Below are 54,088 nucleotides of genomic sequence, written 5' to 3'. Positions count from 1 at the left end.
AGGCTGCTGCTGGCGAGGGTGCGCCCCAACGTCGCCCGCGTCCTGCAGCTGACCGGCACCGGCGCCCTGCTGCGTACTTTTCCCACCGTCGAGCGGGCCCTGGCCACCCTGCCCCCGGAGCAGCGCCCCGCATGGCCTCCACCGGCAGGCCGGCACCGGCTTCCCGGCGGCCATACGGAATCTCCCGTGAGCGGGGCTCCGGCGACGCGCCGCGGGTCTAGCGTGGAGGCAGGCTGAGGCGGCTCCGGAGGACCGCAGGAGTCGGCCGCCTCGGCACGAACCGAGGAGGGGGCCATGCTCCAGACCCGCGAACTGTTCGACACGATGACCGACAAAGGCGGGTTCGACAGTGCCGTCCTCGCCGATGCCGTCGATGTCCTCCAGGAGTGCGAAGAGGCCGTCACGGCCTGCGCGACGGGCATGCTGGCGGGGTCCGACGCCGCGCAGCAGACGTCCGGCATCGGCCGTGACCTGGACTGCGCCGACGTCGCCGGGACGACCCGCCGGGTACTGACGCGCAGCAGCGGCCCCGCCGACACCCTGGTCCGCACCCAGCTGGAGGCCTGCCTGGTGGCGTGCGAGCGCAGCAACGAACTGTGCGGCGCGCAGGCCGGTCACCACGCCCACTGCCGCATCTGCGCGGAGACCACCGGCCGCTGCGCCGAGATGTGCCGCCGCCTGCTCGGCACGCTCCCCGGCTGAGGCCGCCGGCCGGTGCGTCCCCAAGCCCGGAGCCGCCGGCCGTTGCGTCCTCGGCCCTTGAACCGCCGACCCCTGGGCCTCAGTCCTCGAGGAAGGCGAGCAGGTCGCGGTCGAAGGCCTCCTCGTACTCCCCGGTCAGGCCGTGCGGCGCACCGGGGTAGACCTTCAGCACCGCGTCCTTGACCATCGGGGCCGCCTTGCGTGCCGCGGCCCCGATCGGCACGATCTGGTCGTCGTCCCCGTGGGCGATGAGCGTGGGGACGTCGATGCCGCGCAGGTCCTCCGTGAAGTCCGTCGCGGAGAACTGCTCCACGCAGTCGTACGCGGCCTTCATTCCGACCTGCATGCTCATCAGCCAGAACGCGTCCCGCGTGCCCTGCGGGACGTCCGCGCCCGGCCGGTTCGCACCGTAGAAGGGCGCGCTCAGGTCCTGGTAGAACTGCGAGCGGTTGTGCAGCACCCCTTCGCGGAGGGAGTCGAACACCTCGGCCGGTGCGCCCTCCGGGTTGACCTCCGTGCGGAGCATCAACGGCGGTACGGCGCCCAGCAGTACGAGCTTGGCGACCCTCGCCGAGCCGTGCCGCCCGAGGTAGCGCACCACTTCCCCGCCGCCCGTGGAGTGCCCGACCAGGACCACGTCGCGCAGGTTGAGGATTTCCAGGAGCCGGGCGAGGTCGTCCGCGTAGGTGTCCATGTCGTTGCCCTGCCACGGCTGCCCGGAGCGCCCGTGGCCGCGGCGGTCGTGCGCGAGGGCGCGGTAACCGTGCTCGGCCACCAGGCGCAACTGCGGGTCCCAGGCGTCCGCGTTGAGCGGCCAGCCGTGGCTGAAGACGACGGGACGTCCGCTGCCCCAGTCCTTGTAGAAGATCTCGGTGCCGTCCGCCGTCGTGAACGTCCCCATGGCGACCTCCTGTTGTCGGTCCGCTGCCGTGCGCGGCAGGACCGAACCTAGACGGCCGGGGGCCCGCCGCCCACTGCCCGACGGCGGAACACGCGGCGTACTTTGCCTACGTCACCGGCCCGGAGCGCTACAAGTAAGGAGTAAAATGAATTACACTCCTTAGCGGCGAGCCGACGGTCCAAGGGCTCGCCCGCCCCCCGTCCGCCCCGCACGAAAGGAGCGGTCCGTTGTCCGAGACCCGCACCTGGCAGTTGAGCAGGACCTTCCGGAGCACCGCCGGCACGGTGCGCTGGGAACGGCTCGGCCCGGAGGACGCCGAGCCGGTGGTGCTCCTGCACGGCACGCCCTTCTCCTCGTACGTCTGGCGGGAGATCGCGCCCGCGCTGGCCCGGCGCTACCAGGTGTTCGTCTGGGACATGCCCGGCTACGGCGCCTCGGAGAAGCGGCCGGAACAGGACGTCTCGCTGGCGGCCCAGGGCCGGGTCTTCACGGAGTTGCTGGAGCACTGGCAGCTGTCCCGGCCGTCCGTCGTCGCGCACGACTTCGGCGGGGCCGTTTCCCTCCGGGCCCATCTGCTGCACGGCGTCCCCTACCGCAGGCTGGCGCTGGTCGACCCGGTGGCGCTCGCACCCTGGGGCACCTCGTTCTTCCGGCTGGTCGGCGCGCACTCCCCGGTCTTCGAGCAGCTGCCGCCCGCGCTCCACCTCGGGCTGGTACGCGAGTACATCCGCTCGGCGAGCCACCGGGGGCTGCACGACGACGTGGCCGGGGAACTGGCGCGCCCCTGGTCCGACGAGGCGGGCCAGGCGGCCTTCTACCGGCAGATCGCCCAGGCGGACCAGCGCTACACCGACGAGATCCAGGACAAGTACCCCGGCATCGACCTCCCCGTCACCGTCTGCTGGGGCACCGAGGACACCTGGATCCCGGTGGCCAAGGCGCACGAACTGGCGGCGGCGATTCCCGGAGCGCGGCTCGAACTCATCCCGGACGCCGGGCATCTGGTGCCCCTCGACGCCCCCGTACGGCTCTACTCCGCGCTGCTCGACTTCCTCAGCGCACCGGCGTGACGCTCGGGGCGCACAGTCCGGCGGCCCGCTCGGCCGCCTCGGCGACGGCCAGGAGCAGGGGCTCGGCCCCGTGCGGGGCCACGACCTGGAGCCCCACCGGGCAGCCGTCCGCGCCGAACCCCGCGGGAATGCTCGCCGCCGGATGCCCACTGAGGTTGAACGCCCAGGTCAGCGCGGTGCTGTAGCGCTCCCCCGGCCCTTCGTGACCGTGCGGCGGATTCGGGGTGGCGGGCGTGAGCAGGAGGGGCACACGGGCGAAGAGCGCGGCGAGCCGCCGGTCGTTGTCCGCCCGTACCCGCTCCGCCGCGGCCGGGTCGGCGCCGGGGGTCCGCAACGCCTGCCAGGCGGCCCCGGGGTCGGCCAGCCGGACCGGCTCGTCGGTCACGAAGCGGACGACGCCCGCCTCGGCGAGCCGCTCGGCCGCCCGGTGGGCGATCGCGGCCGGCTCCCGGTCCGGCCGCGCGAACCCCAGGTCGTCGGACCAGACGGCGGCGAGCGGCAACGCTGCGTCCTCCGGGCCGGGCAGCCCGTTCGAGCCGGATACCGCGCGCCAGAAAGCCGCCATGTCCGCGGCGGACCGGGCGAGCACGCCGGGCGCCGCGAGGCCCGTACGGTCCGGCGAGGGCAGCAGGCCGTTGGTGACCTTCAGCCCGAAGACGCCGCACCAGGCGGCCGGGATGCGCACCGAGCCCGCGCCGTCGCTGCCCGTCGCCAGCGGTACGAGCCCGGCCGCGACCGCCGCGGCGGAACCGGCCGACGAGCCGCCGGGCGTACGGTCGGCGCGCCACGGGTTACGGGTCCGCCCGCCCCGGCCCAGCCCCCAGGTCTGCCACGGGGTGCCGGGCCCCGGTACGGACGTCGCCCCGACCGGCACGCAGCCGGCCGCCACCAGCGCCCGCGCCGCCGCGGACCGCGCGCCGCGCACGCCCTTGACCCCGATCGGCACCCCCGCGAGGGGCAGCTCCGTCCCGGCGGCGACCAGCCGGTCGACCTCCGCGGCCCGCTCCAGTGCCGCTTCGCCCCACACCTCGTGGAAGGCGTGCAGCTCCGGCTCGATCTCCGCGGTCCGGGCGAGCGCTGCCGTGACCGCCTCGACGGCGCTGAGCTCCCCTGCCCGTACGGCCGAGGCGATCCCGGCGGCGGTGAGCGGCGCGTCGCCGTCCTGGCCGGGCCGCGGCCCGGCGGACGGTCCACCGACGTTCTTGTTCGACATGACGGGCCCCCTGGATGTCCGAAGTTGTCCGGGCTGTCGCCCACGGAGGGGGCGTCACCCGCCGTCCCGGCCGCCGGCAGGCCGGCGCCGCTGTCTCTCCGCTACCCCTCCGCCGCCGCGGTGCGGCAGGCCGGGTGGCCCCAGCCCTCGGGGTTCTTGGCGATGGACTCGCCGGCCGTGTAGGCGCGCCCGCAGCGGCAGCGGCCGGGGAACTTGGCCTTGAGCGTACGAGCGGTGGAGCCGCGCCGCTTTGACGCGCCCGTGGAGGCCTTCACGCCCGCGCCGGAGGACTTCGGGGCGGCCGGGCGGCGGGTCGAGGCGGGCGCCGGCGGCGGGTGCGGGGAGCCGTGCTCGCTGCCGGCGGGCTCCTGGGCGGTGGCGGCCTGGCTGGCTGCGCGGTCGGCGAAGTCGTTCAGGACGTCGCCGCCGACCTGGTGCGCGGGCACGTACTGGAAGTCCACAGAGCGGGCCGTGAGCAGCGCGTCGATGCGGACGACCAGCTCCTGGTTGGCGACCGGCTTGCCGGCGGACGTCTTCCAGCCCTTGCGCTTCCAGCCGGGCAGCCAGGTGGTGACCGCCTTCATCGCGTACTGGGAGTCCATCCGGACCTCCAGCGGGACGTCCGGGTCGACCGCGGTCAACAGCCGCTCCAGGGCGGTGAGTTCGGCGACATTGTTGGTCGCCGTGCCCAGCGGGCCCGCCTCCCAGCGGGCGGGTTCGCCCGCCTCGTCGGCGATGACCCAGCCCCAGCCGGCCGGGCCGGGATTTCCTTTCGACGCCCCGTCACACGCGGCGATCACACGTTCAGCCATGCCCCGATCATCCCAGTCCGGCGGGGTGGCGCGCGCCAGGGCCTCCCGGATGGCGTGGGGGACGATGGGGTACGACAACGGCTGGGGCGCCGACTCCGGATCTCTACACTGCTGTAGATTCGCACCTGGCTCCACCACCGCCGGGACCCCGACACGAGCGAGGCTTCTCCGAATGTCCGTGAACCTGAACAAGGGCCAGCAGATCAGCCTGAGCAAGTCCGACGGCGGCACGCTCAGCACGGTACGCATGGGGCTGGGCTGGCAGGCCGCCCAGCGCAAGGGCTTCTTCGCGAAGCTGGCCGGCACCCGGGAGATCGACCTGGACGCCTCGGCGGTGCTCTTCGCCGCGGGGCAGGGCGTCGACGTCGTCTTCTTCCAGCACCTGACCAGCAACGACGGTTCGGTCCAGCACAGCGGCGACAACCTCGTCGGCGGCACGGGGCAGGGCGACGACGAGTCCATCGCGGTCGATCTTCGACGAGTTCCCGCCAATGTCGACCAGATCTTCTTCACGGTGAACTCCTTCACCGGCCAGACCTTCGAAGAGGTGCAGAACGCCTACTGCCGCCTGATCGACGAGTCCACCGGCGAGGAGCTGGCCCGCTACACGCTCACCGGCGGCGGCCGACACACCGCCCAGATCATGGCCAAGGTGTACCGCTCCGGCACCACCTGGCAGATGACCGCCCTCGGCGAACCCGCCACCGGCCGTACCTTCCAGGACCTGATGCCGACCATCAGCCGCCTGCTCTGACCCACCGGGCGGGGGCCCGCGAGGCCCCCGCCGTCCACGCCCGCCCGCCACAGCACCCCGCTCCACCCATCTATACACCGCATGTATACGTGCCATGTATAGTCCCCGGCATCCGGCGAATCCGCCTCACGTTGGAGAACTCAGCATGGCTTCAAAGAAGAACCTGGTCGCCAACCGCGCCGCCCTCGCCCACAAGGTGCGCTACGCCGTCGGCCACCCGCACCGCATCGCCCCGTACGTCAAGCGGGCGGCCCGGGACCGCTGGCTGGCCTTCAAGCACCCCGACCACGTCGGCTACTACCGGGCGGTCATGGCGTCCGACACCCGGCGCAACCCCGAGGCCGCCGTCGGCAGCCAGACCCACGACCGCTGGCTCGCGCTCGGCCGGATGCAGTTCGACTACCTCCGCGAGCACGGCCTGAAGCCGGAGTCCCGGATGCTCGACATCGGCTGCGGCAACCTCCGCGCCGGCTGGCACTTCATCGAGTACCTCGACGCCGGCAACTACTACGGCATCGACATCTCCCCCGACATCCTCATCGCCGCCAAGCAGACGCTGACCACGCAGGGCCTCCAGGCCAAGCTCCCGCACCTGACCATCACGCAGAACCTGACCCTGGACTTCCTGCCCGACGCGTACTTCGACGTCGTGCACGCCCACAGCGTCTTCTCGCACTCACCGATGGAGGTCATCGACGAATGCCTGGCGCACGTGGGACGGGTGCTCGCCCCCGGCGGCTTCTTCGACTTCACCTTCGACCGCACCACCGGGGCCGAACACCACGTCCTGCGCGAGGACTTCTACTACCGCACCGAGACGCTCGTCGACCTCGCCGCACGGCACGGCCTCACGGCCCGCTTCATGGACGACTGGGAGACCCGCCGGCACGGCCAGTCCAAGATCCGCGTCACGGCTTCTTGACCGGCTTGACCGGCCTGCGGTCCTGGGGTGGTTCCGGAGCTACGTCCGGGCAGGAAGATCCAGCTGTTCCGAGGGGTCCCATGCGAAGGTGTGGTCCGGCTCCAGCCGGGCGCTGCCCCAGTGGACGGTGTGAATGCCGCCCTCCGGATCGGCCGTGAAGAACACGGACACCAGCCGGGCCGTCCGCCCCAGCTCCTCGAACGCCTCGTGCAGTTGCTCGTACTCCTCGGTGGTCAGCTCCTCGCTCAACGGGAACAGCCCCTCCTGCCCCTCGGGGCCGTGCGCGTGGTACAGCCGCTGCCGGGTCACGGACGCGTGCGGCATCCGCGCCCGGTCCAGCGGAAGCGGTCGGTCCGCGTACTTGTACGGGAACAGCACGTGGTCGTTGAGCACGGCGTAGGTGTATCCGTGCAGCTCGCGGGCGTCCCCGCCCAGGGCCTGAGCGCCCTCGGCAAGCTCTTCGCGCGCGGCCTCCAGCAGGGTCCGCCCGTACGGGCCGTGCCGCTTCAGCCCCGCCCCGATATGCGCGGCGAGGGCCCGCTCGTGGGCACGGAGCAGCCGCTCGGGTATGGCCGCGGCGAGGGCGGCAGCGGCGTCGCCGAAACAGCGCCGGGCCCATGACGAGGGCACGGAGCCGCCGCCGTTTCCGCTGTCGCTGCCACCCCGGTCGTCTTCCCGATGTCCCCCGCCGCCCTGACTTCGTGCGTACGACATGGCACGTCCCTCCCCGTCGGCTCACCGTCCCCGCTACTTCTTCCTGTTTGGCATATGCCGAGACGTCCGACAAGGGCACACACCAGGCACACGACTGGTCAGCGGACGCGGAACCGCGCCCACACCGTCTTCCCCGGTGCCCCGGCGCGCGGCCGCATCCCCCAGGCGTCGGACAGCGCCGCGACCAGGAGCAGCCCCCGCCCGGACTCGGCGTCCGCCGGAGCCTCGGCCACACCGCCGACGGCCGGGGCGCCCGGGGCGACCGGATCGGGCATCCGCTCACCGCGGGTGTCGGTCACCTCGACACGCAGTCGGCCGCCGCCCTCTTCAGCGAGCCGGAGGTGGAAGTCCCGGCCCGGTACGTGTCCGTGCCGCACGGCGTTCGCGGCCAGCTCGGCGGCGATGAGGGTCACCACCTCGTTGGCCGTCGAGTCGTACGGGTGACCCCAGTCGTCGAGCCGGTGCGAGACGAGCCGCCGTGCGAGGCGTGCGCCTCTAGGGGTGGAGGTGAACCGCATACCGAAGTCACGCTCACCGGCCGTACGTTGCTGTCCCGCTGTCACGTAAGGAGGAATCGCTCCGTTCATGCGGAAGACCCTCCCGGCGTGTGCGTACGGTGACCAGCAGGGACGCGCCGACGGGTACGGGCTGTACGCGTCGGCGCAGGTCTTGTACGCGGCACGAAGCGTGCCCGTGGACGGAGCTGCGCGTTGGGGCTACGAACGTGTGGCTCGCAACGGTGCGGAAGGGTCGGCACATGGACGATCAGCAGCCGTCGGGGCACGAGGACGAAGGCGAGCACGAGTACGAACCCGGTTCGGGCACGCTGCACGTCTTCGGACAGCAGCTGAAACTGTGCCGTCTGCGCGCGGGGATGGAGCGGTCCCGGCTCGGATCGCTGACCGGGTACTCCGCGTCCACAATCGCCTCGTTCGAGCAGGGCCGCCGCATCCCGCCGCCGAAGTTCATCGACACGGTGGACGACGTACTGGACGCGGGCGGCGTCCTGAAGGCCGGCAAGGAGGAGGTCGCGCGAGCGCAGTACCCGGCGTTCTTCCGCGATGCGGCGCGGTTGGAGGCGAGAGCGGTTGCCCTCCATGTGTACGCGACCAAGGCCGTTCCTGGCCTGCTTCAGACGGAGGATTACGCGCGTGCGGTGTTCGCCATGTGGCGACCGCTGCTCGACGAGGAGACCGTAGACCAGCGGGTCGCGGCGCGGTTGGCACGCCAAGAGGTCTTCTCCCACGTGCCGCTGCCCACCATCAGCTTTGTCGTTGAGGAGTTCGTGTTGCGGCGCCCCCTGGGGGGACGTTCTGTTATGCGGGGACAACTGGAGCAGGTCCTGATGCATGGGCATCGCCGCAACGTCGAAATCCAGGTCATGCCGATCGAGCGTGAAGAGCACGCCGGGCTCGAAGGTCCTTTCACCTTGATCGAGACGGGGAAAGGGCAGAGGATCGCGTACGTGGAGGCCTACAAGGACAGCCGCCTCTACACCGATCGGACGTCGGTCCGGGAGATCGAGGAGCAGTACGGCCTCCTCCGGGCACAGGCGCTCCCGCCCCGCGAATCACTGGCCTTTGTCGAGAACTTGCTGGGAGAAGCATGAACGCCAAAAAGACCGGACAGGCAGCCCGACGCGAGTCGGCTTGGTTCAAGAGCAGCTACAGCACCGGCTCGGGCGGCGAATGCGTAGAGGTGGCGCAACGCGCGGACAAGGTCCACGTCCGAGACTCGAAGGACAAGGCGGGGCCGGTGTTGTCCATAGCCCCTGCCGGATGGGCGGCCTTCGTGGAGTTCGCCGCGGCGCCCCGCCTCCGGCAATGATCCGGTGGCGAGGCGCCGCCTTCGTGCGCGTCAGGGCTTCTTGACCGGCCTGCGGTCCTGCGGGCGCTGAAGGGCCTTGAAGTCGTCGAAGAAGCCGTAGTTGTGGGCCGGCAGGCCGCCGGCCGGCCGCTCGACGGTGCGGTTGGCGTAGAGGCTGTTCAGCAGCCACGGGTCCTTCTGGGGCCCGAAGTCCTGTGCCATGGCGGCGGCCTGGGTCACGCCGTAGGTGGCCACGGCGAGGCGCCCGGTGTTCCGGAACTTCTGCACCTGGTTGCGCAGGAAATGCTTGTGGTTCTCGAACCAGGGGCTCATGGAGAGGAAGTCGTGCCACTGCTGCTCCGGCACGGGGTGCGCGAGGGCGTCCTTGATCGCCTGCCACACCGGGGTGTCCGGCGCGAGGCGGTAGCGGCTCGCGTACTCGGCCGGGACGGTGTCCGTCAGGTGCTGCTTCCACAGTCGCACCAGGGAGAACTCGGTGACCAGGAACTTCTGGTCCTTGCGCAGCCGGGGCAGCGTGTAGTCGAGGTAGGCCTGGACCGCCTCGGGACCGTCCACGTGGGGGTGGATGTCCGCGCCCTCGATCTCCGGTGTGGCGCGCGCGTAGGCCAGCCAGCGGTCAGTGGCCTTCGTGTGCTTGTCCGGCTGGTCGAGGAAGTTGAGCGCGCCCATGTAGAGGCGGGTCCGGCAGCCCTTGGGGAAGTGCTTCTTGCGGTACGCGATGACGTGCGCGGCGACCTTCTCGTAGAACGCGTTGAGCGCTCCCGAGTCGCGGTCCGGCTGGAGGCTTTCGATGAACGGCTCGTTGCCGATGGCGAGGACGTCGACGGTGTCGAGGACGGTGTGCAGGACCCGGTCGACCCGGTCCAGTTCCGCGGTCATCTCCGGACTGTCGGGCCGGGGCAGCGGCCGGGTGTTGTACGGGAACTTCAGCGACAGCACCGTGCGGTAGCCCTGGCGCTGGGCGTCGAGCAGCTTCTTGACCGCCCGCTGCTCGGCAGCGTCGGCCTTGACTTCGGGCATCGGCACGAATCCGCGGAGCCAGCCGGCGGACAGGTCGCCCAGTTCGTCGAACGTCACGCTGTCGGGGTCCTCGTTGAAGTTCGCGCCCAGTGCGCCGCTCGGCGCCGCGGTCGCGCTTCTTCCGGCGACGTCCTGGCCGGTGTCGTGACTGGCGGCCTGCCCGGCATCGTGCCCCGCGGACCGTTTCCCACCGGTCGAGCACCCCGCGGCTACGAGGGCTCCCAGAGCCCCGCCCGACAGTGCCAGAAGACGCCGACGCGTAACCAAGTCCCACTCACTTTCCTGCTGGCGCATGCGTTTGACCGCGGCATGCCGTTCGGCCGCCGCGGTCCCACCGGCCACCGTAGCCCCTTGACCGGCCCCCGTCCCCGCCCGGCCGCGCCACCCGTACGCACTCTGCCCTCAAGTACATCCGTGCCCGCCGGTCGGGCAAGGACCGGCGGGCACAGGGAGGGGGAACTTATGCGGTTATCGGGCTACTCGTCGTCGTTCCGGTCGTGGTGCCGCGGCAGGCGGCCGTGCCGGAGACCGATCCAGACGTCGCGGGCGCGGCGGCCCGCACGGGTACGGCTGCGGGCGACCAGCTGGCGGGCCTGGTGCTCGTCCTCGACCATGTGCGAGGAGCCGCGCAGCGGCTTGCCCGCCGTTTCGTGCAGGAAGAACGCCGAGATGACGCCGATGACGCCCGCCGCCATCAAGTAGTAAGCGGGCACCATCTTGTCGCCCGTGGACTCCACCAGCGCCGAGGCGACCAGCGGGGTCGTACCGCCGAAGATCGAGACGGAGACGTTGAAGGCGACGGAGAGGCCGCCGTACCGCAGGTGCGTGGGGAAGAGCGCGGGCAGCGTGGACGCGCTCGTCCCCGCGAAGCAGACGAGCAGCAGGCCGAGGATGACGCAGCCCAGGGCCGGGAAAAGGATGCCGCCCTGCTTGATGAGCAGGAACGCCGGGATGGCCAGGACGACCATCGCCGCGCCCGCCCACAGGAACATCGGCCGGCGCCCGAAGCGGTCCGAGTACCGTCCGACGGTGGTGATCGTCAGGACGACCAGGACCATCGTGCCGAGGACGAGCAGCTGGGCGGTCAGGCTCGGTTCGCCGAGGGTGCTGGTCATGTAGGTGGGCAAGTAGGACGTGACCATGTAGTTGGTCACGTTGTAGAGCAGCACCAGGCCCATGCAGATGAGCATGGCCTCCCAGTGGTGGGTGAACAGCTCCTTCAGACGGCCCTTGCCGGACATCCGGGCCTGTTCGACCGGGTCCTCCTCCAGCGAGCCGCCCTGCTCCGCCGCCGCCTTGTGCTTGGCCTCGACCTCCTGGAAGGCCGGGGTCTCCTCCAGCTTCATCCGCATGTAGAGGCCGATCAGGCCGAGCGGCCCGGCGACGTAGAAGGGGATGCGCCAGCCCCAGGAGAGCATCTGCTCGTCGCTGAGCACGGCGGTCAGGACGGTGACGAGGGAGGAGCCGAGCGAGTAGCCGACGAAGGTGCCGAAGTCGAGCCAGCTGCCGAGGAAGCCGCGCTTGCGGTCGGGTGAGTACTCCGCGATGTACGTCGTGGCGCCCGCGTACTCGCCGCCGGTCGAGAAGCCCTGCACCAGTCGGCAGAGGAGAAGCAGTATCGGGGCCGCCAGGCCGATGGTGCTGTAACTCGGCAGGAAACCCACCGCGAAGGTGCTGATCGCCATCATGATCATGGTGGCGGCGAGCACCCGCTGCCGGCCGATGCGGTCACCCAGCGGCCCGAAGACCAGGCCGCCGAGCGGCCGCACCAGGAAGGCCGCGGCGAACGTGGCGAAGGTGGAGATGACCTGCGCGCCGGGCGAGCTGGAGGGGAAGAAGACCTTGCCGAGGGTGGACGCGACATAGGCGTAGACGCCGAAGTCGAACCACTCCATGGTGTTGCCCAGCGCCGCCGCCGAAACGGCCCGTCTGACCTGGGGTTTGTCGACGACGGTGACGTCCTCGGGGTCCACCGAGTTCTTGCGTCGGCGGAGCAGCGTGCGCACCATGCGCTCGGTCCGTACGCTGCCCGATCCGTACCCGGCGGACTGCGTTCCCTTGCGCGCTTGCCTGGATCGTTCGTTCTGCCCGTGTTTCATGGCTCCGCGTACTCGTCGTCGGGTCGGGTGGCGTCGGCGGGTGCCGTCCGGAGCGTGGATGACCGCAGAGACTGGCACGCTTTCGTCATCCTATTGCCGTTTTGCCCCACTGGGCACAGTTTGCCAGCTCGCGTGCCGTGCGTACCGTAAGCTCCCACCGGCCCCCGTCTACCCACATGCACGCGGGCAAACGACCTTGGTGACGATCCAGGTCCCTGGCGTACCGTCACCCGATCGGGCGCGGGGCCTCGGGCGCGCCCCGCGGCGCTCGCGGGTCAGCCGCGGAAGACGGCCGGGGTCACCCCGTACACGCGCTGGAACCAGCGGGTGAAGTGGGGCTGGTCGGCGAAGCCGGTGGCGGCCGCCGCGTCGGCCGGGGTCGCACCCGCCCACAGCAGGGAACGGGCCCGGCGCAGGCGCAGTTGGCGCTGGTAGTCGCTGGGGGCGAGGCCGTACTCGGTGCGGAAGGCGCGGTAGAGCGCGAACCGGCTGCAGCCGGCGGCCGCCGCCAGCCGCTCGGCGGGCACGGGGTCCAGGTACCGCTCGTCCAGGAACGCGCGCGCCCGGCGGGCCGCCTGGCGCCGTGCCCGGTCGGCCGGCGTACGGACGGCGAACGCGGCGGGCCGGGCCGCGGTGGTGCCGCGGCGGGTCATCGCGATGACGGCGGCGGTCAGGCGCTCGTCGCGGACGAGCGGGTCGGTGGTGCCCGCCAGCGCGGCGTGCAGCCGGGCGAGCGCGTCCGCGAGCTGCGGGTCCGTCAGCACGGGGTGCGGGAACAGCGGCAGAGCGCCGGACCGGCCGTCGGTGGCGTCGGCGAGTACGTCGCTCACCACGGCGGGGCCGAGGTGCACGATGCGGTACTGGTAGCCCAGCTCGGCCGCGGCCCGGCCGTCGTGCACCTCGTCCGGGTTGAACGCCATCACCATCCCCGCGCCGCTGGTGTGGGCCCCGCCCCGGCAGCGGAAGCGCTGCGCGCCGGCGTCGGTGATGCCGAAGGAGTACGTGTCGTGGCTGTGCGGCGGGTAGACGTGGTCGCGGAAGTGCGCGTGCATGGCCTCCACGGGACGGGTGCCGTCCCGCCAGTACCGCACCCAGCTGCCGCGCGTCGCCATGGCCGCATTATGGCCCGTGACCGGCGCGGCGGCGCCGCCCGGCCGGGTCGGCCGCCGGGCGCGCACCAGCGTTCAAGACGGGGCCGGGTGCCGGGCGCCAGAGTCGGGGCATGCCAGCGAAGAAGGGCGCGCACAGCCCGTATTTGATGTTGTCGGTGACGATGGTGCTGTGGGGCAGCGCCTTCGCCAGTTCCAAGTCGGTGGTGGCGTACGTACCGCACTCCGTCGCCGCGTTGCTGCGCTTCGGCGGTGCCGCGCTCGCCCTGCTGGTGGCGCTGTACTTCCTGGGCGACCGGCGGGCGGCGGCACGGGCACCGCGGGGCGCGGGCCGACGCGCGGCCCTGGCGGGCGTCCTAGGCGTCTTCGCCTACAACAGCGCGTTCTTCTGGGGACTTTCGCTCGCGCCCTCGCTCGACGCCGGAATTCTGATCCCCGTCATGAGCCCGGTACTCACCAGCCTGTTCCTGCTGGTCACCAAGCGCGAACGGGCCTCGTGGGCGCGGCTGGCGGGACTGGCGCTCGGGCTCACCGGAGCGGCGATCTTCTTCCTCGGCGCGGGCGGCAGCGCGCAGGGGAGCCCGGCACGGCTCGCCGGGGACGCGCTGTTCCTGCTCAGCGCGGGATGCTGGGCCGCGTACACGCTCGCGGGACCGCGGGTGCTCGCCGGCGTCGACCCCCTGCGCGCCACGACGTACGCCACCTGCGCGGGCGCCGTACTGCTCGGCCTGGTCGCGGCGCCCGCCGTACCGGACGTGCACTGGGCCGAACTGCCACCGGGCGTCTGGCTGAACGCGCTGTTCCTGGCCCTGGGCGCAGCCGCGATCGCCAACCTCCTCTACTACCGCGGCGTGGGCGCGGTGGGCCCTGCCCGGGCCTCCCTGATGATGTTCACCGTCCCGGTGGTCAACACCCTCTGCGGCACCCTCTTCCTCGACGAGTCCTTCGGCCCGGTACAGGCAGCGGGCGCGACGGTCCTCCTCTGCGGCGCCGTACTCGCCGCCACCCAGGGCCGCCTGCCGTGGCGCCGGACGGCCGCCCCGGCGCCCCTCGCATCCGCGTCATCCGATCAGTCGGCGGCTACGCGTCTCCCCCGGTCAAGTGGGTGATTTCGGTGGTGACATGGGTGGCGTACGGGTGGAGGTGGGGCTGGAGGTCGGGCCAGTGGTCGGGGGTGTGGCCCAGGTAGATGTCGCGGGCGCGGGTGGGTACGGGGTGGTGTTCCGGAGGGAGGCGGGTCAGGGCCCAGTCGGCCGCCGCGTCCTTGGTGGTGAGGGTGCCGGTGGCGAGCGTGTGCCAGATGCGGGCGAGGGTCAGGACGACGTTGCGGGTGTCCTGTTCGAGGTCGGCCAGGAGTTCCGGTACGCCGGCGACCAGCGCGCGGCGGAGGTCGGCGGGCGGGACCGGGGCGAGGACGCGGGCCGGGGGTGGCCCGGAGAGTGGCGTGTTGCCCTGGAGCGTCATGGTGATCAGCGGGGCGAGGTCGGGGCTCGGTGCCGGCTGCGGCAGCAGGCCGCGTGCGAACTCGGCGCGCAGCCACTCGCCGTACTGGAATTCGCAGCGGGGCGGGTAGCGCCAGGGACGGACGTCGTCCTGCACGACGACGGTGAGTTCGACGGGCCGGAGGGGGCCGGGCTCGTCCGTCGGCGCTGAGAGCGCCCGCAGGCCGTCGGTCAGGGCCCGCCGTTCCGGCTGCGTCATGCGGCGCCGCGACACGACGAGCAGGTCGAGATCGCTGTACGGCCGCGTACGGCCCAGCACGGCGGAACCGTGCAGGTAGATGCCCACGACGGCGTCCGGGCCGAGCACTTCGCGCACCAGGCGCACGGTGTCGTCGGTCTGCGTCATCGCTGCTTTACCGCCTTCCTCGTACGCCGGCGCCTGTGGGGCGGGACGACTGGGAGCGGATCCCGGGGGCACACGTCATGGCACAAGCCGGGCGACGGGAGATCGAGCATGGAAGCTTCAAGCATCATCGGCGCCATCGTGATCGGCATTGTCATCGGTGCCCTGGGCAGGCTCGTCGTCCCCGGGCGCCAGCACATCGGCATTCTCTGGACGATGCTCATCGGCATCGTCGCGGCCTTCGTCGGCGCGTGGATCGCGATGGGTCTCGGCGTCGCCGACACCAGGGGTGTCGACTGGATCGAGTGGGGCATCCAGGTCGCCGTGGCGGCCCTCGGGGTGATGCTCATGGAACGCGCCCTGGTACGCCGCTGACACTGCGGCGTAGGGCCTGAGCGCGCGGACCGCCGCTGCCCCTGCCGCGTACGCCGCTGAGCCTGCCGTCTGTGGGTCCCGGCCGGGGCCCACAGGCCGTTCACCGGCCGCTCACAGGCCGAATTCCCGCGGTGCCAGCCCCAGCGTCCGGCAGGCCTCGCGCACGACTGCCTGCTCGCTCTCGACGAACTCGCCGTCGGCCACGCCGATGACGATGCCGATCTGTACGACGGCCCGGGCCTCCGACGGCTTCTTCACCCTGGCCACCTCGTGCAGTACGGCGGCCGTGCCCGCGCGGAAGTCGGGGGTCAGCCGGTCGAGGTTCTCCTCGAAGCGGCGCTGGAGGTCGTCCGCCGCGAAGTTCTGCAGCACCTCGTTGGTGGCGATCAGCTGCGCGACCCGGCGCCGTTCCGCCGGGTCGATGATGCCGTCCGCGGCCGCTACCAGCGCGCACATGGCCATGCTCGCGTCACGGAACGCACCGCTCCGCAGCTCGTTCTTGCGCGCCACGAGCTGCGCCTGCATGGCCGACACCGATCCCTTGAGGCGGTTCCATACCGTGTGGCGGCCGCCCGTCGTCCGGCCGCTGTCGGGGGCATGGGCGTCCGCGGGCCCCTGCGCGTCCCCCGGGTCCGTCGGCGGTATCCGGCAGTGGTCGAGGTAGTCGCGCAGCACCGACAGCCGGTGGTCCACCGCGGGGCTGTCGATCCGGTAGTAGATCTGCTTGCCCTCCTTGCGGGCGTCGACCAGCCCGCCGCGGTGCAGCAGACGCAGGTGCTCGGAGGCGGTGGAGGGCCGCAGCCCGCTGCGTTCGGCGATCTCGCCGGCGGTGAGTTCGCCGACGCCCGAGAACTGGGCCAGCATCTGCTGCCGGGTGTCGCTCGCGAGTGCCTTGAGGAAGACCGCCGTCGCCTCGTCCATCGCCGCCTCCTCATGGTCGCGTGGAAGAGTTCACCTTCTCATGGGGACGGCGGCGCACTCGGGGGCCCTCACGGTTAACTTCTACAGTGCTGTAGATTTAATTGGCGCATCGCAGACCACCAACAGACCACCAACAGACCACCAGCGGAGGAGAACGACGTGGCGATTACCCTGGCCAAGGGCGGCAATGTCTCACTCAGCAAGGAAGCACCGGGGCTGACCGCGGTCGTCATCGGCCTGGGCTGGGACGTGCGCACCACGACGGGCACCGACCACGACCTCGACGCCAGCGCCCTGTTGTGCGACACGTCCGGCAAGGTCGGCTCCGACCAGCACTTCGTCTTCTACAACAACCTCAAGAGCCCGGACGGCTCGGTCGAGCACACCGGCGACAACCTCACCGGCGAGGGCGAGGGCGACGACGAGCAGATCAAGGTGAACCTCGCCGCCGTGCCCGCGGACGTGGCGAGCGTCGTCTTCCCGGTCTCCATCCACGACGCCGAGGCCCGCGCGCAGAACTTCGGCCAGGTGCGCAACGCCTACATCCGGGTGGTCAACCAGGCCGACGGCCAGGAGATCGCCCGCTACGACCTCAGCGAGGACGCCGCCACGGAGACCGCGATGGTCTTCGGCGAGCTGTACCGGCACGGCGCGGAGTGGAAGTTCCGTGCCGTCGGCCAGGGCTACGCCTCCGGCCTCGCCGGCATCGCCGCCGACTTCGGCGTCAACGTCTGACGCTCCGGGGGCGGTTCGGATACGGGGCCTCCGGCGCGGGAGTCCTGGGGGCGGTCCCCGGGGCGGCCCTCAGGGCCCGACCGGAGCGGGGTCGAAGGCCGTTACCGGGAGCGGTTCGCCGTCGTAGCGCTCGATGCCGACGAGGGTGGTGCCGGATGTCGGGCCTTGTGCGAGGCGGGAGGTGCCGAGGTCGCGGGTGAGCACGTTGGGGTTGCCGTGCTTGTCCAGGCTGCCGGCGGTCCGCGCGTCGGCCGGGTCGTACCAGGCGCCGGTCGGCAGGGCGAGGACGCCGGGCCGGATGTCGTCGGAGAGTGCGGCACCGGCCAGGCACGCGCCTCGGTCGTTGAAGAGGCGCACCACGTCGCCGTCGCTGATCCCGCGGGCCGCAGCGTCCTGGCGGTTGACCGTCACGGGTTCGCGCTCGTGGATCTTGCCGGACCTGCTGTGCGCACCGTGGTCGTACTGGCTGTGCAGCCGGTTCGCCGGCTGCGGCGAGATGAGGTCGAAGGGGTGGCGCTGCCGGGTGCCGCCCCGCCATTCGCGGGGCTCCAGCCACACCGGGTGGCCGGGGCAGTCGTCGTAGCCGAAGTCGGCGACCGTCCGGGAGAATACCTCGATGCGGCCCGACGGCGTGGCGAGCGGATGGGCGCGGGGGTCCTCGCGCAGCAGCTGGAACTGGTTCGGCCCGTCGGGCACCGGCGGCGTGATGACATGACCGTCCTCACGGCCCCGGTCCCGGCCCCGGCTCGTCTCCGGGTCCCGGCCCGCCGCCCAGAAGTCCGCGAAGGCCGGTAGCTCCACGCCCGTCTCCGCCAGCCGGGCGCGGGTGCGCTCGTACAGTTCCTCGACCCACTCGTCGGCGGTCCGCCCCTCGGTGAACTCCTTCTCCATCCCCAGTTTCCTCGCGATCTCGCTGAACGCGTCGTAGTCGGTACGGCTCTCCCCCGGGGGCTCGGCCGCCCGGTGCATCGCGGAGAGCGACAGGTCGGTCTTGCCGGCGGCGAAGTCGTTGCGTTCCAGCATGGTCGCGGCGGGCAGGACGATGTCGCAGTGCCGCGCGAGCGGGTTCCACCAGGGCTCGTGGCAGATGACGGTCTCCGGCCGCTGCCACGCGCGGACCAGCCGGTTCAGGTCCTGGTGGTGGTGGAAGGGGTTCCCGCCCGCCCAGTAGACGAGGCGGATGTCCGGGTAGCGCAGCCGGCGGCCGTCGTAGTCGAAGGGCTCGCCGGGGTGCAGCAGCATGTCGGCGACGCGCGCGACCGGGATGAACGTCCCGACCGCGTTGTGACCCTGCGGCAGCGACGCGATGGCGTGGCGCTCGCGTTCCACACCGGTCTGCGAGATGCCCAGCGCGGCCGCGAAGCCGCCGCCCGGGCGCCCCATCGAGCCGGAGAGGGCCGCCAGTACGGTGGCCGTCCAGTACGGCTGCTCGCCGTGGTCCTGCCGCTGCACCGAGAAGCTGACGTTGATGACGGTCCGGTGGCGGGCGATCCGCCGGGCCAGGCCGACGACGGTCGCGGGGGCGACGCCGGTGAGCTCCGCGGCCCAGGCCGGATCCTTGGCGACGCCGTCGCTCCGGCCCAGGACGTACCGCTCGAAGACCTCGAAGCCCGTGCAGCAGCGCACCATGAAGTCCGCGTCGTGCAGCCCCTCCGTGATCAGTACGTGGGCCAGCGCGAGCATCAGCGGGACATCGGTGTTGGGCCGCAGCGGCACCCAGTCGGCGCCGAGCGCCTCGTGCGCGTCCGACCGCCACGGCGAGACGTTCACGAACGCCACGCCGTTGTCCCGGCACCGCCGCTGCCAGTCCACCGCCTGATGGCGGCCGACCCCGCCGGAGTTGGCCTGGGCGTTCTTGGCGGCCAGCCCGCCGAAGGAGACGACCAGCTCACCGTGGTCGGCTATCTCCCGCCACAGGGGGTTCTGCGCGACGGCGTTCCACGGCCCGCCGCCGATCACATGCGGCATGACCGCTTCCATGGCCGCGGCGCTGTACGACCCGACGGAGGAGGTGAAGCCGCCGAGCACGTTCAGGAAGCGGTGCACCTGGCTCTGCGCGTGGTGGAACCGCCCGGCGCTCCCCCAGCCGTACGACCCGCCGTAGATCGCCTCGTTGCCGTACGTCTCGCGCACCCGGTCCAGCTCGGTGGCGATCAGGCTGCCCGCCTCGTCCCAGGAGACGGGGACGAAGGGCTCCGCGCCCCGGCCGCCGCCGTCGTACCGCGGTCCGTGCTCCAGCCAGCCCCGGCGCACCATCGGCTGGAGGATCCGGTTGCGCGCGTGGTGGGCGTCCGCGACGCCCCGTCCGATGTGCGAGGGGCGGGGGTCGTCCGCCGCGGGCTCCAGCTTGTCGATGCCGCCGTCACCGTCCGTGACGACCTCGTAGTTGCCCCAGTGGGTGGCCGTGGGAAGTCGCCGGGGGGTGCCGGCGCCGGAGTTCGGGGTCGAGGTCACTGTGTCGCCTCACGTGTGTGCGGTGCTGCGGGTAGCGGGTCGGCAGGTCGGGGTGGTGTGGACCGGGTGCCCGCCAATCGCGACGGGTATCAGCCGGACGGGACGGCACGCCCGAATGGGTGCAGCCGCGTGGGGTGACGCGGGGTGACGAGTGGGGTGGGCGCTACCAGCCGTGGGCCGCGCTCCGCAGCCGGTCACGCACCCTGGTCGGGGCGGCGGCCGCGTAGGCGGCCGGTTCCGGCTACGTCCCCGGCGGTGGCGCCGTGCTCTCCCGCACCACGAGGCGGGTCGGTACGAGTGTGATGCGGCACCGTCACGGTCCTGCTGTTCACCACGGTGGCGACCTGGAACAACTACTTCCTGCCGCTGATCATGCCGAAGGACCCGGACCGGTACCCGCTCACCCTCGGCCTGAACAGCTGGAACGTCCAGGCCGCCACGGCCGGCGGCGAGGCCGTCTTCCACCTGGTCGTCACCGGCTCGCTGCTCACGATCGTGCCGCTGATCGCCGCCTTCCTGCTGCTCCAGAAGTACTGGCAGTCCGGCCTCGCCGCCGGCAGCGTCAAGGAGTGACCACACGATGCCCGCATACGCCCTCTCCTCTCGCCACCTGCTGAGAGGCGCGGCACTCGCCTGCGCCCTCGTCCTCGGGGCGGCCGCCTGCGGCGGCTCCGGCGACGACGGCGCCGCCCAAAAACAGGTCACCGCGCCGACAGGCTCGCCGACTCCTACTCCCCCGGCCCGTGGAACTCCGACGGCGTGAGCGGCGTCGCGCCGGACGCACCGCTGCTGCGCAAGGGGCATACGTACGAGCTGACCGGCGCGCAGAGCGGCAAGCGGCTCACCGTCGCCGACGACGGCACGCGCCTGGTGATCCGGAGCGCTGCCGAGTCCGGCGCCGGGCAGCGGTGGCGGCTACGGCAGATCAGCGGCGGTGACCACAGCAACCGGCAGCGGTACGTCTTCACCGACGCGGCGGGCGACAGGCGCCTGGCCGTCCGGGACGACGTACCGGTCCTCGAACGCGGCACCGGCCCGCGCGACGCGGCCGCCCAGTGGACCATGTCGACACTGGTGACGGCACCTGGACGCTGGTCAACGCCGCCACCGGCAAGCTCCTCGAAGTCGGCGGCCAGGCCACGCACGACGGTGCCGCCGTCACCAGTTGGCAGCCCAACTCCGGTGCCAACCAGCGGTGGCAGGTGACCGACGTGACCTGACCGTCCGCGACTAGCGCCGCACAACGGGCACGGGTACGGGCTCGGGCGCCGCGGCCAGCAGCGCCCGGGTGTACGGGTCGCGCGGATGCTCGCAGATCTCGTCCGCGTCGCCCGTCTCCACGATCCGCCCGTTGTGCATCACCGCGATGCGGTGGCTGACCTGCCGGACCACGGCGAGGTCGTGGGCGATGAAGACCAGCGCGAGACCGAGGTCCCGCTGGAGGTCGCCGAGGAGGTTGACGATCTGCGCCTGTACGGAGACATCGAGTGCGGAGACGGGTTCGTCGCAGATGAGGACGGTGGGTTCGGGCGCCAGGGCGCGGGCGATGCCGATGCGCTGCCGCTGGCCGCCGGAGAAGGCGCGCGGGTGCCGGGCGGCCGCCGACGGGTCGAGGCCGACCTGCCGGAGCAGCTCGGCGACCCGCGCCTCCCGGGCCCGCCGGTCGCCGAGGCCGAGGGCGATCAGCGGTTCGGCCACGATCTGACCCACTGTCATGCGGGGGTTGAGCGAGGCGTACGGGTCCTGGAAGACCATCTGTACGGCGCGCCGCACCTCGCGCAGCCCGGCGCGTGACGGCCGGGTGATGTCCTGGCCGCGCAGCCGCAGCGTGCCGCCGTCCGACGGGTGCGCGTGCGCCAGGACCCGGGCGAGCGTCGACTTGCCCGAGCCGGACTCGCCGACGATGCCGAGGGTCTCCCCCGCCGCGAGGCTGAGCGACACCCCGTCCAGGGCGGTGAAGGCCGTTCCGCGGCCGGTGCGCCCGCGCCCTCCGTACACCTTGCGCAGGCCTTCCCCTTCCAGCACGGTCGCACCGGGCGCCGGACGGTCGATGCGTGCGGCCGGGGCGGGGTCGTACAGCGGTTCCGTCCGCGAGGCGGCGGGCGGGCAGGCGGCGCGCCGCCCCGCGGCGACGGTGACCAGCGGGGGCCGGGTGGTGCGGCAGTCGTCCTCGGCCAGCGGGCAGCGCTCCGCGAAGGCGCAGCCGGCCGGCGGCCGCGCGGGGTCGGGCGGGCTGCCGGGGATGCCGGTCAGGCGGGTGCCCGAGGGCGCGGAGAGCCGCGGTACGGCGGCGAGCAGCCCGGCGGTGTAGGGGTGCCGCGGATGGGTGAGTACCTGGTCGGTGGGGCCGTCCTCGACGACGGATCCGCCGTACATCACCAGGACGCGGTCGCAGGTGCGGGCCACCACGCCCATGTTGTGGGAGATGAGGACGAGAGCGGTCCGGGTGCGTCGGTTCAGGTCGGTGAGCAGGGTGAGGATCTGGTCCTGGACGGTGGCGTCGAGCGCGGTGGTGGGTTCGTCGGCGATCAGGACGTCGGGTTCACCGGCGAGTGCCATGGCAATGAGGATGCGCTGGCGCTGGCCCCCGGAGAAACGGTGCGGGTGGTCGTCCAGCCGGCTCTCGGGGTCGGGGATGCCGACCAGGCCGAGGAGTTCGGCGGCGCGGGCGCGGCGCGCGGCCCGGTCGCCGTAGCCGTGGGCGCGCAGCACCTCATCGAGGTGGGTTCCCGCGGTGAGCACCGGGTTCAGGGAGGTCATCGGATCCTGGAAGATCATGCCGATGCGGGCGCCGCGGACGGCGCGCAGCCGCCGTTCGCCGGCCGTCGCCAGGTCCTCGCCGTCGAGGCGTACCGAGCCGCCGGTGACGCGTCCGGTGCCGGGCAGCATCCGGGACACCGCGAACGCCGTCGTCGACTTGCCGGAGCCGGACTCGCCGACGACGGCCAGGGTCTCGCCGCGCCGCAGGGTGAAGGAGACCTCGTGTACGGCGCGTACCGGGCTGCCGTCGGGACCGGTGAACTCGACGGAGAGGTCGCGCACTTCGAGCAGTTCGGCGCCGGCCGGTGCGGCCCGTTCACCGGCCAGGGGGCCGGCCTGGGTGGTGGTCATCGGCGTATCTCCCGGTTCAGGGCGTCGGCCAGGAGGGACAGCCCGAGGACGAGTGCGGTCACGGCGAGCAGTGGCCCGGCGGCGTACTGCGGGGCGTCGGAGAGGTAGGGCATGGACTGGCTCAGCACGCTGCCGAGGGTGGGTTCGGGGGGCCGGACGCCGACGCCGAGGAAGCTCATCGCGCCCTCCAGGAAGACGGCGACGGTGAGCGAGAGCGCGAGCTGCACCACGAGCGGGTCGGCCGCGTTGGGCAGAACGTGCCGGACCAGCGCGCGGGGAGCGGAGGTCCCGCCGACGCGCGCCGCGACGACGTACTCGCGTGCCCGCTGGACGAGGATGCCGCCGCGCAGCTGACGGCCGAAGACGGGGATCTCGGCGAGGGCGATCACGAGGACGACGGGAAGCCGCCCCGGTCCCAGCACGGCGGTGACGGCGAGCGCGAGGATCAGCCCGGGGAAGGCCAGGATCAGGTCGAAGATCCGCTGTACGGCGGTGTCGGCGACCGGGTGGGCGGCCGCCGGCAGTGCGCAGAGGCAGCCGAGCAGGGCGCCGAGCGGTACGGCCAGGGCGATGACGCCCAGGTCGGTGCGGATGCCGTACAGCACCCGGGCGAGCAGGTCGCGGCCGAGGTCGTCGGTGCCGAGCGGGTGCCCTGCGGCACCGGGCGCGGCGAGGCCGAGGCCGCTCTGCTCGGTGGGGTCGTGGCCGGTCAACAGGGGTGCGAGGAGTCCGCCGAGCACGATCAGTGCGACGAGGGCGAGGCCGGTGAGACCGCGCGGGGTGCGCAGCGCGGCCAGGTACGAGTGGCGGCGGGCCGGTGCGGCCCTGCCGGTGGCGGGCGCGGCGCTCGGGGCGGCGCCGGGGGGCGGTGTGGTGGTGGTCATGGCGGTCACTCCCACCTGATCCGGGGGTCGAGCCAGGCGTAGACGAGGTCGGTGAGCAGCTGGACGAGGACGAAGACGGTGACCAGGAGGAGCAGCAGGTCCTGGACGACGGGGTAGTCGCGGCGGATGAGGCCCTGTTCGGCGAGCTGGCCGAGGCCCGGCCAGGCGAAGATGGCCTCCACGAGTACCGCGCCGCCGAGGAGCTGGCCGATCTGCATGCCGAGGACGGTGACGACCGGTGGCAGGGCGTTGGGCAGGGCGTGCCGCCAGAGCAGCCGGCGGGGCGCGACGCCCGCGGCGGTGGCGGTACGGATGTAGTCCTCGCCGAGGGTCCGCTCGATGCCGTCCTTGAGGTAGCGGCCGAGGACGGCGGCGCTGGGCAGGGCGAGGCAGAGCGAGGGCAGCAGCAGGTACTGCACGGAGAGGTCGGGCGCCGCCAGCAAGGGCACCCGGCCGCCGGAGGGCAGGACGCGGAAGACCACCGCGAAGACGAGGACGAACAGGACGCCGGTGACGAACGGCGGTACGGCCAGCGCGCCGGTCGTCAGGATGCGGACGGCGCTGCGGACCCAGCCGCTGCGGGAGGTCACGCCGAGGACGCCGAAGGCGGTACCGAGGAGGACGGTGAACAGCAGCGCGCCCAGGGTCAGTTCGACGGTGGCGCCGAGTCCGCCGGTAATGAGGTCGGCGGTGTCGCCGCCGATCACGTACGAGGGGCCGAGGTCGCCGCTGATCAGGCCCCTGATCCAGGAGCCGTACTGGGCGAGCAGGGGCTCGTTCAGGCCCAGCCGCTCGCGGATGGCGGCGACGGTGGCGGCGTCGGCGTCCGGTCCGGCGAGGGCGCTCGCGGGGTCGCCGGGGATGAGCCGCAGGATGGCGAAGATCAGGAAGGAGGCGAGTACGAGGACGAGGAGCGCGGACGGCAGCCGCTTGAGGAGGTAGCTGCGCATGATCACACCAGGTAGGCGTCGTCGAGGTTGAGGTAGAAGAACTTGTTGAGCGTGGCGCCGTGCAGCTTGCCGCCGGCGACCTGCACGGCGCCCTGGACGACGAGGTCGATGATGAACGCCTCGTCGAGGAGCAGGTCGGAGACGCGCTGGGCAAGTGCGTGCTGCCGGGCGGTACCGGCACCGGCGGCGGTCCACGCCTCCCGCACCACCTTCGTGTACTGCTCCGAGCGGAACTTCGAGGTGTTCTTGGCCTCGTTGAAGGGATACGCGCTGACGGCAAGGGTGGCCGGGTGGATCTGCGCGAAGGCGTGGTCCATGGTCCACAGGGCCGGCATGTCCTGGGAGATGAGTTTCTTCTGTGCGATGGCCGGGTCGGTGGGCTGCAGTGTGACGCGCACCCCCGCCTGCTGGAGGTCGTACTGGACGGCCTCGGCGATGGCCGTGGACTCGGGCGAGTTGATATGGAGCAGCGGGGCCTCGAGGTTGCTGTGCCCCGCGGACTTCAGGAGCCGGCGCGCCTTGGCGGGGTCGTAGGTGTAGTGGGTGCGGTTGGCCTCGGTGTACGCGGGCGAGGACTTGGGCCAGGGCGCCGCGGAGGCCAGGCCGTAGCCGCCGAGGGACTGTTTCAGGATCCGGTCGCGGTCCACCGCCCAGGCCAGGGCCTGCCGGACGGTCTTGTCGTCGAAGGGCGCGAGGGTGGTGTTGACGCCGAGATAGCTGGCGCCGGCGCCGGTGTCGTACGTGGTGACCACCAGATCGGGGTTGTCCCGGACGGTGCGGATACTCTTGCCCGGCACCTGGAAGGAGAGCTGGGACTGGCCGGAGCGGAGCGAGGAGATCAGCGCCTCGGCCTGCGGGATGACCCGCAGTTCCACCGCGTCGAGGTAGGGGCGGCCGGGCTGGAAGTACCTGTCGTTGCGGGTCAGGCTCAGGCCGGCGCCGGGGCTCCACTTCTTGAGGCGGAAGGGCCCGGTGCCGTTGAGCCGCTTGCCGGTGACGGCCTGCCCGACGGTGTGCCGATCCGGGATGATCATGAATTCGAAGAGGTCGAAGAGGTTGGTCACCGGGTGGGCCAGCTTCAGTACCAGCTCGTGGTCGCCCCGCTTCTCGAAACCGGTGATGGCTGCCGCGGTGGCTCTCAACTGGGCCGCGCGCTGCGGGTCCTGGAGATTGCGTATCGCGAAGACGACGTCGTCGGCGGTGAACCGGCGGCCGTCGTGGTACGTCACGTCGTCCCTGAGCCGCAGGGTGATGCTGCGGCCGTCCTTCGCGTACGACCATGACGTGGCGAGTTCGGGGTGCGGCTTCAGGTCGTCGTCGTACCGGGTGAGGGTGTTGAACAGCAGCCGGTTCTGCAGCGACTGGGTGGCCTGCGAGAACAGCAGGCTCGGAGTGAAATCGCTGTTGATGGCCACGTTGACGGTGCCGCCCCGGCGGGGGCCGCCGCCACCGTCCACGGGCCGGTGGCTCGACGCGGACACCGCCGACCGGCAGCCGGTGAGCCCCAGTCCGAGGAGCAGGGCGCCGGCGCCCGCGGCACGCAGGGTGCCACGCCGGGACGGATGGGGAAACGGGGAAGGGTACGACTCGGTCATGGAGCCTGCCTGAGAACGAAAGGAGGGCGGTGAGACGGGGCGGCGACCGGCGCTCGGGGGTTCTTTCCGCTGCGGCAGCAATCAACGACCGCCGGAGAGGACGGCAGTCGACGACCGGCGGAATGCACAGGGATACACACCGCGGAACGCGCCACGACATGCCCGACCGGTCGGCGGGAGAACGGGAAACGGCGCACGACGGCCCGGCGCGTACGAGCGGACGGGCGAGGCGGCCGGCGTCAGCGCACGGGAAGCGGGAAGGGAATCAGCTGCGGACGGCACAGACCGCGCTGGCCTGCCGACAGAGGTCGACGTGCCTGCGGGCGATGAGGCGCATGTCCGGATTCACGCGAGCAATATGACAGTGCGTCGCACGGCCGGTCAACCGGCGTCCATTACTGGCGCACCGTCAGTTGTTGCGGGCGGATGTCCGCCGTGTGCGGCGCGCTCCGCCACGGCCCACAACGGCCGCCGGAAGAGCGGATGGAGCACGACGGTGCCGGCCGCGACGGGCAGGACGTCCCGTCCGGCATGCGGACCGACGATGCGTTCCGGGTCATCGCACACGTGCGACAGGTCCACCGCCGCACCCCGGATCTCCTCCAGGTAAGCGGAGTTCCGCGCGCTGGACATCTCCGTGACCACCACGAGGTCGGGATTGAGGACATCGAGCAGGAGCGCGGTGGCCCGCCCCACCGCCCTGGCCCGCTCGCGCAGCAGCCGGTCGGCCCGCGCGTCCCCGGCCGCCGCTGCCTCCACCAGCAGCGCGGCGTCCGGCTCGGGAATGATGCCGCGGCGTACTGCCGTCCGCGCCGTCGCGGTGTCCGAAGCGGTTGCCCCGAGGCAGCCGGCGCGCCCGCAGTCGCAGACCACCGTGGAGTCGGGTACCGGCAGGTGCGCCACGTCGCCGGCGCCCGCACGCGGACCGCGGTGCACCACACCGGCGATGCCGACAGCGGCGTCCACCACGTTGCCGACGAAGAGGTGCACGAGGCTGCGGCGGGCGGCGGGCCGCCCGAAGAGGATCTCCGACTGGGCGATGGCGCGGGCGTGGTTGTCGACCGCGGCCGGCAGGCCGAGCCGGGCGGCGAGCGCGGCACCGAGCGGGTGGCCTCGCCAGCCGAGCAGGTCGTGCCGGACCACGGTGCCCTCGCCCGGTTCGATCCAGCCGCCCATCGCCGCGCCCACGCCGAGCAGCGGCCGCCCGGTCGCTGCCGTACGGAGGAACTCCCCCAACTTGTCGATGACTTGACCCTGCAGGCCTTCACCGGCGATGCCTTCGTGCGGGAACACCTCCCTGGCGAGCACCCTGCCGCGCAGGTCCACGACGCCGAAGGTCGAAGCGGGGACGCCGATGTGGACACCCGTCACGACCGGTCCGCCGTCCGCGGTGTGCAGGTCGACCGGTACCTGGGGGCGGCCCACCGCGCCGCTCCCCGCGAAGCCCGGCACCTCGCGCACCAGGCCGAGCCCGGCCAGGTCGGTGCACTGCCGGGAGACGGCCGCGGGGCTGAGGCCGGACAGCCGGGCGATGCCGCTGCGCGCCACGGGGCCGTGGTCGAGGACCGTCCGCAGCACGGCGGCGGCGTTGGCCTCGCGGCGTCCGTCGCCCACCATGCGCGGGCCGGGGCCGGCAAGCGTCATCGGTCGCCCTTTCTCGTTCCCCGCGGTCCCCACATTGCCGCGGTGTGAAATCCCGCCGCCGGGCCGACGGCGGGTGGCCGGGCGGGCCCGGCGCTCCGGTGCGGTGTTCGCGATCCGGCCATCTGCGCAGGTGGGGCCGGGTTTCCCGGCCGTACGCACGGTGCGCGACGGCCCCCGTCCGGACGCCGATTGAATCATCCGGAGCTGCCGTACGGGGAGTCCGCCGGCGCTTGACGCGTCTCCGCGGCCACTGCCACGCTCCCGGTCATGACCGCGACGACCGTTCTCGTCCCGCGGCTCCATGTCGACCTGGGGCACCTTGCCTCCGCGGCATGTACGAGCCGCCGCCCCGCGGCGCGCCACCGCTGACCGAGGCTCCCTCCGCACCGGCCGCGTCCCCTGCGTCCGCCGCGCCCACCGCTTCCACCGCGTCCGTTGAGTGGCGGCCCCGCGCCCGCATTACTTCCACTCCGAGACGAACCAACTCCCGGACGCTGTCCGCACCCACGCCTACACCCACGCGCCCCCACCCCCACACCCACGCCTGCCCTCGAAGGGACCCCTGCCATGACCGCCACCACATCCACCGCATCCGCCCCCGCCCAGCTCACCGTGGAGAAGGTGGGCGGCCGGCTCGGCGCCGTCATCTCCGGCGTACGTCTCGGCGGCGACCTCACCCCCGAGACGGTCGCCGCGATCCGTGCCGCGGCGCTGGCACACAAGGTCGTCTTCTTCCGCGGCCAGGACCACCTGGACGGCACCAGCCACGAGGAGTTCGGCAAGCTCCTGGGCAACCCCGTCGCCCATCCGACCGTGCCCTCGGCCGACGGCCGGTACGCGCTGGGCATCGACTCCGACCACGGCGGCCGCGCCAACCAGTGGCACACCGACGTCACCTTCGTCCCCGCCTACCCGGCCTTCTCCATCCTCCGGGCGGTGACCGTCCCGCCCTACGGCGGCAACACGCTGTGGGCCAACACCGCCACGGCGTACAGCAACCTGCCCGCTCCCCTGCGTGCCCTCGCCGACAGCCTGCGGGCCGAGCACACCAACGACTACGACTACGCGGCGCTCCGCCCCAACCCGGTGCCCGAGCAACTCGCCCACTACCGCGAGGTGTTCACCTCAACGAAGTTCCGCACCGAGCACCCGGTGGTGCGGGTGCACCCCGAGACCGGTGAACGCACGCTGCTGCTGGGCAACTTCGTACAGCGCATCTCGGGCCTCACCGGCAAGGACTCCCGCACCCTGCTGAACCTCTTCCAGGCCCACATCGAGCGGCCGGAGAACACCGTGCGCTGGCAGTGGCAGCCGGGCGACGTGGCGATCTGGGACAACCGCGCCACCCAGCACTACGGCGTGGACGACTCCGACGACCACGCGCGCAAGCTGCGCCGGGTCACCCTCGACGGCGACATCCCCAAGGGCGTCGACGGCCGGCCCTCCGTACTCCTCTCCCCCGAAACCGTCCCCGACCCCGCCTTCGGCCCGGCCTCGGGCGCCACCACGGCGGCGTAACACCGATTTTCGGCCCCTCCCTGTCCGCCCGCCAGGGTGTCCGGCTAAGCTGATCACTGGCCCGGATGCCGCATCCCCCGTCGGTATCCGGGCCCTTCGCATGCCATGACGCGCTGCTGCCCGTGCCGGGCGGACAGCGCGGAGGGCCCCGGGCTGGTTCGCCCGGGGCCCTCCGCTGTGCGGGCTCGTCCTGCCCCACCCCCGTGGAGGCGGGACGAGCCCGGGTCAGTGGGGCCCGCTCATGTGGTGAAAGCGGACGGCCGTACGGGCTCGGGCAGGAGCCGCGCGAGGTGCCCGGCCACGTCGAGGACCGTGCGGTCGGCCAGGTAGGGCCCGATGATCTGGACGGACAGCGGCAGCCCGTCGGCGGTCTTCCCGGCGGGGACGACGACGGCCGGGAGCCGGACGTGGCCGGCCAGATTCAGCCAGGTCGTCTGCGCGTAGTACGGCCGCTTCTCACCGTCGACGGTGATGTACCGCTGCGGCACCGGGACATCGGTCTGGTCCTCGACGGCCGCGGTCGGCGCCGCGGGCGTGATCAGCACGTCGTGGCGGGCGAAGTAGCAGGCCCAGCGGGCCCGCAGCTTTTCGCGCGCCTCGTCGGCGAGCAGCCAGTCCCGGTGCCGCATGGTCCGCGCACGCAGATAGAGAGCGTCCGGGTCGCCCGCCGGGGTCTTCCGCGCGGCAGCGACGTCGGCGGCGAACTCCTCGTCGGTGGCGGTCGCGCTGGCCGTGGCGTACATCAGGCGCTGGAACAGCTCGTCGCTGTCGGCGAGGTCCACCGGCCGAGTGGTGTCGTCGACGGTGGCACCGGCGGCCCGTACGCGCTGCCCGACCGTGTCCAGCAGGGCCCGGGTGTCCTTGTCGACGGGGCAGTACGGGTCGTCCCGCCAGATGCCGATCCGGTAGTCGGCGAGGCGGCGGTGGCGCGGCGCCGGGAGGTCGATCCGCCAGGCGGCGGCGTCGGCCGGGGCCGGCGCGGCGAGCACGTCCAGGAGCAGATCGAGGTCCTCGGGCGTACGGGCGAGGGGGCCGAGCGTGTTCATGTCGGAGCTGGTCAGCCAGCCGGGCGGGCGCGGGATGTGGCCACGGGTGGGCACGATGCCGAAGCTGGTGCGCAGCGCGTACACCCCGCAGTAGGCGGCCGGGAGGCGGAGGGACCCGGCGAGGTCCGAGCCGACTTCGAGAGCGGTGAGCCCGGCGGCGACGGCGGCGGCCGGGCCGCCGGAGGAACCGCCCGCGGTCCTGCTGCCGTCGTGCGGGTTCTCCGTCCTGCCGAAGACGGGGTTCGAGGTCTGGATGTCCTGGCACAGGGTCGGCACGTTGGTCTTGCCGACGAGGACGGCGCCGGCCGCGCGGAGCCGGGCGACGGCGTCGGCGTCCCGCGCGGGCACATGGTCGGCGAGGTCGGGCGAGCCGCAGGTGGTGCGCAGCCCCTTCGTCTCCAGTGCGTCCTTCACGGTGAGCGGCAGGCCGTGCAGCGGGCCGAGCGGCTTGCCGGTACGGGCCAGGTGGTGGTCGGCCCGGTCGGCTGCCGCGCGGGCGCCGTCGGAGTCGAGGGTGACGATCGCGTTCAGGCCCGGGTTGGCCGCGGCGATGTGCCGGAGGTACTGCTCCAGCAGGTCGCGGCTGGTGGTCTTGCTCCGGCGCAGCGCGGTGAGCTGTGCGCGGGCGGGTGCCAGGTGCAGGGCGCGGCGGGCGGCCTTCCCGGTGCCGGAGCGCGGGCGGGCGGCCGCGGAGGAGGTCAGGGCGGCCGTCGCGGCGGCGGCCGTGGCGAGGAGGCTGCGGCGGCGGATCACGGGCGGGCTCCCGGGGCGGCGCTGTGCGCGGCGGGAGCGGCGGAGCCGTCGGCCGGCGGGGTGAAGTACGCGGCGACGCGCTGAAGGTGCGTCAGCTCGTCCTCGGTGGTGTCGAGGGGCAGCTCCGCGTCGGCGTACTCGGCCGGGGTGTCGACCGGTTCGTCGGCGCGGTGCCGGAGGAGCGCGTCGCGGATCTGGTCGGCGGTGACGGCGGCGGCGAGGCCGGCGCCGGTGAGGCCCTCGGCACCGCGCCGGGCCGTGGACTCCTCCCGTACGGCCGGGTCGAGGTAGCGGCGGAGCAGCTTCTGGCCCTGGCGGATCTCCACGCGGCGGCGGAGCAGCGGGAAGTGGGCGCTGCGGCCGCGCAGCAGGGCGGCGCGCTGCGGGGCCGGGCGGCGCAGGGTGATGCCGGGGTCGGCCTGGTCCAGCGCGGCCCACAGGTGGCGCAGGCGCCGGTAGTGGAGGTGTGCGGTGGTCCAGTCGCGCGCTGCGGCGGTCCGGCGCGCCAGGGTGGGGAGGAAGTAGCCGATCTGGGTGGCGGTGGCGCCGATGTCGCCGCACGCCCAGGCGAACGGGTCCAGGTGCCGGACGTCGAAGCCGACCTCGGCCCCGACGACGGCGCCGATCCGGATGGTGCTGTACCCGAGGGTGATGATCGCGCCGACCGTGATGAGCCGCAGGCCCCATGCGATCGACGGGTTGCTCGCGGTGCGGGCGTACTTCCAGCAGGAGCGCGCCAGGTAGACCTCGGCGACGGTGTACGTGCCGAAGTACAGCAGCACGTACGCCTGGTAGAAGGGGTCGTGCGCGTAGTACGTCGCGAAGTCGGCGGGGCGGGTCGTCGCCGGGGTGAGCAGCGCGAACAGTACGGCCATGCCGACGATGACGGCGGCGGCCGCGATGAGCAGGATCCGTCCGCGGCGGCGGGCCTCGGCCGCCGGCTTCGACCAGTACGCGAGCACGGTGGCCTGGAGCGCGAAGACGAGGATCACGCAGCTCTGGGCGAGCGGGACGGAGAAGTTGGTGATGCCGAGGACCCCGTCGATGCGCACCCATACCCAGGTGAGGGAGACGGCGTAGCTGATCGCGGAGAAGCCGTAGGTGAACGCCAGGGCGACCAGGGCGCGGTCGCGGCGGCTCCTGCCGAGGTCGCGGAGGAGGAAGAGGAACCCGGTACCGGCGATCGCCAGGCACAGGGGGTGGAGTATGTCTTTCACAGCCTGATCCGGTCAGCGCAGGAGGGTACGGGCGATGGGGTCGGCGTCCCGGGTGGTGCGGGAGGCCGCGGCACGGGAGACGCTCACGTGCTCCTGCAGCAGTGATCCGAGCATTTCGGCTTCGAACTCCTCGGGTTCGTTGTAGCGGGTCCGGCCCAGGACGAGCTGGACGATGCTGGGGTCGATGCCGGTGATCAGGCCGCCGAGGTTGCCGGTGTCGACCGGCGACTTGCCGCGGTGCCGCCTGAGCATGTGCGCGAACTCGTGGCCCACGATGACCTCGGCGTGCGCGCGGCTGATGCCGGTGTCGTAGAAGACGTAGTCCGTCGTTCCGGTGGCCAGCCACATGCCGCAGGGGGCCGAGGAGTCCAGGGAGTCCGGGTCGGACGGGTCCGGTGTGAAGGGCATGAGCCGGATCGACCGGCCGAAACGGTTCTCCATGAACGGCACCAGGTCCAGGACGCTGTCCACGGGCGGCAGGTCCAGCTCCGCGATGAACTCGCGGTTGCGGCGCTCCACTTCGTCACCCGCGCGGTCGCGCCGGCCGCGCCGCGCGCGGCCGCCTCGCCACATCGACACCTTGGGGCCCGTCACGGCGAGCCCCTCTCGGGGTCGTCGGGCAGCCCTTCCAGCTCCCGGACGGCGTCGATCGCCTCCAGGACCTTGCGCTGGCTCCGGTCGGACAGCCCCATCGCGCGGAGGGCGATCTCCCGCACGCCGGCCTCGCTGAGCTTCCGCAGGAGTTCGAACTGGTCCGCGACCTTGCGCGTGATCTCGTCCTCGACGAAGTAGCCGGCCTCCACACCGAAGAACCGCGCGAGGAGCGGCACGAGGGTGATGGTGGGGGTGCGCTCCCCCTTGCGCAGCATGCCGAGGTAGGCACCGGTGAAGCTGTCGTCACCGTAGGACGAGATCGTCCGCGCCACGTGCGCGTTGCTGAACTCCTTGGCGCCCGGCGCGCGTACGCGGTCGAAGAGGAAGTTCAGCCGGTCGGCGAACGGAGCCCCGGGAGCGGGTACGGGAACCACCGGTTCCTCGCCCGGCGTCCCGGCATCGACTCTGTCATCCACTGCGGCCACGTGCTGCTCCCTCTCGATCGCCTTAAACTATAGTTGACGATCGAGAGTGCGGAAGCCCCCGTTCCCAGCCGTGAGCGAACCGAGACGTCAGCGGGCCCCACCGGCCCGCTGCCGACAGGCGGCGCACGCCCGCGAGCCGCCCTCACCGGCTGCCTTCCCCAGGTGGGTCGCGACCGCCTGGAGCAGCGCGACGGCCACCAGCCTCGTCACGGGGTGCTCGACGGCCCGGCGCAGCGCCGCCGTACGCGAGGTCATCGGCTTCCCCCCGCGTGGACGGTGAAGGCCGCCGTGCGGACCGTGCCCTTGTGCCGGAAGTCCAGGAAGAGACGGTACGTGCCCTTGCTCGGCGCCGTCGCGGTGAAGGAGACCTCCGGTCCGGGCTTCGTCCGCCCGTCGCCCGGTTCGCCGTTGGGGTGGACGTGCAGGTACGCGAGGTCGCCGGCGCGCAGGGCGACGAGGTGGCCGTACGCGCCCAGGTAGGGCTGGAGGTCGCGGACCGGCTCGCCGTCCTTCGTCACCCGCAGCGACAGCTTGCCGGGCTCGCCCGGTACGAGGTGGCCGTCGAGCCGGACGTCGTAGCCGTCGACGGTCGCGGTGGTGGCGTGTTCCGGCAGTTCGGCCCGCTCGGCGGAGCCGGTCACGGCGAGGTCCGAGCCGAGGGTCAGCCCCTCCTTCTCGCCCTTCGGCGTGAAGTCGGCGAAGACGCGGTACCCGCCGGCCTCGGGCAGCTCGACCGGCGTGGACCAGGTGCCGTCGGCCGCGCGGGTCGGGTGGAGGTGCCGGTACACGGTCAGGTCGCGTGAGGCGACGATGAGGTGCAGCTCCTTGCCGTGCTCCCGCTGGTACGCGGTCACCGGCCGGCCCGTGCCGTCCCGGACGATCGCGAAGCGCAGCTCGGCCGGGGCCTCGGCCTTGATGTCCGGCTCCTTGAGGTCCAGCGTGTAGCCGCGCTCGGCGACCTGGAGCCCGCCCGGCGTCGCCGCGCCGTGATCGGTGGCCCCGCTCCCGGCGGCGCCCTCCCCGTGCTCGCCGTGCGCGTCCGCGCCGCGCTCCTTCTCCGGGCCCGCGGCGTGCTGCCCGTGCCGCGTACCGGTCTCGGCCACGACCGGGTCCACCGCGTTCCCGGCTCCGTATGCCGCACCGAACGTCGCGGCGAGCGCTGCGGCGAAGACGCCGACCTTCACTCCGGTGTGCATGGCGCACTCCCTCCTTCGGGGCCGCCCGGCAGGCGACCGACAAGCTCACCATACCCCGGGGGGGTATTACGTCAAGCGGGACGAGCCCTTGCCACGCATACCGGCAGGGGGTATACATGGAGCCACGCCGACAGATACCCCCCTAGGGTATCCGGCAGACCGTAACGGCCCTGCTACCGGAGGAACCCATGTCGTCCTGCTGCACCCCTGATGGCAGCTGCCACACCAACAGCACCGAAGCGCCGGAGGCCGGCACGGCCACCACCACCGCCGAGGGCCGGACCGTCGTCTACCGGGTCAACGGCATCGGCAGCGCGCACTGCCAGGGCGTCGTCGCCAAGGCCGTCGGCGGGCTGGACAGCGTCGTCGACGTCCAGGTGGAGATCGGGACCGGCCTGGTCACCGTCACCACCGGCGGCGAGCCCGACGACGCCCTCATCGCCTCGACGGTCGACGAGGCCGGCTACGACTTCACCGGCCGGGCCTGACCGCCGAGGGAGAACAGGGGGACGGGCGGGGCCATCCCAACCCCCGAGCCCCGCCCGTCCCCCGTCCGCACATCCGTGAGCTGCGAGGAGCAGACATGACCACCACCAGCCCCGGCGCCGCCGAGGTCGAGCTCGCCATCGGCGGCATGACCTGCGCCTCCTGCGCCGCCCGCATCGAGAAGAAGCTCAACCGCATGGACGGGGTCGAGGCCACCGTCAATTACGCCACCGAGAAGGCCAAGGTCACGCACCGGAGCGACATCTCCGTGGGCGACCTGATCGCCACCGTCGAGGCCACCGGTTACAGCGCGCAGGAGCCCGCTCCCCCGGCCGGCGCGGCGGGCGGGGGCGACGGTACGGACGAGGCCGGCCAGGAGGCGGACGACGAGCTGCGGCCGCTGCGCCAGCGCCTGATCACCGCCGTGGCGCTCGCCGTACCGGTCATCGCGATGGCGATGGTCCCGGCGCTGCAGATCGAGTACTGGCAGTGGCTCTCCCTCACCCTCGCCGCGCCCGTCGTCACCTACGCCGCGTGGCCCTTCCACCGTGCCGCCTGGACCAACGCCAAGCACGGCGCCGCCACGATGGACACCCTGATCTCGGTCGGCACCACGGCCGCGTTCCTGTGGTCGCTGTGGGCCCTGTTCTTCGGCACCGCCGGTACGCCCGGCATGACGCACCCCTTCGAGCTGACCATCGCCCGCAGCGACGGCGCCGGGAACATCTACCTGGAGGCCGCGGCCGGCGTCACCGCCTTCATCCTGGCCGGCCGCTACTTCGAGGCGCGCTCCAAGCGGAAGGCCGGCGCCGCCCTGAAGGCGCTGCTGGAGCTGGGTGCCAAGGACGTCACCGTGCTGCGCGACGGCGGGGAGCGGACCATCCCGGTCGGCGAGCTGCGCGTCGGCGACCGGTTCCTGGTCCGCCCCGGCGAGAAGATCGCCACGGACGGCACGGTCGTCGAGGGCGCCTCGGCGGTGGACGCCTCGATGCTCACCGGCGAGTCCGTACCCGTGGAGGTCACCGCAGGCGACGGCGTCACCGGAGCCACCCTCAACGTCGGCGGCCGGCTCGTCGTCGAGGCGACCCGCATCGGCGCCGACACCCAGCTCGCCCGGATGGCCAAGCTGGTGGAGGACGCACAGAACGGCAAGGCCGCGGCCCAGCGCCTCGCCGACCGGATCTCCGCCGTCTTCGTCCCCGTCGTCATCGCGCTCGCGCTGGGCACGCTCGGCTTCTGGCTGGGCAACGGTGCCGGGCTGACCGCCGCGTTCACCGCCGCCGTCGCCGTCCTCATCATCGCCTGCCCCTGCGCCCTGGGGCTGGCCACGCCCACCGCGCTGATGGTCGGCACCGGCCGCGGCGCCCAGCTCGGCATCCTCATCAAGGGGCCCGAGGTCCTGGAGACCACCCGCAAGGTCGACACCATCGTGCTGGACAAGACCGGCACGGTCACCACCGGGCGGATGACGCTGCTGGCCACGCACGCGGCGGACGGCACGGACGAGACCGAAGTGCTGCGGCTGGCGGGCGCGCTGGAGCACGCCTCCGAGCACCCCATCGCCCAGGCCGTCGCCGCGGGCGCCGCCGCCGGGACCGGCACGCTGCCCACCCCCGAGGACTTCACCAACGTCGCGGGCCTCGGCGTCCAGGGCGTGGTCGAGGGCCATGCCGTCCTCGTCGGCCGCGAGAAGCTGCTCGCCGAGTGGGCCATCACGCTGCCGCCGGAACTGGAGCGCGCGAAGGCCGAGGCCGAGTCGGCCGGGCGTACCGCCATCGCGGTGGCCTGGGACGGCGAGGCCCGCGCTGTCCTGGAGGTCGCGGACGCCGTCAAGGAGACGAGCCCCGAGGCCATCCGGCGGCTGCGCGCCCTCGGCCTGACCCCCGTCCTGCTCACCGGCGACAACCAGGCGGTCGCCCGGTCCGTCGCCGCCGAGGTCGGCATCGCGCCGGACCAGGTCATCGCCGAGGTGCTCCCGCAGGACAAGGTCGACGTGGTCAGGCGCCTCCAGCAGGAGGGCAAGTCCGTGGCCATGGTGGGCGACGGTGTGAACGACGCCGCCGCCCTGGCCCAGGCCGACCTGGGACTGGCGATGGGCACCGGCACCGACGCCGCGATCGAGGCCGGCGACCTCACCCTCGTACGCGGCGACCTGCGCGCGGCGGCCGACGCCATCCGGCTCTCCCGCAAGACGCTCGGCACCATCAAGTCCAACCTCTTCTGGGCCTTCGCCTACAACGTGGCCGCCCTGCCGCTCGCCGCCTCCGGCCTGCTCAACCCGATGATCGCGGGCGCGGCCATGGCGTTCTCGTCGGTCTTCGTCGTCGGCAACAGCCTGCGGCTGCGGGGATTCCAAGCGGCGGACCACTGACACGGAGGCCACGATGCCCGGGTACCAGGAACAGCGGGACGGCGTCATCAGGCGCCTGCGGCTCATCGAGGGCCAAGTGCGAGGCGTACAGCGGATGGTCGAGCAGGACACCTACTGCATCGACGTCCTCACCCAGATCTCCGCGACCAACGCAGCGCTGCGGTCCGTCGCCCTGGTCATGCTCGACGAGCACCTCAACTGCTGCGTCACCGAGGCCATCGTGGAGGGCGGCGAACAGGCGAAGGCCAGAGTCGGCGAGGCGTCCGCGGCCATCGCCCGCCTCGTGCGGACCTGACGGACACCCTCCCTACCCACCGCGGGTATGGAGGGTGTCTTCCGTGTCCCAAGTGCCCACAGCGCCATACGATGTGGCACATCCGAGCAGTCCCGAGCAGTCCTGATATCGGTCCATAGCGGTGAAGCCCTGGGAGGGGATGCGGTCGTGCGACGGCTGGGCGATCTGGAAGCTGAGATCATGGACCGCCTCTGGCGATGGCAACGGCCCACGACGGTCCGCGCGATCGTCGACGACATCAACCGCTCCCGGACCGTGGCGTACACGACGGTGATGACGGTGGCGGACATACTGCACCGCAAAGGCTGGCTCCGGCGGCAGAAGGTCGGCCGGGCCTGGGCGTACGAGCCGGTGCGCGGCCGCGAGGACTACACCGCGGGGCTCATGCAGGACGCGCTCGGGCGCAGCGAGGACCGGCAGGCAGCCCTGATGCGCTTCGTCGAGCACATGTCGCAGGAGGACTGCGCCGCCCTGGACGCGGCCCTGCGCGCCGTCGGCCGCGAGGCCGCGGGCGAGCCCTTCGGCGTCAGCGGTGACCGGTCATGAACCATCACATCCTTCCCCCGCTGCTCGTCGCCCTGCTCAGCGGGGTGCTCTTCCCCCGGGTGGTGGCCCGCGCCCGCTGGACGCGCGAGGCGCCGCGGACGGCGGTCGCCGGCTGGCTGCTGCTGTCCGCGGCCTTCGTGCTCGCCGTGGCGACCGGCGTCCTGCAGCTGTTACTGCCGTACGCCAGCAGTCACGCGCTCGCCGACCGGGTGGCCGCCTGCCTCCCGTGGACCCCGGAGGGCTGCCGGCTGCCCGGTGCCGCATCCCTGGCGGGGCTGTCGGCCGAGGAGTACGCGGCGGTGGGCGCGGCGGCCGTCGCGCTCCTGCTGCCGGCGGCGGCGCTCTGCCACCACCTGGTGCGCGCCCGGCGCAGCCGGGCCCAGCACTCCTCGGTGCTGCGGCTGGTGGGACGCACGGACCCCGCGCTGCGGGCGGTCGTCATCGATCACGACACCCCCGCGGTCTACTGCCTCCCCGGCCGCACGGCCCGGATCGTGGTGAGTTCGGGCGCCCGGAAAACTCTCACGCCGCCACAATTGGCCGCGGCTTTGGAGCACGAACGGGCACACATCGCGGGCCGCCACCATCTCCTGATCTCGGCCGCCGAGACATTCGGCGGGATATTCCGACGGCTGCCGCTGGGCCGAATGGTACGTACCGAAGTCCCGCTGCTGCTGGAAATGGCGGCGGACGACCGCGCTTTGCGGCGTTGTTCGCGCGACGCACTGGCCACCGCGCTGTACGCGATGGCGACCGGACAGCAGACGCCGCCGATGGCGTTCGCGGCCGGCGGGCCGTCCGCCGCGCTGCGCATGCGGCGCATCCTCACGCCGCACCGCCACGGCCACCCCGCGCTGCGCGGGATCCTGGCGGGCGCGCTCGCGGCGGCCGCCGTCACCCCCCTCGTCCTGGCCTGCTGTTCCCAGCCCGGCTGAGCCTCTTCTACGTAATTACTTCGTAGCTTCGTAATTGCGGCTTCACGGCCCGGAGCGGTAATTCACCGCTATTGTTGGGCGGGTTGGGGCGGCAGTTGGCGCCCCCGGGAGGGACAGACGATATGCGCCCGGTGGAGGTGCGGCCGGCCGTTCCGGCCGATGCGACCGCGATATCACAGCTGCTGGGCCAGGTGATTCGCGACAGCTATTCAGGGATTCTCAACAAATCGGCCGTACAGCGACTGGTCGGCACGCATTGCTCGCTCAGCCGCCTCCGCGCCGAAATCGGAATTCCCGGCGGGGCGCCCGGGTGGCTGGGCTGGCTGGTGGCCACCGACGTCGGCGGCCGGATCATCGGCGCCGCGGCGGGCGGCGTGCCGATGCCGGGCGAGGGCGAGCTGTACGCACTGGGCGCCGCCACGGACAGCCGGCACCGGAAGGTCGGCGCGACACTGCTCTCCGAGGTCACCGACCGGATGCGCGAGCACGGCGCGGTACGACAGGGCTTCTCGCTGCCCTGCGACCAGGACCCCGCGCTCCCCTTCTTCACCCGGCACGGGTTCGAGCGGTCCGGGAACCGGCTCGTCCGCTTCGTCTGACAGTGCATCACTCCCCTGGCGGATCCACGCCATAGCGTGGACGCGCAGCGGTTTCGGCTGGTCCGGCGGTGTGGGGCCGGGACACGATTTCCTCGGCGGCGAGGTCCCGGCGGCACGGGGCCCCGCCCGGAAGGCAGGGACCGAGACCGAGCCCCCTGGAGGAGCGATGCACACCCCGTCGAGCGTGCCGGCGCCCGTTGCGCCCGGTCCGGCCCTGCCCCGGCGCCACCTCCCCGTCCTCCCCGCGTACCTGCCCGGACTGGAGTCCACGGCACCGCACGAGGAGGAGAGCGTGTGGCTCCATGACGCGCTTCTCGGGCCGTTCAGCGCGGACATCGTCGAGTACCTGCGGCTGGCCAGGAAGACCGCGGGCCCGGTACTCGACCTCGGCTCCGGAGCCGGACGGCTGGCGGTTCCTTTCGCCCGGCACGGGTTCCCCGTGGAGGCCGTGGACCGCGACCGGCACAGCCTGCGGCGGCTGCGCGCCTGGGCGGCACGGATCGGCCCGCACGTCGAGCGGCTGGTCACCACGACCCCGGCCGACCTGCGCCGGCTCCGCCTGCACCGTACGTATCAACTCGCCCTGCTGGCGGGCGCGATGCTCACCGCGGTGCCACCGCGGGACCGCTCCGGGCTGCTGCGCGAGATCGCCGCGCATCTCGGTACCGGAGGGGCCCTGGCCCTCGACTACACCGAGCACGAACCGGCCGGACTCGCCGCCGACCCCCGGCGTACGTGGACGTTCCCGGTCCCCCGGGTCGACGGCGTCACGGAGTGGGTGGTGGCGCGGCAGGTGTTCGATCTCAACACACGGATCGAACACATCACTTACTATTGCGAGCGCGCTGAAAAGTCACGTATCCGCAGGTCCGTCCTGACCACGGACAAGTGGATCGTCGACCGGGGACGTTTGACCGAGGAGCTGACCGCCGCGGGACTGCGCATCACCGACCGCCGGCAGCAGCAGCTCGACGAGCGGACCCGGAGCGTGCTCCTCGTCTGCCGTCCCAAAGGTGACTAGGGTCACACCGGCTGTCGGGGGCTGAGAACGGTCGTTGCGGCTGTGACAAAGTGTGACGAGCGTGACCGACATCAGGACATGGGGGGCCTTGAGCGTGGTCAAAGCCGGTGGCAAGGTGCGGACGCAATCCACTGACCTGGCACTCGCCCTCTACCAGGAGCTGCGGTCGCGCGGCGCGTCCAGCTTCGACGCCGTGGTGTCGGACATGGCACTCGGCCCGGAGGAGCGGGAGCGATGTCGCAGCGAACTGCTCGACCTCGGTTTGATCGTCCACACGGGAACGACGCACGACAATCAGATCTCCCTGGCCTCGGGCAAGCAGGCCGAGGCCGACACCGACGCGGTCGCGGTCATCGACCCCGAAATCGCCCTGCTGCGCCTGCTGGAGAAGGAGCGGCTGCGGCTGCGTGACCACCTCCACCAGGCCGACGAGGCGTACAGCACCCTGGAGACCCTGGCCGGCAGCTTCCTGCGGGCCGGCGCCATCGCCGGATCCGAGGTCGAGGTGGAGGTCCTCACCGACTACCGGCGCATTCAGCAGGTCCTGGAGGACATCACCGACGTCATCCAGCACGACCTCGCCTCGATGCACCCCAGCGCGCTGCAACGGGAGGTACCGGAGCGGGCGCTGAGCCGCGACCGCCGTCAGATCGAGAACGGCGTCCGCGTGCGCACGGTCTTCAACCAGCGGTTCGCCTCCGTGCCGGACATGGCGGAGCACTTCCGGCAGAAGGTGGAGCTGGGCGTCGAGCTGCGCCTCTCCCCCGTCGTGCCGATGAACATGGTCATCGCCGACCACCAGTTCGCGGTGCTGCCGGTCGACCCCGAGGACAGCGCGGCCGGTGCCATCCTCGCGCGCGGCCCCGCCCTGGTCCGCTCGTATCTCGCGCTCTACGAGCACTGCTGGCACACCGCCGTGCCCTACGGCGAGCAGTTGGCGGCCGAGCGCGGCGGCGACGGGCTCTCCGAGCAGCAGCGCGCCGCGCTGCGCATGCTCGCCTCCGGCATGAAGGACGAGAAGATCGCCCGCAGCCTGGGCGTTTCCCTGCGTACGGTGAGCCGCCTGCTGTCGGAGCTGATGCAGGAGCTGGGCGCGTCCAGCCGCTTCGAGGCCGGGGTGCGCGCCACCCGCCTCGGCTGGCTCGACTGAGCCGTACGGCTCCGACGCAGCCGCTCCCCCTTTCCGGCCCGCCGCGCCGGTCCGCCCTGCCCGTACGCCCCGGTCCCTTCTGGCGACGCAAGAGGTACGATGCGGGCAAACTTTTGGTCTCACCAGATGGCGGCGCGATGACACGAGAGACGGCGACGGCGAGCGGACGGGACGCGGCGATCCAGCGGCTCCGCGATGTCGGCCTGCGCGTGACGGGCCCGCGGCTCGAAGTCCTGCAACTGCTGTCGGCAGGCGGCCACTTGGACGTGGAAGGCCTGACGGCCACCGCCCGCGAACGGCTGGGCACACTCACCAGCCAGGCGGTCTACGACATGCTGCGGCACTTCCTGGACACCGGACTCGTCACGAAGTTCGAGCGGCCCGGATTTCCCGCCGTATTCGAAATCGCGGGAGAGCCGCATCATCACGCGCTCTGTACGGGCTGCGGCCGCGTGGAGAATGCCGAATACGAGGATCCGGTTCCACCGGAAAAGGCGTTTCGGGACTGGCGGATGAACGACGCCGAGATCATTTTCAAGGGTCTCTGCCCCGACTGCCGAAAGGCATGAAAGGGCTCCGGCCCGCTCGGTGGAGAGCGGACCGGAGCCCAGGTGTCACCGCGGCCCGTTACGCCGCCGGCGCCACCGGCCAGGTGTTGTCCGTGCCGTCGCCGGAGCCGGCGGCGACCGGCTGGACCGGCCAGGTGTTGTCCTCGACACCCAGCGAGGCGGCCGACACCATCGTCGTTCCGGGCTGCACGGGCCAGGTGTTGTCCTGGTCACCGGCCATGACGCGGGCGGCAGCGCCCGCCAGTGCCGGGACGCCCGCCGGCGCGGCCACCGCACCGCACAGCACGGCCGCCACGGCGAACTGCCGGACCACGGTGCGCAGCCGGACCGCGGGGACGGTGTGAACTCGGGTGGCGACAGACATGATTCCTCCAGGACGCGAAATTGAATGGTCGGCGCTTCCCTCACCCGTGCCGCCGGGTGCCGGGGAAGACACTTAGATAATCTCCCGCCGGCACCCCGGGAACCAGAGTCCTCAGGCGTCGCATCCGCGCCATGGCAAAAGTGCGTCAGACTTTCTCGCGGTTATTGTCGGCGGCTACCGGAATTCCGTACCGAGGAGTCGTAATTGGGTTGCACCATACTTTTGGTGCGACAAAGAGGGCTGCTAGGCTGGAACCGCGGCGCTCCCTTTCCTCCAGGGCGGGGGCGCCCATTGGGGCAGGGGCGTGCCGCCGCCTCTGCCCCGTTTCCGTTCCCGGCGAGCCCAAGGCGCGCCCGTACACCGCGAGCATCGCGTCCGCCGCCGCCCGCCAGCTCATGCCCTCCGCGTGCCGCACCGCCGCATGTCCCAGCGACGCCACCGCGCCGGGATGCTGGGCCAGCCACGCCAACCGCCGCGCGTAGTGCGCGGGTTCATGGCCCCGCACCAGGATTCCCGTCACCCCGTCCCGTACGGCCGTCCGCAGTCCGCCGACCGCGGCGGCCAGTACCGGCGTCCCGCACGCCTGCGCCTCCAGCGCCACCAGGCCGAACGACTCGCTGCGCGACGGCATCACCACGACGTCGGCCGCGCGGTACCAGTCCGCCAACCGGTGCTGCGGCACAGCGGGTTCGAAGCGGACGCGGTCGCTGATCCCGAGTTCCCGGCAGAGCGCGGCGAGCCGGCCGGGGCGGGCGGCGCCCGTACCGCTGAGGCCACCGACGACCGGCACGAGCAATCGTCCTCGCACGTGCGGTACCAAACACAGCAGTTCGGCGGCGGCGCGCAGCAAAACGTCCGGCGCCTTCAGCGGCTGGACACGTCCGGCGAAGAGCGGGACGAAGGCGTCGGTGGGGAGTCCGAGCCGGCGCCGGGCCGCCCGCCTGCCGTCGTACGGGTGGAAGGTGCGCAGGTCGACGCCCGGCCGGACCACGTCCGTACGCGCGGGCGGCGCACCGTACAGATCCCGCAGGGCCCGTGCCTCGTCCGCGGTGTTCGCCACCAGCCGGTCGGCGTCGGCCACCACACGCTGCTCGCCGGCGATCCGGTGGCCGGGCTCGGGGGTGTCGCCGTCGGCGAGCGAGGCGTTCTTCACCCGCGCGAGGGTGTGCATGGTGTGCACGAGGGGGACCTGCCAGTGCGCGGCGGCGGCCCGGCCCACCTGCCCGGCGAGCCAGTAGTGCGAGTGGACGAGGTCGTACGGCCGGGTGCCGCCGGCCCGCGCGTCGCGCAGCAGGGCCAGCGAGAACTCCGCCAGCCGGCCCGGCATCTCCTCCTTGGAGAGCGGGCGGCGGGGTCCTGCCTGCAGATGCCGTACCCGTACGCCGGGGGCGAGGGCCGTCCACGGTGGGTGGCCCTCGCCCCGGCAGCGGGTGAAGAGGTCGACCTCGGCGCCCTGCTGGGCGAGGGCGCGGGACAGTTCGACCAGGTAGACGTTCATGCCGCCGGCGTCCCCGGTACCGGGCCGGTGCAGCGGCGAGGTGTGGACGCTGAGCATGGCGATGCGCAAGGACACGGGATCTCCTCGGGTGAGGCCGCGTGCCCTGCCGCCGCGGGCCGGCGTCCGGCCACGCGGCGGTGGGAACTGCAACGTGCGGTGTGCGGGTGGTGCGCGTCCGTCAGAAGCCGAAGACCGGGCCCGACGGCGGGGCCAGGCGCGTACCGGCCGGCGGGGCGGCGAGCGCTTCCCCGGTCACCGGGCCGCCGGGGGCGATCCCCAGCGCCGCCGCGAGCCGGTCGGCGCCCTCCGGCATGACCGGGCGCGCCCACGCGGTCAGCGCCGCCGCGACACCGAGCTGCGCGACGAGCGGCGCCAGGTGGCGCCCGTCCCCGCGCGGCCGGCGCCGTTCGTGGTCGTTGACGTGCCCGAAGTCGGCGGTGGACCGGACGATTTCGTCGAGCATGGCCACTGCCCGGCGCGGGTCGAAGGAGTCGAGGCTGTACGCCTCGCGCAGCTCGTCCACTCCCCTGTTCAGCCGCCGCGCCTGGACGTCCCAGCCGGTACCGCCCGGCAGCACCTCCGGTACCACCCCGGCGCTGTCCTCCCGGACCGCGGTGAAGAGCCGGGTCAGCCAGCCGTTCCAGGTGCCGTCGAGCACCTGCCGCGCCCGGGCGAGCCGGTCGCGGTCGAAGGCGGTGTCCCGGCCGACCGGGCGCGCTTCGAGGACGTGGCGGCGCAGTGTGTCGGAGCCGAACTCGGTGAGCAGGTCCAGCGCCCAGGTCTCGTCGGTGCCGGCGTCGTGGAGCCGGTAGCCCTCGTTGACCAGGAAGTCCTGGGGCAGTTTCACGCCCTGGGCCAGTAACAGCGCGGGCAGCAGCACCGCGTGGCAGAAGGCGTGCCCGAATCCGCAGAAGTGCACCGTGCGCTCCGGCCACGGCTCGTTCCGCGTCGCGTGGCCGAAGAGCTGGAGGGCCGCCGATTCGAAGCAGGCGTCGATGCGGTGGTCGGCGAACTCCTCGACGGGGACCTCGATGCCCCAGTCGCCGGGGTACCCGACGGCCACATCGGGCAGCCCGTCCTCGATGAGGCCCTCGCACAGGGCGGCGAGCCTCGGCGGCAGGGCGAGGGTGGCCCAGTAGTCGGCGAGGGTGTCCCGGAAGGGCTCCAGCGGCAGGTAGAGCCGCCGGCAGCGGCGGAGCCGCGCCGACGTGCCGCACCGGTCGCACGACGGGTCGAGGAGGTCACCGCAGTCGTTGGGCCGGGCGCACGCGCGGCAGACGCCGCCGGCCCCGGTCACGCCGCAGTGCGGGCAGCCGCCGCTGAGGCGCGCCCCGTACAGCCAGCGGTCGCACGGCTCGCAGTACGGCAGCAGCCTGGCGCGCGGCGCGATGACGCCCTCGGCGTGCAGCCGCACGAACAGGTCCTGGACCCAGCGGAGGTAGCCGCGGTCGTGGCGCGGCTGGACGACGTGGTCGAACGTGATGCCGGAGCGCCGCCAGTCGGCGGTGATCGCGGCGTGGTAGCCCTCGGCTACCTCCGCCGGCTTGCGGCCGGTGCGCAGCGCGCGCTCCTGCACCGACACGGCGTGGTCGGCGGTGCCGGTGGTGAACCGGACGGGCCGGCCGTCGGCGCGCAGGAAACGGGCGAGGACGTCGGCGGCGACGTAGGGGCCCGCCAGGTGTCCGATGTGGAGTTCGCCGTGGGGGGCGGGTGGGGTCGCCGTGATCCAGAGAGGCGTAGACACGGGTGGACCTCCTTGACGCGTGAACGCGGAGAGTGGTGCGAGACGTGGGTACGGGGCCGTGGTGACGGCTCAGCGGGGTTCGAAGTGGAACGACCGGATGAAGCAGTCCCGCGGCTGCTCGACGGCGTAGACGATGCATTCGAAGAGCGCCTGCGTGGTGAGCTTCTCGTCCTGGTGCGACGCGTCCGCTCCCATTCCGGCCCATTCAGCCGACCGCGGGTCCGAGGTCGAGAAGTCGGGCGGATAGAGGGAGAAGACCCGCACGCCGGAGGGGCCGAGCCGGCGGGAAAGAATGTCGGCGAATCCGGCCTGCGCGCTTTTCGCCGCGTAAAAGGCCTCGTGCGCGCGTGCGTTCATGCCGCCGGGGCCGTACGCGGCGCTCACCGCGACCATATTGACGATGTCGGGCCGATGGGAGGCGCGCAGCAGGGGCAGGAAGTGTTTCACCATGAGCACGCTGCCGCCTGCCGTGGACTCGATGGTCTCGACGATCCGGTCGTCGCTCGCGGCTTCGAAGTCCATGCCGTCGAGCCAGCGGGCACCATTGTTGACCAGCAGGTCCACGTGTCCGGTGCGCTCGCCCACCCGGCGGGCGAAGTCACGGATCTCGGCGGGTCTGCTCAAATCGCAGCCGAAGGCGTGAATGCGTTCCCGCGCCGCGCCGACCACTTCGGTGCGAGTGCGTTCGGCGGCCTCGACGGTCCGGGCCGAGACGTACACCTCGGCGCCCAGGTGGGCGAATCCGATGGCGAGTGCCCGGCCGAAATGGCGGGATGCGCCGGTGACCACGACGCGGAGATTCTCGAATGTCATTTTCGTCGGTTCTCCCGGCAGGGGACACGAAAGGACTCCGGCCTCCCCCACGAATGGAGCGGATTCGGGAGCCCGTGGTCACCAGCCTGACAGAGGACGCCGCACGAAATGGCCCCGTACGGCTGCGCATTCACGCCGTGACGTGGATACGCCACGGCAGCCGCAGCCCGCGCTCGACGAGGTGCGCGCGCTTGCCGTGCACCGCCACCTCGTCCAGCCGCGAGCCGGACACGGCCGCCGACGTGGCCGCGGTCCCGCCCGGTGTGGTGAGGCGCAGGGCGAGCCGCCCGGACGACCGCGGCGCACCGGGCCGCGCCAGCAGTGCGGGCAGCGTCCCGGGCACCGCAGCCGCCGCGGTGACGCACAGCGCACCGGTCAGCGCGATGCTCGGATGCCAGCCGGGTACCGTCACGGCGCGGACGGCCGGCCCGCCGGTGCCGTCCGCGGCGAGCACGGCGACCTTCGGCACCGCGCCGTCCGGCCGGTGCCCCAGCACGGCAGCCGCGGCCGCCCGTACCCGGTGCAGACGCGCGAGCACCGCGTCGCCGGCGCCGTACAGCTCCCGCACGGTCGACAGCCCCAGGTCCGCCGCGCTGACGAACACGTACGGATTGCCGAACCGGACCAGCGACACCCGCAGCCCGCAGAGCCGGTCCAGCGGCCGGCCGGTGGGCAGCAGTGCGTCCAGGGACGCGGGACGCACGAGGCGGACGGTGTACGCGCCGCCGGGCTCCGGATCGCACACCACCGTGTCTCCCGTGGTGACGGCCCGCACCCGGACCGGCCCGGTCCGGCCCGTCGCCGCCACGCACGCCAGGAGGGAGTGCCCGCAGCCGGTGCGGAAGTCGAAGCCGTCGCCGGGCAGGCATTGCACGAAGCGGTAGTCCAGGTCGTACGCCGGGTCGGCGGACGTGCCGTACAGCGCCAGCTTGCGGATGTGCCCGCGCCCGGTCCGCTCCAGCCAGCCGCGTACGGCGGCCAGGTCGGCCCGGGACGCGAGGGTGCCGGGCGGCAGCCGGTCGCGGTCGAGGACGAGGGTCGGCCCCGGCGCGCCCTCGGCCCGGACGACGTCCGCGGTCACGCGGCGCATCCGGCGGGGACACGCATCCCCTGGACGACCTCCGTCCACAGTTCATGGACGGCGATGGCCCAGAGGGCGAGCGCGTCGCTGTCGGACGGCGTGGCGAGCTGACGGGCCAGCAGGGCCTGCACCCGGTCCGGACGCAGCCGCCCGGACCTGCGGAGCCGCGCCGGGGAGAGCAGTTCGCCGACGGTGTCCAGCAGCGGGCTGCCGGCGGTGAGCATGGCGGCCACCGGCAGGGTGAACGGCTGCTTGGGTCGGCGCAGCACCGCCGCCGGGAGCAGCCCCCGGCCCGCTTCGTAGAGCGCGCGCTTGCCGTCGCGGGCCGATGCGGGCAGGCTCCGCGCATAGTCGGCCACCGACGGCTGGCAGAACGGCATGCGGGCCTCGACGGCCCAGGCCATGCTCAGGTGGTCGACCCGGCGCAGGTGGTAGGCCGGGAGGCGGCGCCGCGTCTCGAAGCGGGTGAGGGTGGTGATCCGGTCCGCCCCGTCCTCCGCCGCGTGCGCGCGCAGCTCGGCGGTGACGCGGTCCGCCGCCGAGCCCCGCTCCGCGAGGTACGCGCGGTAGGCCGGGGTGTAGAGCCGGTCGCGCAGCAGCCGGGGCGCGGCGCCCAGCGCGTCTACGTACGGGGGGATCCAGCCGCTGCCCGCCGGTGCCGCCAGCGCGGCCCGCACCCGGTCGTAGCCGCCGAACAGCTCGTCGGCCCCGTCACCGGTCAGTGCCACGGTGAAGCCCGCCTCCCGGACGGCGCGGAACAGCGCGTAGGTGCTCAGCGCGATGGGGTCGGCGTTGGGCTGGCCGAGATGGCGGACCGTACGGGTGAGCAGCGAACCGAATTCGGCGGGGTCGACGGCGATGTGGTGGTGTGCGGTACGGGCCCGGCGGGCGACGGCGCGGGCGTATTCGTCCTCGGCGGCGGGCCAGCGCCCCCGGTAGCTCAGGTGGAAGGTGTGCAGCGGTCCGCCGCCGGCCTCCCGCACCTCCTCGGCTGCGAGCGCCGTCACCAGCCCGGAGTCCAGGCCCCCGCTGGTGATGGCGCACAACGGGCTGCCGGTCCGCGCCAGCCTGCGGACCTCGTGCCGCAGCACGTCCCGGGCGTCGCCGGCCGGGGCGGCCGTACGCGGTGTCCGCTGCCGCACGCGCAACGGCTCGCCCCGGCGCAGCACGGCCGTCGCCCCGGGCGGCAGCACGCGGATCCCCTCCAGCGCGGTCTGCGTGCCCAGCGCCGTACGCGTCGCCAGCACCGTGTCCAGCGCGTCCTCGCGGAGCACCGCCGGCACCCCGTCGAAGGCGAGCAGCCCCGCGATCTCCGACGCGAAGCGCACGCCACCGCCCTCGGCACCGCCTCCGGCGAGGTGGTAGTGGAGCGGCTTCATCCCCATGTCGTCCACGGCGAGCACGAGTTGGGGCCGCGCCCGCAGATCGAGGACGGCCACCGCGAACATCCCGTCGAGGTGCTCGGCGAACGCGGTCCCGTACTCGGCGTAGAGCGCGGGCAGCAGGCTGCCGTCGCAGGAGTCGGGGAAGCGGTGGCCGCGGGCGGTGAGCCGGCGGCGCAGCTCGGCGTGGTTGTAGAGCTCACCGTTGAACACGGCGAGGACGCCGGGTACGGCGGCCAGACGGTACGGCTGCGCTCCACCGACGGGATCGGTGACCGCCAGCCGGTCGCACCCCAGCGACCAGCCCGGCCCGCGGAGCACGCCGCGCTGGTCGGGTCCGCCGTGCCGTTGCCGGGCCGAGACCGCCGCCAGTTCGGCGCCGGTGGCCCCGACGGCGAAGGAGCCAAAGATCCTGCACATGCCGGTCGCCTCCGGATGTTCTCGCGGACCCGCAGTGGGCCCGGCTCGATCGACTTACCGAGCTGTACCAATGATTTGACGCTACCAATTATTTGTCTGGCGCGTAAGTGCCATGTCGCGAACGCGCCATCGGCCGCGCCTTGTCCGCCGCTCACCCGGTCAGCAGGCTGGCCTCATGGGCGAATTGACCATCGACTCCCCCGACCGCGCCGCCCCCGAGAGCCTGCTGGTCGTGGCCGCGCACCCGGACGACATCGAGTTCTGCGTGAGCGGCACCGTGATGCAGTGGATCTCCCACGGCACCCGCGTGACCTACTGCATCGTCACGGACGGCGGCGCGGGCGGCTACGACGAACAGCTCCCGCGCCAGGCCATGGCGCATCTGCGCCGCGCCGAACAGGTCCACTCGGCGAAGCTGAGCGGCGTGCACGACATCCGCTTCCTCGGCTACCCGGACGGCTTCGTCGAGCCGAGCGTGGCGCTCCGCCGCGACCTGTGCCGCGTCATCCGCGACGTACGGCCTCAGCGCGCCATCATCCCCAGCCCCGAGATCAACTGGCAGCGGGTCGCGGACCTCCACCCCGACCACCGGGCCGTCGGCGACGCCGCACTGCGGGCCGTCTACCCGGAGGCCCGCAACCCCTTCGCGCACCAGGAACTCCTCAAGGAAGAGGGCCTGGAGCCGTGGGCCGTCACCGAACTGTGGCTGATGACCGGCCCCTCCCCCAACCAGTACGTCGACGTCACCCCGGTCTTCGACCGCAAGGTCGACGCCCTGCGCCTCCACACCTCCCAGACCGCGCACTTCGACGACCTGGCCGGCCTGCTGCGCGACTGGCTCTCCGCACACGCCAGAGCGGGCGGCCTGCCACCGGGCCGCCTCGCCGAGGCCTTCCAGATCGTCGACACGACCTGACAGCGCGTCAGTGCATGTGCCTTGAGGGGAGCGGTCAGCGGTAGATGAGCAACTCGTCCTCCGTCGCGCCGGTCAGGTCGTACCGGGTGCCGACCAACGGCCGGCCGGCGTAGATACGGACCAGGGTCGCCCTGTCCCCGTGGAATTCCGCGGCCGGCCGACCGTCGGTCTCGTTCCCGAGCACCAGCGGGGTGGCCGCACCGTTCAGGTAGGCATGCAAACGGGGCGTCTCCCGGCGCCCGCTCGCGCGCACCAGGAGCGGCAGCGCGTACGCAGCGGCGTCACCTCCGTACGCACCCGGCGTACCGAACGCCTCCCGTACGTCGCCCGCATGCACCCACTCCCCGAGCGCCACGGCGTCCAGCGTGCCGTCCTCGTACGCCGCGATCGCCGGGCCGGCCGCCACGAAGCCGTGCTCCAGCTCGTCGAGGACGCGCGACAGCGGCCAGTCGACGCGCTCGGCGACGTCCGCCGCATTCGCCTCGGGCAGGAAGACCCCCTCTTCGAGGCGGCCCTCCACGATCCGGACGAGCGCCGCGCCGCAGTGCGCGAGAACGTCCCGCACGGTCCAGCCGGGGCAGGCGGTGCGCAGATCGAACCGGTCCTCAGGCGTCGCGCGCAGCAGCGGCATCAACGCCTCCTGTTCGGCGCGGAGCAGCCGCCCCGGCAGCTCCGGATCACGCTCGGAACCGGACATGCTTCTCCTCTCCGTAGCGGTAGTGATCACTAGTGATCACGCCTTCCGGCCGTGGCTCAGTAGCGGTAGTGGTCGGGCTTGTACGGGCCCTCGACCTCCACGCCGATGTACGCGGCCTGCTCCGGACGGAGCGTGGTGAGCTTGACGCCCAGCGAGTCCAGGTGGAGACGGGCGACCTTCTCGTCCAGGTGCTTGGGCAGCACGTACACGTCGGTCGGGTACTCGCTCGGCTTGGTGAACAGCTCGATCTGCGCCAGCGTCTGGTCCGCGAAGGAGTTGGACATCACGAACGACGGGTGACCGGTGGCATTGCCCAGGTTCAGCAGGCGGCCCTCGGAGAGGACGATGAGGACCTTGCCGTCGGGGAAGGTCCAGGTGTGCACCTGCGGCTTGACCTCGTCCTTGACGATGCCCTCGATCTGCGCCAGACCGGCCATGTCGATCTCGTTGTCGAAGTGACCGATGTTCCCGACGATCGCCTGGTGCTTCATCTTGGCCATGTCCGAGGCCATGATGATGTCCTTGTTGCCCGTCGTGGTGACGAAGATGTCCGCCGTCTCCACGACCTCGTCCAACGTGGTCACCTGGTAGCCGTCCATCGCCGCCTGCAGCGCGCAGATCGGGTCCACCTCGGTGACGATCACGCGGGCGCCCTGGCCGCGCAGCGACTCCGCGCAGCCCTTGCCCACATCGCCGTAACCGCAGATGACGGCGGTCTTGCCGCCGATCAGGACGTCGGTGGCGCGGTTGATGCCATCCACCAGCGAGTGACGGCAGCCGTACTTGTTGTCGAACTTCGACTTCGTCACGGCGTCGTTCACATTGATCGCCGGGAAGAGCAGGGTGCCGTCCCGGTGCATCTCGTACAGACGGTGCACACCAGTGGTGGTCTCCTCCGTCACGCCGCGGATCTCCGAGGCGATGGCCGACCAGTCGCATGTACTGCGGCCCAACAGGGCCAGTACGACGGCGAGTTCTTCGTTGTCGGCCGTCGAGGGGTCAGGGACCGACCCGGCCTTCTGGTACTCGACGCCCCTGTGGACCAGGAGGGTGGCGTCACCGCCGTCGTCCAGGATCATGTTCGGGCCGCCGGTGGGCGAGTCCGGCCAGGTCAGGGCCTGCTCGGTGCACCACCAGTACTCCTCCAGCGTCTCGCCCTTCCACGCGAAGACCGGGATGCCGGCTGCGGCTATCGCGGCTGCCGCGTGGTCCTGGGTGGAGAAGATGTTGCAGGAGGCCCAGCGCACCTCGGCGCCCAGCGCGACCAGGGTCTCGATGAGGACGGCGGTCTGCACGGTCATGTGCAAGGACCCCGTGATCCGGGCGCCGGCCAGCGGCTGCGCCCCGGCGTACTCCTTGCGGATCGCCATCAGGCCGGGCATCTCGTGCTCGGCGAGGGTGATCTCCTTGCGGCCGAAGGCTGCCAGGGAAAGGTCGGCGACCTTGAAGTCATCTGTGGGACGGGAAGGCATCGATACTCCTGATCGTCTGTACGTTCCGATGGATTTCGAACGCCGCGGCGCTGCGGTTGAGCGTGATGTAGTGGAGCCCCGGCGCACCTTCGGCGAGCAGTCGCTCGGCCATGGCGGTGGCGTGGTCCACGCCGATGCGGTACGAAGCGGCCGGGACATCCCGGGCGGCCTCCAGGCGATGCGCCAGGTCTTCGGGGAAGGCGGCGCCGCTGAGTTCCGCGAACCGGCGGATCTGGCGTACGTCGGTGGCCGGCATGATCTCCGGGATGATCGGGGTGTCACAGCCAGTGGCGGCCACCCGGTCCCGCAGCCGCAGATAGTCCTCGACGTGGAAGAACATCTGGGTGATGGCGTAGTCGGCGCCCGCCCGGCACTTGGCGACGAAGTGGCGGATGTCGCTGTCCCCGTCGCGGGAGCGCGGATGCCCCTCGGGGAAGGCGGCGACGCCGATGGTGAAGTCCCCCAGCGAACGGACCAGTTCGACGAGCTCGTACGCGTACGTCAGGCCCTGCGGGTGCGGTCGCCACGTCCCCCCGGGGTCGCCCGGCGGATCGCCACGCAGCGCGAGGACATCGCGAATGCCCGCGTCGGCGTAGCTGCCGATGATGGCGCGCAGCTCGGCGACCGAGTGCCCGACGGCGGTCAGGTGGGCCACCGGGCGCAGGGTCGTCTCGTCGGCGATGCGCCGGGTCACATCGACCGTACGGCCGCGGGAGGAACCCCCGGCGCCGTACGTCACGGACACGAAGTCCGGCCCCAGGGCCTCCACTCGCCGGATCGTCTCCCACAGCACCCGCTCGCCGGCCGGCGTCTTCGGCGGAAAGAACTCGAAGGAGAACGTCGGGGCGGACGTCATGCCCGCCTCCCGGCGTTGAAGTAACCCGCTTCCGGGTGGTGCACGACGATGGCGTCCGTGGACTGCTCCGGGTGGAGCTGGAACTCCTCGGAGAGCACGACCCCTATGCGCTCGGGACGCAACAGGTCCGCGATCTTCGCGCGGTCCCCCAGATCCGGGCAGGCCGGATACCCGAGGGAGTAGCGGCAGCCCTGGTACTCGGCACGGAACATGTCCGCCATGTCGCCGGGGTCGTCGCGCTGGATTCCCAGTTCGCCGCGGACGCGCGCGTGCCAGTACTCGGCGAGGGCCTCGGCGAGCTGGACGGAGAGACCGTGCAGCTCCAGGTAGTCGCGGTAGGAGTCGGCCGCGAACAGCTTGGCCGTCTCCTCGCCGATCTTCGAGCCGACGGTGACGACCTGGAGGCC

General features: G+C 72.4%; 55 protein-coding genes and 3 pseudogenes (1 of these 58 cut by a window edge). 24 read left to right on the top strand and 34 right to left on the bottom strand.

Going from position 1 to position 54,088, the window contains the following annotated elements; all coding sequences use genetic code 11:
* Together ABZ840_RS18915 and ABZ840_RS18910 are read left to right on the top strand one after the other, a co-directional pair.
* A protein-coding gene (locus ABZ840_RS18915) for an STAS domain-containing protein (protein WP_361561044.1) crosses the window boundary here: on the top strand, window positions 1-237 show its 3' end. 240 nt of this gene lie to the left of the window's left edge; only the last 237 of its 477 coding nucleotides appear in the window; the start codon falls outside the window, past its left edge; the stop codon is at window positions 235-237.
* Window positions 238-294: 57 nt separating this feature from the next.
* Entirely contained in the window at window positions 295-702 is a 408-nt protein-coding gene (locus tag ABZ840_RS18910) for a hypothetical protein (RefSeq protein WP_361561042.1), read from the top strand.
* Window positions 703-781: 79 nt separating this feature from the next.
* On the opposite strand, the gene ABZ840_RS18905 is transcribed toward ABZ840_RS18910, so the two are convergent.
* Window positions 782-1,603 (bottom strand): alpha/beta hydrolase, encoded by an 822-nt coding sequence (locus tag ABZ840_RS18905; protein ID WP_361561040.1) that lies wholly within the window; start codon window positions 1,601-1,603, stop codon window positions 782-784.
* Window positions 1,604-1,830: 227 nt separating this feature from the next.
* Between ABZ840_RS18905 and ABZ840_RS18900 the strand changes: the two genes are divergently transcribed.
* Window positions 1,831-2,673, top strand: coding sequence for an alpha/beta fold hydrolase (locus ABZ840_RS18900; RefSeq protein ID WP_361561038.1), 843 nt, complete (start codon window positions 1,831-1,833; stop codon window positions 2,671-2,673).
* Here the strand turns inward: ABZ840_RS18900 and ABZ840_RS18895 are convergent.
* Together ABZ840_RS18895 and ABZ840_RS18890 are read right to left on the bottom strand one after the other, a co-directional pair.
* Window positions 2,657-3,886: an amidase gene (locus ABZ840_RS18895; protein WP_361561036.1), complete on the bottom strand. Its 1,230-nt coding sequence runs from the start codon at window positions 3,884-3,886 to the stop codon at window positions 2,657-2,659. The two genes, ABZ840_RS18900 and ABZ840_RS18895, sit on opposite strands and share 17 nt — an antisense overlap.
* A gap of 101 nt (window positions 3,887-3,987) precedes the next feature.
* Window positions 3,988-4,698 carry a ribonuclease H gene (locus ABZ840_RS18890; protein ID WP_361561034.1) on the bottom strand — a complete coding sequence of 237 codons (711 nt, stop codon included), beginning with the start codon at window positions 4,696-4,698 and terminating at the stop codon, window positions 3,988-3,990.
* A 172-nt stretch (window positions 4,699-4,870) separates the two neighbouring features.
* Between ABZ840_RS18890 and ABZ840_RS18885 the strand changes: the two genes are divergently transcribed.
* The gene (locus ABZ840_RS18885; RefSeq protein WP_361561032.1) at window positions 4,871-5,452 is read left to right on the top strand and encodes a TerD family protein; all 582 of its coding nucleotides are present in this window, start codon (window positions 4,871-4,873) and stop codon (window positions 5,450-5,452) included.
* Window positions 5,453-5,597: 145 nt separating this feature from the next.
* Window positions 5,598-6,374, top strand: a complete 777-nt coding sequence (locus ABZ840_RS18880) for a class I SAM-dependent methyltransferase (RefSeq protein WP_361561030.1) — start codon at window positions 5,598-5,600, stop codon at window positions 6,372-6,374.
* 39 nt (window positions 6,375-6,413) lie between these two features.
* Here ABZ840_RS18880 and ABZ840_RS18875 read toward each other — a convergent pair whose 3' ends face one another.
* Together ABZ840_RS18875 and ABZ840_RS18870 are read right to left on the bottom strand one after the other, a co-directional pair.
* The gene (locus ABZ840_RS18875; protein ID WP_361561028.1) at window positions 6,414-7,088 is read right to left on the bottom strand and encodes a hypothetical protein; all 675 of its coding nucleotides are present in this window, start codon (window positions 7,086-7,088) and stop codon (window positions 6,414-6,416) included.
* A gap of 98 nt (window positions 7,089-7,186) precedes the next feature.
* Window positions 7,187-7,675, bottom strand: a complete 489-nt coding sequence (locus tag ABZ840_RS18870; RefSeq protein ID WP_361561026.1) for an ATP-binding protein — start codon at window positions 7,673-7,675, stop codon at window positions 7,187-7,189.
* Between the two features lie 170 nt (window positions 7,676-7,845).
* Between ABZ840_RS18870 and ABZ840_RS18865 the strand changes: the two genes are divergently transcribed.
* Window positions 7,846-8,697, top strand: coding sequence for a helix-turn-helix transcriptional regulator (locus tag ABZ840_RS18865; protein WP_361561024.1), 852 nt, complete (start codon window positions 7,846-7,848; stop codon window positions 8,695-8,697).
* Window positions 8,694-8,915, top strand: a complete 222-nt coding sequence (locus ABZ840_RS18860; RefSeq protein ID WP_361561022.1) for a DUF397 domain-containing protein — start codon at window positions 8,694-8,696, stop codon at window positions 8,913-8,915. The genes ABZ840_RS18865 and ABZ840_RS18860 overlap by 4 nt, the downstream gene beginning before the upstream one ends.
* Before the next feature lie 30 nt (window positions 8,916-8,945).
* Here ABZ840_RS18860 and ABZ840_RS18855 read toward each other — a convergent pair whose 3' ends face one another.
* The 3 genes from ABZ840_RS18855 to ABZ840_RS18845 form a co-directional block, all read right to left on the bottom strand.
* Entirely contained in the window at window positions 8,946-9,992 is a 1,047-nt protein-coding gene (locus ABZ840_RS18855; protein WP_361561020.1) for a hypothetical protein, read from the bottom strand.
* A 419-nt stretch (window positions 9,993-10,411) separates the two neighbouring features.
* Complete coding sequence (gene proP, locus ABZ840_RS18850; RefSeq protein ID WP_361561018.1) at window positions 10,412-11,944, bottom strand: glycine betaine/L-proline transporter ProP; 1,533 nt, start codon at window positions 11,942-11,944, stop codon at window positions 10,412-10,414.
* Between the two features lie 365 nt (window positions 11,945-12,309).
* A complete protein-coding gene (locus ABZ840_RS18845) occupies window positions 12,310-13,146 on the bottom strand; it encodes an AraC family transcriptional regulator (RefSeq protein ID WP_361561016.1) in 837 nt (278 codons plus the stop codon).
* Window positions 13,147-13,256: 110 nt separating this feature from the next.
* Here ABZ840_RS18845 and ABZ840_RS18840 point away from each other — a divergent pair, with 110 nt between their 5' ends.
* On the top strand, window positions 13,257-14,252 hold the full coding sequence (locus ABZ840_RS18840; protein WP_361561014.1) for a DMT family transporter: 996 nt from the start codon (window positions 13,257-13,259) through the stop codon (window positions 14,250-14,252).
* Here the strand turns inward: ABZ840_RS18840 and ABZ840_RS18835 are convergent.
* On the bottom strand, window positions 14,224-14,991 hold the full coding sequence (locus ABZ840_RS18835) for an aminoglycoside adenylyltransferase family protein (RefSeq protein ID WP_361561012.1): 768 nt from the start codon (window positions 14,989-14,991) through the stop codon (window positions 14,224-14,226). The two genes, ABZ840_RS18840 and ABZ840_RS18835, sit on opposite strands and share 29 nt — an antisense overlap.
* 108 nt (window positions 14,992-15,099) lie before the next feature.
* Here ABZ840_RS18835 and ABZ840_RS18830 point away from each other — a divergent pair, with 108 nt between their 5' ends.
* A complete protein-coding gene (locus tag ABZ840_RS18830; RefSeq protein WP_361561010.1) occupies window positions 15,100-15,363 on the top strand; it encodes a GlsB/YeaQ/YmgE family stress response membrane protein in 264 nt (87 codons plus the stop codon).
* 111 nt (window positions 15,364-15,474) lie between these two features.
* On the opposite strand, the gene ABZ840_RS18825 is transcribed toward ABZ840_RS18830, so the two are convergent.
* Together ABZ840_RS18825 and ABZ840_RS18820 are read right to left on the bottom strand one after the other, a co-directional pair.
* Window positions 15,475-15,888: a tellurite resistance TerB family protein gene (locus ABZ840_RS18825; RefSeq protein WP_361561427.1), complete on the bottom strand. Its 414-nt coding sequence runs from the start codon at window positions 15,886-15,888 to the stop codon at window positions 15,475-15,477.
* 171 nt (window positions 15,889-16,059) lie between these two features.
* Window positions 16,060-16,284: pseudogene (locus ABZ840_RS18820) on the bottom strand (metalloregulator ArsR/SmtB family transcription factor); the annotation flags it as partial.
* A 159-nt stretch (window positions 16,285-16,443) separates the two neighbouring features.
* Between ABZ840_RS18820 and ABZ840_RS18815 the strand changes: the two are divergent.
* Window positions 16,444-17,019, top strand: a complete 576-nt coding sequence (locus ABZ840_RS18815) for a TerD family protein (protein WP_361561008.1) — start codon at window positions 16,444-16,446, stop codon at window positions 17,017-17,019.
* Between the two features lie 69 nt (window positions 17,020-17,088).
* On the opposite strand, the gene ABZ840_RS18810 is transcribed toward ABZ840_RS18815, so the two are convergent.
* Window positions 17,089-19,473: a molybdopterin-dependent oxidoreductase gene (locus ABZ840_RS18810; protein WP_361561006.1), complete on the bottom strand. Its 2,385-nt coding sequence runs from the start codon at window positions 19,471-19,473 to the stop codon at window positions 17,089-17,091.
* Window positions 19,474-19,779: 306 nt separating this feature from the next.
* Between ABZ840_RS18810 and ABZ840_RS18805 the strand changes: the two are divergent.
* From ABZ840_RS18805 to ABZ840_RS18795, 3 genes and pseudogenes are all read left to right on the top strand, one after another.
* Window positions 19,780-20,046, top strand: a pseudogene (locus ABZ840_RS18805) (carbohydrate ABC transporter permease); the annotation flags it as partial.
* 7 nt (window positions 20,047-20,053) lie between these two features.
* The gene (locus tag ABZ840_RS18800; RefSeq protein ID WP_361561005.1) at window positions 20,054-20,236 is read left to right on the top strand and encodes a hypothetical protein; all 183 of its coding nucleotides are present in this window, start codon (window positions 20,054-20,056) and stop codon (window positions 20,234-20,236) included.
* Window positions 20,230-20,693 (top strand): annotated as a pseudogene (locus ABZ840_RS18795) (RICIN domain-containing protein); the annotation flags it as partial. The gene ABZ840_RS18800 and the pseudogene ABZ840_RS18795, both read left to right, overlap by 7 nt.
* 10 nt (window positions 20,694-20,703) lie before the next feature.
* Here the strand turns inward: ABZ840_RS18795 and ABZ840_RS18790 are convergent.
* The 6 genes from ABZ840_RS18790 to ABZ840_RS18765 all read right to left on the bottom strand — a co-directional run bounded on the left by ABZ840_RS18790 (window position 20,704) and on the right by ABZ840_RS18765 (window position 27,657).
* Window positions 20,704-22,584 carry an ABC transporter ATP-binding protein gene (locus tag ABZ840_RS18790; protein WP_361561003.1) on the bottom strand — a complete coding sequence of 627 codons (1,881 nt, stop codon included), beginning with the start codon at window positions 22,582-22,584 and terminating at the stop codon, window positions 20,704-20,706.
* A complete protein-coding gene (locus tag ABZ840_RS18785) occupies window positions 22,581-23,468 on the bottom strand; it encodes an ABC transporter permease (protein ID WP_361561001.1) in 888 nt (295 codons plus the stop codon). Before ABZ840_RS18785 ends, ABZ840_RS18790 begins: the two co-directional genes overlap by 4 nt.
* A gap of 5 nt (window positions 23,469-23,473) precedes the next feature.
* A complete protein-coding gene (locus ABZ840_RS18780; protein ID WP_361560999.1) occupies window positions 23,474-24,418 on the bottom strand; it encodes an ABC transporter permease in 945 nt (314 codons plus the stop codon).
* Window positions 24,419-24,420: 2 nt separating this feature from the next.
* Complete coding sequence (locus ABZ840_RS18775) at window positions 24,421-26,013, bottom strand: ABC transporter substrate-binding protein (protein ID WP_361560997.1); 1,593 nt, start codon at window positions 26,011-26,013, stop codon at window positions 24,421-24,423.
* A 265-nt stretch (window positions 26,014-26,278) separates the two neighbouring features.
* Entirely contained in the window at window positions 26,279-26,350 is a 72-nt protein-coding gene (locus ABZ840_RS18770; RefSeq protein WP_342668129.1) for a putative leader peptide, read from the bottom strand.
* Window positions 26,351-26,394: 44 nt separating this feature from the next.
* Window positions 26,395-27,657, bottom strand: coding sequence for an ROK family transcriptional regulator (locus tag ABZ840_RS18765; RefSeq protein ID WP_361560995.1), 1,263 nt, complete (start codon window positions 27,655-27,657; stop codon window positions 26,395-26,397).
* Between the two features lie 567 nt (window positions 27,658-28,224).
* On the opposite strand from ABZ840_RS18765, the gene ABZ840_RS18760 reads away from it, so the two are divergent.
* Window positions 28,225-29,175 (top strand): TauD/TfdA family dioxygenase, encoded by a 951-nt coding sequence (locus tag ABZ840_RS18760; protein ID WP_361560993.1) that lies wholly within the window; start codon window positions 28,225-28,227, stop codon window positions 29,173-29,175.
* Window positions 29,176-29,414: 239 nt separating this feature from the next.
* Here the strand turns inward: ABZ840_RS18760 and ABZ840_RS18755 are convergent, their stop codons facing one another.
* The 6 genes from ABZ840_RS18755 to ABZ840_RS18730 all read right to left on the bottom strand — a co-directional run bounded on the left by ABZ840_RS18755 (window position 29,415) and on the right by ABZ840_RS18730 (window position 34,466).
* Window positions 29,415-30,974, bottom strand: coding sequence for an amidase (locus ABZ840_RS18755; protein WP_361560991.1), 1,560 nt, complete (start codon window positions 30,972-30,974; stop codon window positions 29,415-29,417).
* A complete protein-coding gene (locus tag ABZ840_RS18750; protein WP_361560989.1) occupies window positions 30,971-32,191 on the bottom strand; it encodes an MAB_1171c family putative transporter in 1,221 nt (406 codons plus the stop codon). The genes ABZ840_RS18755 and ABZ840_RS18750 overlap by 4 nt, the downstream gene beginning before the upstream one ends.
* Before the next feature lie 12 nt (window positions 32,192-32,203).
* Entirely contained in the window at window positions 32,204-32,785 is a 582-nt protein-coding gene (locus ABZ840_RS18745) for a hypothetical protein (RefSeq protein WP_361560987.1), read from the bottom strand.
* Complete coding sequence (locus tag ABZ840_RS18740) at window positions 32,782-33,270, bottom strand: hypothetical protein (RefSeq protein ID WP_361560985.1); 489 nt, start codon at window positions 33,268-33,270, stop codon at window positions 32,782-32,784. The genes ABZ840_RS18745 and ABZ840_RS18740 overlap by 4 nt, the downstream gene beginning before the upstream one ends.
* An 87-nt stretch (window positions 33,271-33,357) precedes the next feature.
* Window positions 33,358-33,525 carry a hypothetical protein gene (locus tag ABZ840_RS18735; RefSeq protein ID WP_361560983.1) on the bottom strand — a complete coding sequence of 56 codons (168 nt, stop codon included), beginning with the start codon at window positions 33,523-33,525 and terminating at the stop codon, window positions 33,358-33,360.
* Window positions 33,522-34,466, bottom strand: a complete 945-nt coding sequence (locus ABZ840_RS18730; RefSeq protein WP_361560981.1) for a hypothetical protein — start codon at window positions 34,464-34,466, stop codon at window positions 33,522-33,524. The genes ABZ840_RS18735 and ABZ840_RS18730 overlap by 4 nt, the downstream gene beginning before the upstream one ends.
* A 188-nt stretch (window positions 34,467-34,654) precedes the next feature.
* On the opposite strand from ABZ840_RS18730, the gene ABZ840_RS18725 reads away from it, so the two are divergent.
* The 9 genes from ABZ840_RS18725 to ABZ840_RS18685 all read left to right on the top strand — a co-directional run bounded on the left by ABZ840_RS18725 (window position 34,655) and on the right by ABZ840_RS18685 (window position 42,438).
* Window positions 34,655-34,954, top strand: coding sequence for a heavy-metal-associated domain-containing protein (locus ABZ840_RS18725; protein WP_361560979.1), 300 nt, complete (start codon window positions 34,655-34,657; stop codon window positions 34,952-34,954).
* Window positions 34,955-35,049: 95 nt separating this feature from the next.
* Window positions 35,050-37,323 carry a heavy metal translocating P-type ATPase gene (locus ABZ840_RS18720; RefSeq protein WP_361560977.1) on the top strand — a complete coding sequence of 758 codons (2,274 nt, stop codon included), beginning with the start codon at window positions 35,050-35,052 and terminating at the stop codon, window positions 37,321-37,323.
* A 13-nt stretch (window positions 37,324-37,336) separates the two neighbouring features.
* Window positions 37,337-37,618, top strand: a complete 282-nt coding sequence (locus ABZ840_RS18715) for a metal-sensitive transcriptional regulator (protein WP_361560975.1) — start codon at window positions 37,337-37,339, stop codon at window positions 37,616-37,618.
* Window positions 37,619-37,765: 147 nt separating this feature from the next.
* Window positions 37,766-38,164 carry a BlaI/MecI/CopY family transcriptional regulator gene (locus ABZ840_RS18710; RefSeq protein WP_361560973.1) on the top strand — a complete coding sequence of 133 codons (399 nt, stop codon included), beginning with the start codon at window positions 37,766-37,768 and terminating at the stop codon, window positions 38,162-38,164.
* Window positions 38,161-39,099: a M56 family metallopeptidase gene (locus ABZ840_RS18705; protein WP_361560971.1), complete on the top strand. Its 939-nt coding sequence runs from the start codon at window positions 38,161-38,163 to the stop codon at window positions 39,097-39,099. The genes ABZ840_RS18710 and ABZ840_RS18705 overlap by 4 nt, the downstream gene beginning before the upstream one ends.
* Window positions 39,100-39,221: 122 nt before the next feature.
* The gene (locus ABZ840_RS18700; protein WP_361560969.1) at window positions 39,222-39,698 is read left to right on the top strand and encodes a GNAT family N-acetyltransferase; all 477 of its coding nucleotides are present in this window, start codon (window positions 39,222-39,224) and stop codon (window positions 39,696-39,698) included.
* Window positions 39,699-39,864: 166 nt separating this feature from the next.
* Window positions 39,865-40,719 (top strand): class I SAM-dependent methyltransferase, encoded by an 855-nt coding sequence (locus tag ABZ840_RS18695; RefSeq protein WP_361560967.1) that lies wholly within the window; start codon window positions 39,865-39,867, stop codon window positions 40,717-40,719.
* 94 nt (window positions 40,720-40,813) lie between these two features.
* Window positions 40,814-41,869, top strand: coding sequence for a helix-turn-helix transcriptional regulator (locus tag ABZ840_RS18690; protein WP_361561426.1), 1,056 nt, complete (start codon window positions 40,814-40,816; stop codon window positions 41,867-41,869).
* Between the two features lie 137 nt (window positions 41,870-42,006).
* Window positions 42,007-42,438 (top strand): Fur family transcriptional regulator, encoded by a 432-nt coding sequence (locus ABZ840_RS18685; protein ID WP_361560965.1) that lies wholly within the window; start codon window positions 42,007-42,009, stop codon window positions 42,436-42,438.
* Window positions 42,439-42,496: 58 nt separating this feature from the next.
* Here the strand turns inward: ABZ840_RS18685 and ABZ840_RS18680 are convergent, their stop codons facing one another.
* The 6 genes from ABZ840_RS18680 to asnB form a co-directional block, all read right to left on the bottom strand.
* Window positions 42,497-42,802 carry a hypothetical protein gene (locus ABZ840_RS18680; RefSeq protein WP_361560963.1) on the bottom strand — a complete coding sequence of 102 codons (306 nt, stop codon included), beginning with the start codon at window positions 42,800-42,802 and terminating at the stop codon, window positions 42,497-42,499.
* A 145-nt stretch (window positions 42,803-42,947) separates the two neighbouring features.
* Window positions 42,948-44,357 carry a D-inositol-3-phosphate glycosyltransferase gene (mshA, locus tag ABZ840_RS18675; RefSeq protein WP_361561425.1) on the bottom strand — a complete coding sequence of 470 codons (1,410 nt, stop codon included), beginning with the start codon at window positions 44,355-44,357 and terminating at the stop codon, window positions 42,948-42,950.
* Between the two features lie 121 nt (window positions 44,358-44,478).
* On the bottom strand, window positions 44,479-46,044 hold the full coding sequence (locus ABZ840_RS18670) for a class I tRNA ligase family protein (protein WP_361560961.1): 1,566 nt from the start codon (window positions 46,042-46,044) through the stop codon (window positions 44,479-44,481).
* A 69-nt stretch (window positions 46,045-46,113) separates the two neighbouring features.
* Window positions 46,114-46,857, bottom strand: a complete 744-nt coding sequence (locus tag ABZ840_RS18665; protein ID WP_361560959.1) for an SDR family oxidoreductase — start codon at window positions 46,855-46,857, stop codon at window positions 46,114-46,116.
* A gap of 130 nt (window positions 46,858-46,987) precedes the next feature.
* Entirely contained in the window at window positions 46,988-47,938 is a 951-nt protein-coding gene (locus ABZ840_RS18660; RefSeq protein WP_361560957.1) for a PrpF domain-containing protein, read from the bottom strand.
* Window positions 47,935-49,740: an asparagine synthase (glutamine-hydrolyzing) gene (gene asnB / locus ABZ840_RS18655; protein WP_361560955.1), complete on the bottom strand. Its 1,806-nt coding sequence runs from the start codon at window positions 49,738-49,740 to the stop codon at window positions 47,935-47,937. The genes ABZ840_RS18660 and asnB overlap by 4 nt, the downstream gene beginning before the upstream one ends.
* A 175-nt stretch (window positions 49,741-49,915) precedes the next feature.
* On the opposite strand from asnB, the gene ABZ840_RS18650 reads away from it, so the two are divergent.
* On the top strand, window positions 49,916-50,656 hold the full coding sequence (locus ABZ840_RS18650) for a PIG-L deacetylase family protein (protein WP_361560953.1): 741 nt from the start codon (window positions 49,916-49,918) through the stop codon (window positions 50,654-50,656).
* A gap of 34 nt (window positions 50,657-50,690) precedes the next feature.
* On the opposite strand, the gene ABZ840_RS18645 is transcribed toward ABZ840_RS18650, so the two are convergent.
* The 4 genes from ABZ840_RS18645 to ABZ840_RS18630 form a co-directional block, all read right to left on the bottom strand.
* Window positions 50,691-51,353: a maleylpyruvate isomerase family mycothiol-dependent enzyme gene (locus ABZ840_RS18645; RefSeq protein WP_361560951.1), complete on the bottom strand. Its 663-nt coding sequence runs from the start codon at window positions 51,351-51,353 to the stop codon at window positions 50,691-50,693.
* 56 nt (window positions 51,354-51,409) lie between these two features.
* Window positions 51,410-52,825, bottom strand: coding sequence for an adenosylhomocysteinase (gene ahcY, locus ABZ840_RS18640; RefSeq protein ID WP_361560949.1), 1,416 nt, complete (start codon window positions 52,823-52,825; stop codon window positions 51,410-51,412).
* A complete protein-coding gene (gene metF, locus ABZ840_RS18635) occupies window positions 52,803-53,681 on the bottom strand; it encodes a methylenetetrahydrofolate reductase [NAD(P)H] (RefSeq protein WP_361560947.1) in 879 nt (292 codons plus the stop codon). The genes ahcY and metF overlap by 23 nt, the downstream gene beginning before the upstream one ends.
* Window positions 53,678-54,088: vitamin B12 dependent-methionine synthase activation domain-containing protein (locus ABZ840_RS18630; protein ID WP_361560945.1), on the bottom strand; the 411-nt coding region annotated here is incomplete at its 5' end. The genes ABZ840_RS18630 and metF, both read right to left, overlap by 4 nt.

It is taken from the genome of Streptomyces sp. NPDC047117 (genome assembly GCF_040643545.1).
GTDB lineage: Bacteria > Actinomycetota > Actinomycetes > Streptomycetales > Streptomycetaceae > Streptomyces.
The sequence above is the reverse complement of the archived record's forward strand: the minus strand, read 5'-3'. Positions and strand labels throughout refer to the sequence as shown.

Excerpts from the sequence above, each read along its gene's own strand:
- ABZ840_RS18730 (WP_361560981.1), bottom strand. The coding sequence starts at position 34,466 with ATGCACACCGGAGTGAAGGTCGGCGTCTTCGCCGCAGCGCTCGCCGCG.
- proP (WP_361561018.1), bottom strand. The coding sequence starts at position 11,944 with ATGGTGCGCACGCTGCTCCGCCGACGCAAGAACTCGGTGGACCCCGAG.
- ABZ840_RS18735 (WP_361560983.1), bottom strand. The coding sequence starts at position 33,525 with ATGACCTCGCGTACGGCGGCGCTGCGCCGGGCCGTCGAGCACCCCGTG.
- ABZ840_RS18885 (WP_361561032.1), top strand. The coding sequence starts at position 4,871 with ATGTCCGTGAACCTGAACAAGGGCCAGCAGATCAGCCTGAGCAAGTCC.
- ABZ840_RS18725 (WP_361560979.1), top strand. The coding sequence starts at position 34,655 with ATGTCGTCCTGCTGCACCCCTGATGGCAGCTGCCACACCAACAGCACC.
- ABZ840_RS18780 (WP_361560999.1), bottom strand. The coding sequence starts at position 24,418 with ATGCGCAGCTACCTCCTCAAGCGGCTGCCGTCCGCGCTCCTCGTCCTC.
- metF (WP_361560947.1), bottom strand. The coding sequence starts at position 53,681 with ATGACGTCCGCCCCGACGTTCTCCTTCGAGTTCTTTCCGCCGAAGACG.
- ABZ840_RS18700 (WP_361560969.1), top strand. The coding sequence starts at position 39,222 with ATGCGCCCGGTGGAGGTGCGGCCGGCCGTTCCGGCCGATGCGACCGCG.
- ABZ840_RS18800 (WP_361561005.1), top strand. The coding sequence starts at position 20,054 with ATGCCCGCATACGCCCTCTCCTCTCGCCACCTGCTGAGAGGCGCGGCA.
- ABZ840_RS18685 (WP_361560965.1), top strand. The coding sequence starts at position 42,007 with ATGACACGAGAGACGGCGACGGCGAGCGGACGGGACGCGGCGATCCAG.
- ABZ840_RS18910 (WP_361561042.1), top strand. The coding sequence starts at position 295 with ATGCTCCAGACCCGCGAACTGTTCGACACGATGACCGACAAAGGCGGG.
- ABZ840_RS18765 (WP_361560995.1), bottom strand. The coding sequence starts at position 27,657 with ATGACGCTTGCCGGCCCCGGCCCGCGCATGGTGGGCGACGGACGCCGC.
- ABZ840_RS18880 (WP_361561030.1), top strand. The coding sequence starts at position 5,598 with ATGGCTTCAAAGAAGAACCTGGTCGCCAACCGCGCCGCCCTCGCCCAC.
- asnB (WP_361560955.1), bottom strand. The coding sequence starts at position 49,740 with ATGTGCAGGATCTTTGGCTCCTTCGCCGTCGGGGCCACCGGCGCCGAA.
- ABZ840_RS18830 (WP_361561010.1), top strand. The coding sequence starts at position 15,100 with ATGGAAGCTTCAAGCATCATCGGCGCCATCGTGATCGGCATTGTCATC.
- ABZ840_RS18720 (WP_361560977.1), top strand. The coding sequence starts at position 35,050 with ATGACCACCACCAGCCCCGGCGCCGCCGAGGTCGAGCTCGCCATCGGC.
- ABZ840_RS18875 (WP_361561028.1), bottom strand. The coding sequence starts at position 7,088 with ATGTCGTACGCACGAAGTCAGGGCGGCGGGGGACATCGGGAAGACGAC.
- ABZ840_RS18870 (WP_361561026.1), bottom strand. The coding sequence starts at position 7,675 with ATGAACGGAGCGATTCCTCCTTACGTGACAGCGGGACAGCAACGTACG.
- ABZ840_RS18790 (WP_361561003.1), bottom strand. The coding sequence starts at position 22,584 with ATGACCACCACCCAGGCCGGCCCCCTGGCCGGTGAACGGGCCGCACCG.
- ABZ840_RS18705 (WP_361560971.1), top strand. The coding sequence starts at position 38,161 with ATGAACCATCACATCCTTCCCCCGCTGCTCGTCGCCCTGCTCAGCGGG.
- ABZ840_RS18860 (WP_361561022.1), top strand. The coding sequence starts at position 8,694 with ATGAACGCCAAAAAGACCGGACAGGCAGCCCGACGCGAGTCGGCTTGG.
- ABZ840_RS18665 (WP_361560959.1), bottom strand. The coding sequence starts at position 46,857 with ATGACATTCGAGAATCTCCGCGTCGTGGTCACCGGCGCATCCCGCCAT.
- ahcY (WP_361560949.1), bottom strand. The coding sequence starts at position 52,825 with ATGCCTTCCCGTCCCACAGATGACTTCAAGGTCGCCGACCTTTCCCTG.
- ABZ840_RS18645 (WP_361560951.1), bottom strand. The coding sequence starts at position 51,353 with ATGTCCGGTTCCGAGCGTGATCCGGAGCTGCCGGGGCGGCTGCTCCGC.
- mshA (WP_361561425.1), bottom strand. The coding sequence starts at position 44,357 with ATGCTCAGCGTCCACACCTCGCCGCTGCACCGGCCCGGTACCGGGGAC.
- ABZ840_RS18890 (WP_361561034.1), bottom strand. The coding sequence starts at position 4,698 with ATGGCTGAACGTGTGATCGCCGCGTGTGACGGGGCGTCGAAAGGAAAT.
- ABZ840_RS18895 (WP_361561036.1), bottom strand. The coding sequence starts at position 3,886 with ATGTCGAACAAGAACGTCGGTGGACCGTCCGCCGGGCCGCGGCCCGGC.
- ABZ840_RS18775 (WP_361560997.1), bottom strand. The coding sequence starts at position 26,013 with ATGACCGAGTCGTACCCTTCCCCGTTTCCCCATCCGTCCCGGCGTGGC.
- ABZ840_RS18680 (WP_361560963.1), bottom strand. The coding sequence starts at position 42,802 with ATGTCTGTCGCCACCCGAGTTCACACCGTCCCCGCGGTCCGGCTGCGC.
- ABZ840_RS18845 (WP_361561016.1), bottom strand. The coding sequence starts at position 13,146 with ATGGCGACGCGCGGCAGCTGGGTGCGGTACTGGCGGGACGGCACCCGT.
- ABZ840_RS18865 (WP_361561024.1), top strand. The coding sequence starts at position 7,846 with ATGGACGATCAGCAGCCGTCGGGGCACGAGGACGAAGGCGAGCACGAG.
- ABZ840_RS18905 (WP_361561040.1), bottom strand. The coding sequence starts at position 1,603 with ATGGGGACGTTCACGACGGCGGACGGCACCGAGATCTTCTACAAGGAC.
- ABZ840_RS18825 (WP_361561427.1), bottom strand. The coding sequence starts at position 15,888 with ATGCAGGCGCAGCTCGTGGCGCGCAAGAACGAGCTGCGGAGCGGTGCG.
- ABZ840_RS18760 (WP_361560993.1), top strand. The coding sequence starts at position 28,225 with ATGACCGCCACCACATCCACCGCATCCGCCCCCGCCCAGCTCACCGTG.
- ABZ840_RS18785 (WP_361561001.1), bottom strand. The coding sequence starts at position 23,468 with ATGACCACCACCACACCGCCCCCCGGCGCCGCCCCGAGCGCCGCGCCC.
- ABZ840_RS18835 (WP_361561012.1), bottom strand. The coding sequence starts at position 14,991 with ATGACGCAGACCGACGACACCGTGCGCCTGGTGCGCGAAGTGCTCGGC.
- ABZ840_RS18695 (WP_361560967.1), top strand. The coding sequence starts at position 39,865 with ATGCACACCCCGTCGAGCGTGCCGGCGCCCGTTGCGCCCGGTCCGGCC.
- ABZ840_RS18715 (WP_361560975.1), top strand. The coding sequence starts at position 37,337 with ATGCCCGGGTACCAGGAACAGCGGGACGGCGTCATCAGGCGCCTGCGG.
- ABZ840_RS18650 (WP_361560953.1), top strand. The coding sequence starts at position 49,916 with ATGGGCGAATTGACCATCGACTCCCCCGACCGCGCCGCCCCCGAGAGC.
- ABZ840_RS18840 (WP_361561014.1), top strand. The coding sequence starts at position 13,257 with ATGCCAGCGAAGAAGGGCGCGCACAGCCCGTATTTGATGTTGTCGGTG.